25 protein-coding genes and 1 pseudogene (1 of these 26 running past the window's edge) are annotated in these 57,671 nt (G+C 76.2%); 14 read left to right on the plus strand and 12 right to left on the minus strand.

Going from position 1 to position 57,671, the window contains the following annotated elements; translation table 11 throughout:
* The 5 genes from ACZ6EM_RS03240 to ACZ6EM_RS03260 form a co-directional block, all read left to right on the plus strand.
* On the plus strand, nt 1-441 hold a 441-nt coding region (locus ACZ6EM_RS03240), incomplete at its 5' end, for a DUF8189 domain-containing protein (RefSeq protein ID WP_465771499.1).
* A 32-nt stretch (nt 442-473) separates the two neighbouring features.
* Nucleotides 474-2,507: a DUF8189 domain-containing protein gene (locus tag ACZ6EM_RS03245; RefSeq protein WP_465771500.1), complete on the plus strand. Its 2,034-nt coding sequence runs from the start codon at nt 474-476 to the stop codon at nt 2,505-2,507.
* 138 nt (nt 2,508-2,645) lie between these two features.
* Nucleotides 2,646-3,407: a serine/threonine protein kinase gene (locus ACZ6EM_RS03250; RefSeq protein ID WP_401050150.1), complete on the plus strand. Its 762-nt coding sequence runs from the start codon at nt 2,646-2,648 to the stop codon at nt 3,405-3,407.
* 12 nt (nt 3,408-3,419) lie between these two features.
* The gene (locus ACZ6EM_RS03255; RefSeq protein ID WP_465771501.1) at nt 3,420-4,760 is read left to right on the plus strand and encodes a serine/threonine-protein kinase; all 1,341 of its coding nucleotides are present in this window, start codon (nt 3,420-3,422) and stop codon (nt 4,758-4,760) included.
* A 147-nt stretch (nt 4,761-4,907) separates the two neighbouring features.
* The gene (locus tag ACZ6EM_RS03260; RefSeq protein WP_452177578.1) at nt 4,908-5,081 is read left to right on the plus strand and encodes a hypothetical protein; all 174 of its coding nucleotides are present in this window, start codon (nt 4,908-4,910) and stop codon (nt 5,079-5,081) included.
* 361 nt (nt 5,082-5,442) lie between these two features.
* Here the strand turns inward: ACZ6EM_RS03260 and ACZ6EM_RS03265 are convergent, their stop codons facing one another.
* From ACZ6EM_RS03265 to ACZ6EM_RS03280, 4 genes are all read right to left on the minus strand, one after another.
* Nucleotides 5,443-5,943 (minus strand): HIT family protein, encoded by a 501-nt coding sequence (locus tag ACZ6EM_RS03265; RefSeq protein ID WP_465771502.1) that lies wholly within the window; start codon nt 5,941-5,943, stop codon nt 5,443-5,445.
* Between the two features lie 320 nt (nt 5,944-6,263).
* The gene (locus ACZ6EM_RS03270; RefSeq protein ID WP_465771503.1) at nt 6,264-8,051 is read right to left on the minus strand and encodes a glycoside hydrolase family 3 protein; all 1,788 of its coding nucleotides are present in this window, start codon (nt 8,049-8,051) and stop codon (nt 6,264-6,266) included.
* Nucleotides 8,048-8,827 (minus strand): tyrosine-protein phosphatase, encoded by a 780-nt coding sequence (locus ACZ6EM_RS03275; RefSeq protein WP_452177575.1) that lies wholly within the window; start codon nt 8,825-8,827, stop codon nt 8,048-8,050. Before ACZ6EM_RS03275 ends, ACZ6EM_RS03270 begins: the two co-directional genes overlap by 4 nt.
* 196 nt (nt 8,828-9,023) lie before the next feature.
* Nucleotides 9,024-9,623 carry a TetR family transcriptional regulator gene (locus tag ACZ6EM_RS03280; RefSeq protein WP_401051882.1) on the minus strand — a complete coding sequence of 200 codons (600 nt, stop codon included), beginning with the start codon at nt 9,621-9,623 and terminating at the stop codon, nt 9,024-9,026.
* A gap of 270 nt (nt 9,624-9,893) precedes the next feature.
* Between ACZ6EM_RS03280 and ACZ6EM_RS03285 the strand changes: the two genes are divergently transcribed.
* From ACZ6EM_RS03285 to ACZ6EM_RS03325, 9 genes and pseudogenes are all read left to right on the plus strand, one after another.
* Nucleotides 9,894-11,465 carry an ABC transporter substrate-binding protein gene (locus tag ACZ6EM_RS03285; RefSeq protein WP_465771504.1) on the plus strand — a complete coding sequence of 524 codons (1,572 nt, stop codon included), beginning with the start codon at nt 9,894-9,896 and terminating at the stop codon, nt 11,463-11,465.
* A complete protein-coding gene (locus ACZ6EM_RS03290) occupies nt 11,462-12,430 on the plus strand; it encodes an ABC transporter permease (RefSeq protein WP_452177573.1) in 969 nt (322 codons plus the stop codon). Before ACZ6EM_RS03285 ends, ACZ6EM_RS03290 begins: the two co-directional genes overlap by 4 nt.
* Nucleotides 12,417-13,373: an ABC transporter permease gene (locus ACZ6EM_RS03295; protein WP_465771506.1), complete on the plus strand. Its 957-nt coding sequence runs from the start codon at nt 12,417-12,419 to the stop codon at nt 13,371-13,373. Before ACZ6EM_RS03290 ends, ACZ6EM_RS03295 begins: the two co-directional genes overlap by 14 nt.
* Nucleotides 13,370-14,392: an ABC transporter ATP-binding protein gene (locus ACZ6EM_RS03300; protein WP_465771507.1), complete on the plus strand. Its 1,023-nt coding sequence runs from the start codon at nt 13,370-13,372 to the stop codon at nt 14,390-14,392. The genes ACZ6EM_RS03295 and ACZ6EM_RS03300 overlap by 4 nt, the downstream gene beginning before the upstream one ends.
* Nucleotides 14,389-15,441 (plus strand): ABC transporter ATP-binding protein, encoded by a 1,053-nt coding sequence (locus ACZ6EM_RS03305; protein WP_465771508.1) that lies wholly within the window; start codon nt 14,389-14,391, stop codon nt 15,439-15,441. Before ACZ6EM_RS03300 ends, ACZ6EM_RS03305 begins: the two co-directional genes overlap by 4 nt.
* A 291-nt stretch (nt 15,442-15,732) precedes the next feature.
* The gene (locus ACZ6EM_RS03310) at nt 15,733-16,788 is read left to right on the plus strand and encodes an NAD-dependent epimerase/dehydratase family protein (RefSeq protein ID WP_452177569.1); all 1,056 of its coding nucleotides are present in this window, start codon (nt 15,733-15,735) and stop codon (nt 16,786-16,788) included.
* A 131-nt stretch (nt 16,789-16,919) separates the two neighbouring features.
* Nucleotides 16,920-17,642, plus strand: a pseudogene (locus ACZ6EM_RS03315) (glycosyltransferase family 2 protein); the annotation flags it as partial.
* A gap of 99 nt (nt 17,643-17,741) precedes the next feature.
* The gene (locus tag ACZ6EM_RS03320) at nt 17,742-18,269 is read left to right on the plus strand and encodes a TIGR04282 family arsenosugar biosynthesis glycosyltransferase (protein ID WP_401053385.1); all 528 of its coding nucleotides are present in this window, start codon (nt 17,742-17,744) and stop codon (nt 18,267-18,269) included.
* Nucleotides 18,266-18,940, plus strand: a complete 675-nt coding sequence (locus ACZ6EM_RS03325) for a class I SAM-dependent methyltransferase (RefSeq protein WP_465771509.1) — start codon at nt 18,266-18,268, stop codon at nt 18,938-18,940. The genes ACZ6EM_RS03320 and ACZ6EM_RS03325 overlap by 4 nt, the downstream gene beginning before the upstream one ends.
* A 67-nt stretch (nt 18,941-19,007) precedes the next feature.
* Here ACZ6EM_RS03325 and ACZ6EM_RS03330 read toward each other — a convergent pair whose 3' ends face one another.
* The 8 genes from ACZ6EM_RS03330 to ACZ6EM_RS03365 all read right to left on the minus strand — a co-directional run.
* On the minus strand, nt 19,008-20,375 hold the full coding sequence (locus ACZ6EM_RS03330; RefSeq protein ID WP_465771510.1) for a hypothetical protein: 1,368 nt from the start codon (nt 20,373-20,375) through the stop codon (nt 19,008-19,010).
* A 64-nt stretch (nt 20,376-20,439) separates the two neighbouring features.
* Entirely contained in the window at nt 20,440-21,294 is an 855-nt protein-coding gene (locus tag ACZ6EM_RS03335) for an S-methyl-5'-thioadenosine phosphorylase (RefSeq protein WP_452177566.1), read from the minus strand.
* A 124-nt stretch (nt 21,295-21,418) separates the two neighbouring features.
* The gene (locus tag ACZ6EM_RS03340; RefSeq protein ID WP_401056425.1) at nt 21,419-21,856 is read right to left on the minus strand and encodes a hypothetical protein; all 438 of its coding nucleotides are present in this window, start codon (nt 21,854-21,856) and stop codon (nt 21,419-21,421) included.
* A 47-nt stretch (nt 21,857-21,903) separates the two neighbouring features.
* On the minus strand, nt 21,904-23,169 hold the full coding sequence (locus ACZ6EM_RS03345) for a molybdopterin-dependent oxidoreductase (protein WP_465771565.1): 1,266 nt from the start codon (nt 23,167-23,169) through the stop codon (nt 21,904-21,906).
* Between the two features lie 628 nt (nt 23,170-23,797).
* The gene (locus ACZ6EM_RS03350) at nt 23,798-24,310 is read right to left on the minus strand and encodes a GNAT family N-acetyltransferase (protein ID WP_401052067.1); all 513 of its coding nucleotides are present in this window, start codon (nt 24,308-24,310) and stop codon (nt 23,798-23,800) included.
* Between the two features lie 134 nt (nt 24,311-24,444).
* A complete protein-coding gene (locus ACZ6EM_RS03355) occupies nt 24,445-24,648 on the minus strand; it encodes an MbtH family protein (protein WP_316528801.1) in 204 nt (67 codons plus the stop codon).
* A 49-nt stretch (nt 24,649-24,697) separates the two neighbouring features.
* Nucleotides 24,698-44,641: a non-ribosomal peptide synthase/polyketide synthase gene (locus tag ACZ6EM_RS03360; protein ID WP_465771511.1), complete on the minus strand. Its 19,944-nt coding sequence runs from the start codon at nt 44,639-44,641 to the stop codon at nt 24,698-24,700.
* Between the two features lie 10 nt (nt 44,642-44,651).
* Nucleotides 44,652-57,671: the 3' portion of a non-ribosomal peptide synthase/polyketide synthase gene (locus ACZ6EM_RS03365; protein ID WP_465771512.1), read on the minus strand. It continues 4,659 nt past the right edge of the window; 13,020 of the gene's 17,679 nt are visible here — the last part of the coding sequence; its start codon lies beyond the right edge, outside the window; its stop codon occupies nt 44,652-44,654.

Below are 57,671 nucleotides of genomic sequence, written 5' to 3' on the forward strand. Positions count from 1 at the left end.
GACGACTTCGGCACCGGCGGCCACGACCTCACCGTCAGCCACAACCAGGACGGCCGCCTGGAGGTCTTCGCCTCCGGGCCCGCCGGCGTCTACCACAGGTACCAGACCGACCCCACCAGTTGGTCCGGCTGGGAAGCCACCGGCGGCCCCGCCGACTCCCGGCTGACCAGTGGACGTTCGCCGGACGGCCGGGTGGAGGTGTTCGCCATCAACGGCAGTACGGCGCAGCACATCTGGCAGACCGGCCTGAACGCCCCGTACGGCCAGTGGGACACCTTCGGCACCGGCGGCACCGAGATCGGCGCGGCGAACAACGCCGACGGCCGGATCGAGGTGTTCGGCTCCAACACCGACGGGGTCCACCACAAGTGGCAGACCGGCTTCTCCACCTGGTCCGAATGGGCCTGGCTGAACACCACCCACGGACCCGCCACCGGCTGACCACGCCGGTAACCCCCCCCTGGAGCACAGCGATGCACCCGATCAGCAGGCGCGGCCTGCTGCGGGCGGCCGGAGCGGGAGCACTCGTGCTCCCGCTCTCGGGCCGTACCGCCTCAGCGGCATCGGCCGAACCGCCCCACCTGTGGGTCGGCGCCGGCCCGTTCGCCCACGTCCACGACCCCTCCACCGCGCGCCGCCGCTACCTCAACGACCACACCGTGGTCCAGGCCGACGGGCGCTGGCACCTGTTCAGCATCGTCGGTGACAGTGCGCCACCCGGGCAGGCGCCCGACAGTTCGGCCGAGGTCTCGCTCGCGCACGCCTCGGCGCCCTCCCCGTCCGGGCCGTGGAGCAGCCACCCGGACGCGCTGACCGTCGACCCCTCGTACTTCGGCGAGGAGCACCTGTGGGCCCCGCACGTCGTCGAGTCGGGCGGCGTCCACTGGATGTTCTACGCAGCGGGCGGGCGCGCCGGGGCGGCGATCAACGCCGCGACCTCCACCGACCTGTCCACCTGGACCAGGCTGCCGTCCGGGCCGCTGTTCCGCGGGACCGCCGCCCGCGATCCGATGGTGCTGCGGATCGGCGGCCAGTGGGTGATGTACTACACCGAGCTGTCCGCCCCCGGCGGGCACCACCAGGTCTGCTACCGGCGCTCCACCGAGCTGCTGACCTGGAGCGAGCCCGGCGTGGCCTTCGCCGACGCGGCCACCGCCGCGGACGGCGTCTCGATCACCGAGTCGCCCTTCGTGGTGGCCCGGGACGGCTGGTACTACCTGTTCCTCGGACCGCGCAACGGCTACGAGGGCACCGACGTCCTCGCCTCCCGCGACCCGTTCCGCTTCTCCCTCGACGGCCGCTCCGGCCATGTGCCGGGCCACGCCGTGGAGGTGGTCACCGACGGGCAGCAGTGGTGGGCGAGCGCCGCCGGCTGGTTCCGCCGAGGCCTGTACCTGGCGCCGCTGGACTGGCGGTCCACCCCGCCGCCCTGGCAGAGCCCGGACAACCCGGTCGCCGCCCCGGACGTCCAGGGCCGGCTCAACGTGTTCGCCCTCGACGCGGCCGACCGGTCGATGCTGCGCCGTGTCCAGACCGACCCGGACTCCGACACCTGGTCGGACTGGGAGGTGTTCGGGACGCCCGCCGGCGCGGTGCCCGTGCTGGGCCGCAACGCCGACGGCCGGCTGGAGGTGTTCTCGCTCGCCCCCGACGGCGCCGACCTGCACCACCGCGTCCAGCGGACGGACGGCGACTGGTCGGACTGGGAGGTCTTCGGCGGCCCGGCCGGCGCCGCCCCCGCCGTCGCCCGGAACGCCGACGGCCGGCTGGAGGTCTTCGCCCTCGCCCCCGGCGGCGCACTGATCGCCCGCCGCCGCCAGGCCTCGCCCGGCTCGACCGGCTGGGACGACTGGGACGCGGGCTTCAGCGGTCCGGTGGGCGCTCCGCCGGTCGTCGCCGCCAACGCCGACGGCCGGCTGGAGGTGTTCGTGCTCGCGCCCGGCGGCGCGGCGCTGCTGCACCGCTGGCAGACCTCGGCCGGCGGCGCCTGGTCCGCATGGGAACGCTTCGGGACGCCCGCCGGGGCCGCGCCGCGGGTGGCCCGCGACGGCACCGGGCGGCTGAACGTCACCGCGATCGCCCCCTCCGGCACGGCCGCCTTCCAGCGCCGCCAGTCGGTGCCCAGCGGCGGCTGGGACGCCTGGCAGCCACTGCTCGGCTGGTCCACGGCGGCGCCACTGACGATCGCCGGCGCGGACGGCCGGTTGGAGGCCTTCTCCCTCTCCCCCGGCGGCGAACGGCTGGCCCACCGCTGGCAGTCGGCGCCTGCAGGAGCGTGGGAGCCTACGGGCGTGTTCGGCGAGGACTTCGGCGAGCCCGGCCTGGTGCTCGCCGCGCCGCCCTCGGCCGCGGCCGACTCCACCGGAAGGCTGCACGTCTTCGCGGTGACCGAGGACGGCCGGCTGCGCACCCGCGTTCAGGACCGTCCCGGCGGCGGCTGGCGACCGTGGGCCGCCTTCGGCGACCGCCCGATGGCACCGCTGCGTCCAGGGGCGCCGATGCTCTGACCGAACACCCGTGCACTCCGCTTCCACCTTGTCAAGTAGCCTGCCGCTCCGGTTTATTGTCGTACGCGAAGAGGTACCGTTCGTCCGTCCGGCAAGAGTCGGCGCGCGAGACGGGACGGTGCGCGGGACGGAGGAGCGGTGCGCGGGATTGTCGTCCACCTGCCGGCGGGGAACGGCGGCGACACGGTGACCTTACGACTCGGTCCGGGAGAGCGGGCGCGCTTCGGCCGCGGATCCGCTCACAGGCCGGTGGAACTGCGCCTCGGCGACGAGTCGGTCTCCCGGCTGGCCGGTGAGATCCACGCGACCGACGACCACTGGCAGTTGAGCAACCTCAGCAACTCGCACGCCTACCTGGTGGAGAACCCGGAGGGCGCCGGCGAGTACCTGCGGGTGCCGCCACGGCGGGTCGGCGCACCGATCCCCTTCGAGTTCTCCCGGGTGGTGCTGCCCTCCCGGCGGGAAACCCCGCTGTCCTTCCAGGTGTTCGCGCCCGACCACGTCTACCTGGACCTGGACGCCCGCGGTGGCTCCTGGGAGAGCCGCACCATGACGGCGTACTCGCTGGACGAGACCGCCACCTACTTCCTGGTCCTGGTCGCGCTCTGCGAACCATGGCTGCGCGACCACTCCCCCGCCACCGTGCCCACCACCCCGCAGGTGGTCGCGCGGTTGCACGGCCACCCCTCCTGCGCCCGTCTCACCGCCCGCGCGGTCAGCTCGCACCTCGACTATCTCGCCGCCGAGAAGCTCCGCATCGACCTGCCCGACGGCGACCGCGCGGACCGCCGCAGCGGCAAACGCGAGGCCGTGGTGGGGCTCGCCCTGAAGTTCGGCATCGTCCGCGAGGAGCACCTCGTGCTCCTGCCGGACCCCGGGCCCGGCCGGTCCGGACGGTAGGGAGGGCCGGCCATGCCGCAGAACCCGGCCTTCCCCGGGGACGGCGAGGAACTTCTACCGACCGGCCACCGGGTCGGAGAGTGGACCGTCACCGGGCTGATCGGTGAGGGCGGCTGGGCGACGGTGTACGCCGCCCGCCGGGCCGACGGCGGCGGCGGGGCGGATGACACGGTCGCCCTCAAGGTGCTGCTGACCGCCGGACTCGCGCCCCGCCAGGCCCGCCAGGTCGCCGAAGCCGCCCGGCGCGAAGCCGAGTTGGGCCGTACCGCCCCGCACCCCCGGCTGGTGCGGCTGCTCGATGCCGTCGTCCTGGCCGCCCCCGACCAGCCGTCGCTCGACGGCGCGATCGTCCTGGTCATGGAACGCGCCCGGTGCACCCTGCGCGACCTGCTCGCCATCGGCATCGACGAGGCCTATGGCGCCAGGATCGTCACCGGCATCTGCGAGGGCCTGGCCCACCTGCACCGCTCCGGCTGGGTCCACACCGACCTCAAGCCGGAGAACGTCCTCATCGGCGCGGACGGAGAGGTCCGCCTCTCCGACTTCGGCCTCGCCATCGAACTCACCGGCACCCACGGCCACGGCTCCCCGATGGGCACCCCCGACTACCTCCCGCCGGAGCGCTGGAAGGAACCCCTCGGCGAGCACGGCGTCAAGATCCGTACCACCGCTGACATCTGGGCGCTCGGCATCGTGATCCACGAGGTCTTCGCCGCCGGCGGCCGGCCGTTCCCCGGCGCCACCTCCGCCGCCCGCTGCGCCGCCACCCAGCAGTACGCGGAAGGCCGCGCTGCCCTGCGGCTGGCCGCCGTCGTCCCCCCGTTCTGGCGCGCCCTGGCCGCCGACTGTCTCGCCCCCACCCACACCGCCCGCGCCCCGCACACCGCGGAGAGCCTGCTCGCCCGCATCCGCGCCCACCGCCCCGGCCGGCGCGCGCGCCGCCCGAACCCTCGCCCTCGCACCGCTCTGCTGGCCCTGGCCTCCTGCGCCACGGTCGCCGTCACCGGCACTGCCCTCTGGCCGCACCCGGGACCGTCCGGACAGCCCGCCCACGTCCGGGTCTTCAACACCGAACGCGGCTGTCAGGACCGCACCGACCGCGACCCCCGGTGCAGCCTCGGCCTCGCCGTCGACCCCCTGCGCCCCTACACCGCCGACAACGTCGTCCCCGTGCGGGTCTGGCACAACGACACCCTCGACGCCGACTGCCAACTCCCGACCGGCCTCCCCGTCATCAACGAGGAGGACCTCGTCTCCACCCTCTGGTACCGCATCCGCCTGCCAGGACCCACCACCGCCTGGCTCCCCGCCGTCCGCACGAGGGACCGTCCGGCCCTGCTCCGCTGCCTGTGACCGCCGCCGGCGCGGCTACCGTCCGTTCCGGCCCGCCTCCCTCCTCGCCGGCAGTCCGCGTGGCCCGCGCCGCGCAGCAGCAGGCCGAGCGAGAGCATCGCGGACAGGCCGAGCAGCACCGTGGACCAGAACCAGAAACGTAGCCATGTGTCGGGGACAGGCGGCAGGATCGCCGGCACGGCCGGATACAGGACCAGCAGCCACCCCAACCGCCGTTCCGCTCCGGACTGTTGGTGCAGCTGCCTGGCCGCCCTCCTGCCGCAGATCGAGCGCACCGAAGAGACGGCCGTCCTGCTCCGCTCGTTCTGGAACGCCCTGTGAAGCGCGTCGCGCGAGGGCTTGGCGGCGGGTGCAACGCGCAGGTCCCGGCCCCGGACCGCCTCGTACACGCCTGCCGGTAGGCCATCGCTCAGCGGCGCGGCCGCGAAGGAGTGCTCGTGGCCGGGGCCGGCGACGAGGGCCGGAGCGACGAGGGCCGGCGGATCGAAGAGTGCTGCGGTGCGCTCCGCCGTGTCGGCGAGCAGGCGGTCGACCGAACGGACCGCCTGCTCACGTTCCTCGTCCGGGAGCGGCAGGCCCCGGCCGTCGACGGCGAGGTGGACCTTCGTGGTCCTTCCGGATCCTCACGGCCACCGCTTGCCGCCCAGGGGCACACCGTCGGTCCCAGGGTTGGATACCACGCTCATCCCCTGCCCTCCGGACGGACAGCCGGCGCGGACAAACCGTCGAGCTCGCGCCCGATCGCCTCCCGCAGGCCGTCGTGCTCCGGTCCGAGCGCCATTGCCGGATCGCGCCAGTTCTCCGCGGAATACAGCCACACCGGGCGGCGGACGAGCTCCGGGCTCTCCCACTCGAACCGCGGCCACACGTGCGCGTGCAGGAAGTTGTCGGTGTTGCCGAGGATCTCCAGGTTCACGCGCCGGAACTCCGGGTCCAGCCGCCGGCAGACCCGCTCCACGGCCTCAGCCAGCCGGTCCATGTCCGCCAGGAAAGCCGTTCGTTTGCCGCGCGGGAGATCGGACAGCCGCTGCACACCGGGCTCGTCCACCAACAGGACCGAGTAGCCGGGCAAGAACTGCACGTCGCCGATCACCGCGAAGCCGGCGTCGAGCCGCCGGAGCACCGTGGGGTTCGTACCTTTCAGCGCACTGCCGATCCTGTCGCCCCGCCAGTCCTTCACCATGACACCGCACCCCGTACAAGCGTGACCGAGCAGGCCCGGCCGAATGATGGTCGCTGGTCGCTCCCCCGGCTCCGTGCCATGTTCGCATCCGGCCGAGGTGAACCGTGGCGTCGGCCGGGATCGACCGGCCTCATCATCCCCTCCCCCGCGGGGAGGAGCCGGGATCGGAAGGGGCTCGACGCTGCTGACCGAGCGCCGGCGAACGCAGGTCCCTCCTCGGCGGTCGCCTCGGTGGGCCGTCACGTGCCGATCTCCGGGAGCGGGCGCGGGGCCCGCGCCGGGGAGGCCCGGCGGGCGGGCGCTCCCCGGGGCGGGGTGGGTCAGCTTCCGGCGGGGGCGCGGTGGCCGTGGCGGAAGAGCGGGGCGCGGGTGTCGAAGGGGACGTCCTCGCGGGACGCGGCGACGGCGGCGTCGGAGGCCGGCAGGTCGAACGGGAGGGTCGCGGTCATCGGGGCGCGGCCGAGGGCGGCGTCCAGGACGACCTCGTCCGCGGCGCCGAACTCCCCGATCAGCAGGGCCGCGTGCGGGGCGAGCGGGGTGAGCACGGCGGGCCGTTCCAGCTGGGCGGCGAAGACCGTGGGGACGGCGGCGGCCAGGGCGGTGAGCCGCTCGACCTCGGCCGCCTCGAACTCCAGCGAACCGCTGTGGAAGTGCTGTTCGAGCATGCCCTCGCGCCGCTCGTACGGGGTGGCGAGGCGGACGACGGCCAGGTGGGCCTGCTCGGGGTGCTCGACGAGGGTGCCGTACCCGGCGGCGACCTGCGGGTCGATGCCCTGGACGTAGAGCCGGGTGGCGGCGGTGGCGGTGCGCGGCTCGCCGGCCAGGTGGACCACGGAGCGGCGCTGGACCTCGCGGCCGAGCGCCCGGCCCTCCGGGGTGCCGACCAGTTCGGCGGCGGCCTCCACGTCGACGTACGGGTCGTCGAAGAGGCCGAGGCGGAACTTGTCGCGCAGGATGCGGCGGGCCGACTCGTCGAGCCGGGCCTCGGTGACGGCGCCGGAGCGGACGGCGGCCAGGATCAGCTCCGGGTCGGTCTCGCCGCCGAGCTGGTCGGCGCCCGCGTCGAGGGTGAGCACGACCTGCTCGGCGACGGACAGCTCCTCGACGCCCCAGTGCCGCGGCGGCAGGGTGACCACGCCGGGGACACTCATGCCGGTGATGGCGTTGAAGTCGGTGCAGACCACGCCGTCGAAGCCGTAGCGCCCGCGCAGCAGGCCGGTGATGACGTCCCGGTTGAAGTTGGCGCCGACCTCGGCGAGGCCGCTGCCGGAGGGGATCGCGTAGGCGGGCATGATCTGCGCGGTGCCCGCGGCGAACGCCGCCTCGAAGGGGCGCAGGTGGGTCTCCAACTCGCCGCCGGGGTAGACCAGTCGGCGCCCCGCGGCGAAGTGCGAGTCCTCGCCGCCGGCCTGCGGGCCGCCGCCGGGGAAGTGCTTGGTCATGCAGGCGACGCTGTCCGGGCCGATCCGCTCGCCCTGGAGGCCCTCGATGTAGGCGGTGATCATGCGCGAGGCGCGCTCCGGGTCCTCCCCGAAGGTGCCGCTGATCCGGGCCCAGCGGGGCTCGGTGGCGAGGTCGGCCATCGGGTGGATGGCGACCCGGATGCCGACGGCGCACAGCTCGCGGCGGATCAGGTCGGCGTAGCGGCGCACCAGTTCGGGATCGTCGGTGGCGGCGAGGCCGATCGGCTCGGGGCCGGTGCTGAAGCCGCCGCCGGTGTGGGCGGTGGCCGGGTTGGCGGTGAAGCCGTGCCGGGGGTCGGAGGAGAGGGTGACCGGGATGCCCAGCCGGGCGGCCGCGGCGAGGTCCTGGACGTGGTTGTTCCACGCGGCCATCGCGCGCGGGTCGGGGACGGCCATCATGGCGAAGTGGGTGAGGCCGCGTTCGGTGATCAGGTCGGCGCCGGAAGGGAACGGCGGGTGCTCGCCGGGGAGCATCCGGCCGTGCAGCATCAGCGCGGCCTTCTCCTCCGCGGTCATCCGGCCGAGGAGGTCCTCGACCCGCTCCTCGACGGGCAGCCGCGGGTCCTCGTAGGGCTCCATGGTGCCGTTGTGGTTGAGGTCGCGGAAGGGCGTGCCGTCGGTGTGGTGCAGGAGGGTCGTCGTCATGCCGTCACCTCGGCGGCGTTCGACACGGCGGTGCGGGCGGCGGCCTCGGTACGGGCGGCCTTGGCGCGGAAGGCGTCCAGTGTCTCGGCGGTGGCCCCGCAGGCGGCCAGGAAGGCGGCGGCGCCGCCGTGCTTGGTGCGGACCAGGTCGAGGAAGGCGCTCATCGCCCCGGCGGGGGCCTCCAGCAGCGGGGCGGGGACGACCAGTCGGCCGGCCTCGACCTCGTTGAGGGCGGCGCGGTTGCGGTCGGCGAGCCCGGCCCAGATCTGCTGGATCGCCTCGTTGGTGCGGGCGTAGTCGGCGACGATCTCCTCGGCGGGCACCCCGAGCAGCTCCAGCAGCAGCGCGGTGAGCAGCCCGGTGCGGTCCTTGCCGGCGGCACAGTGCACCAGCACCCCGCCGGGGCGGGCGGTGGCCTCCACGGCGGCGGCCAGGGCCTGCGGCGCGGACTCCGCCATCAGCAGGTAGAAGGCGCCGAGGTCCTCCGCCGTGGTCATGGTCAGCATGGCCTGGGCCAGTTCGTCGTTGGTGGGCTCGATCCGGGCGGCGACGACGGCGATGCCGGCGGCCTCGGCGGCGGCCCAGTCCTCGGGGCTGCTCTCGGCCTCGCCCCGGAGGTCGACCACGGTGGTGACGCCGTGCTCGCGCAGCTGGGCGACGACGTCCGCGTCGGCGGCGGGGAAGGGCTGGGCGGAGCGGAACAGGGCGCCGGGACGGATCCAGCGGCTCGCGGGGTCGGCGAGCACGGCGGGGTCGCGGAAGTTGACCAGGGACATGCGGGGGCCTTTCGGGATGTGCGAAGGGTCTTGCGAAGGGTGTGACGAAGGCGCGCGACAGGACCGCGCGAGGGGTGACGCGGGGGTGAGGAGGGGGAGTTGGGCGTGGGGTGCCGTCCGGGCGGCCGGCGGCACGCCCGGGGACGGGGTCGGGGTCGGTGGCGGGGGTCGGTGACGGGGTCGGTGGCGGTTCGGGTCAGCCCGCCGCGGCGAGCACGTCCCGGTAGGCCTTGACCCAGCCGGCCAGCGTGGCGCTCTCCTGACCGATCAGGATGTGGCGCCGCACCATGCCGCCGAACATCGCGCCGAGCGCGGTCGGGCGCAGGTCGGTGTCCGGGTCGACGTCGAGCCGCTCGGCGGCGATGGTGACGGTGCGTTCGATGAAGGCGTCGATGACGACCAGGGCGTAGTTGTGGACGGAGTGCACTTCGAGCAGGCCCCTGCGCAGCCGCCGCCGGCGCTCGGTGTGCTCGACGGGCTCCTCCAGCCGTCCGCCGGTGACGGTCAGCGCGTGTTCGAGCGCGGCCCAGAGCGGGAGTTCGGCGGGGGCGGCGGCGAAGGCGTCGAGGACGACCTGGCCGAAGTCCCAGCCGAAGAGCAGGGCCTCCTTGGCCGGGTAGTAGCGGAAGAAGGTGCGGTGGGCGACGTCGGCGCGGCGGCAGATCTGGTCCACCGTGGTGCGCTCGTAGCCCTGCTCCTCGAAGAGTTCGAGCGCCGCGGTGCGGATGCTGTCGCGGGTGCGCGCCTTCTTGCGGTCGCGCATGCCCGGCTCCGCCGCGGTGTCCGTCCCCTGCATCGTTCTTCCGCTCCTGTTCGGTGGGTTGGGTGTCCGAGTCGGTCTCGGGCGAGTGCCCGGCCCGGGCGGAGGTGGGGCCGCCGAGGGGGCGGCTGTCAGTACCGAATCACGTCCGACCGTGCTCGCTCAAGGCGGGAGCCGACTCTTCCGGGTTTCGTCATCCGAAGTTTGCACAACTGCCTTTTGGCAGTACTGCCACTTCCGAAATGGTGTGGGCGTCGGCGGCCGCACTCCCCCCTGGCCGCCCCGCACCCCCCGAACCGAGGAACCATGAAGCGGCACACCCACCTCCTGGTAGCCGCGGCCTGCACGGCCGCGCTCACGCTCACCGCCTGCTCCGCCTCCGACGACGCCCTGTCCGGCACCGGCACCGGCACCGGCACCGCCGCCGGGAACACCGGCGCGGCGGCCGACGGGCCGGCCGTGGACGGCGGCACGCTCAAGATCGGCCTGGACCGGCCGTTCACCAAGCTCGACCCCGCCGACGGCACCCTGACCTCGATGCCGATGATGGTCCTCGCCAACGCCCTGTACGACCCGCTGATGGTCAACGGCGACAACGGCACCGTCCAGCCGTACCTCGCCAAGTCCTTCACCCCCAACGCCGACGCCACGGTCTGGACCCTCGACCTGCGCGAGGGCGTGACGTTCAGCGACGGCAAGCCGCTCGACGCCCAGGCCGTCGCCGACCACGTCACCCGGCTCGCCAAGCCGGAGAGCAAGTGCGCCTGCGCCCTCGACGCGGCCGCCATCGGCTCCACCGCCGTCACCGGCCCGACCACCGTCGCCTTCACCCTCAAGGCGCCCGACGCCGCCTTCCCCAACCTGTTCACCCGCTCGCTCGGCTATGTCTCCGAGGCCCCGTCCGGCGACTCCCCCGCCGTCGGCTCCGGCCCGTACACCGTGGAGAGCGTGCAGCCCGGAGTCTCCGTCACCCTGTCCCGCAATCCCGCGTACTGGGGCGCCAAGGGCCACGCCGACAAGCTCGTCTACCGGGTCCTGCCCGACGCCGACAGCCGCTACCAGTCGCTGCGCTCCGGCGACACCGACCTGATCTGGACCGAGACGCCCAGCCAGCTCAAGCAGGCCGCCGCCGACGGGCTGCGCACCGCCACCGGGCCCGGCTCCACCAGCACCGTGCTGTTCAACACCAAGGCCGCACCCTTCGACGACGTCCGGGTCCGCCGGGCGGTGCAGTACGCGATCGACCGCGAGGCCCTGGAGAAGGTCGTCTTCCTCGGCCAGGGTTCCGTCGCGGACGGCCCGATCGGCTCCCGCTCCCCGTACCGCACCGCCGCCGGGTACCCGGCCCACGACCCGGCCAGGGCCCGCGCCCTGCTGGCCGAGGCCGGCCACCCCGACCTCGCCTTCGAGTACCTCGTCGACAGCCGCCCCGAGGCCCAGCAGCGCGCCACCGTGCTCCAGCAGATGCTCGGCGAGGCCGGGATCAGGATGACCGTCAAGCCGCTCGACAACGCGGGCCTGGGCACCGCGATGCTCCAGCGCAAGTTCCAGGTGATGGACTTCATCACCAGCATGTTCGGCGACACCGACACCGCGCTCAGCAGCCTCTACCTGCCGAACTCGCCGTACAACTTCATGAGTTGGTTGGACCCCGAGGCCCAGAAGGCGATCACCGAGGGCCGTTCCTCGACCGACGCCGCCAAGCGCTCGGCCGCCTACGGCCAGGCCGCCGCGCGGGTCGTCGGCGAGGCGCCGATGGTCTTCCTCACCGAGAACACCGTCGGCTTCCTCGGTGCCGCCAAGGTCGGCGGGCTGCCCGACCTGTCCAAGCGCACCGTCCTCAACGTCTCGCCCGCCACCCTGTGGGTGAAGCGATGACCCCCGGCGCCCGGACCGCCCTGCGGTACGGCGGGCAGCTCGGCCGCGCCGCGGCCGTCCTGCTGCTGGTCACCGTCGGCGCGCTCGCCCTGCCCCACCTGATGCCCGGCTCCCCCGCCGTCGCCGCCCTCGGCCCCACCGCCACCCCCGAGCAGATCTCCGCCTACGAGGCCGGGCTCGGCCTGGACCGCAACGTGCTCGCCGCCACCTGGCAGTGGATCGGCGACGCCCTGCACGGCGACCTCGGCCACTCGCTGTCCACCGGAGCGGCCGTCACCGGCGAACTCGCCGACCGGATCCCCGTCACCCTCGAACTCTTCCTCGCCGCCCAGCTGGTGGCGCTCTGCCTGGCCGTTCCCGTCGCCCTGCTCTCCGCCTGGCGGCCCGGCGGCACCTTCGACAGGCTCGCCACCACCGCCACCTTCTGCTGGCTCGCCGTCCCCGGCTTCGCCCTCGGCCTGCTGCTCATCTGGATCGCCGCCGTCCAGCTGCGCGTCCTGCCCGCGACCGGCTGGACCCCGTTCACCGAGAACCCGGCCGAGAACCTGCGCCACCTGGTGCTGCCCGCCCTCACCCTCGGCCTCACCGAGGCCGCCGTGTTCACCCGCACCCTGCGCGGGCAGCTGCTCGACACCCTCGACCAGCCGTACATCGCCGCCGCCCGCAGCCGCGGCATGGGCACCACCCGGCTGCTGCTGCGCCGCGCCCTGCGGCCGTCCAGCCTGCCGCTGGTGACGCTGATCGGGATCGGCATCGGGACCTCGCTGGGCGGCTCGGTGCTGGTCGAGTCGCTGTTCGCGGTGCCCGGCGTCGGCAGCCTGGTCTCCGGGGCCATCGCCGGCCGGGACTTCCCGGTCGTCCAGGCCGTGGTGGTGGTCAGCGCCGTCGCCGTGGTCGCGGCCACCTTCGCGGTCGACCTGCTGTACCGCACGATCGACCCGAGGATCGCCCATGAGCACCGCTGAAACCACCGCCGGGACCGCCGAGAGCACCGCCGGGACCACCGCCGTGACCGCCGAGAGCACCGCCGAGAGCACCGCCGGGACCCCAACCGCCCGCCGCCGCCCGCCGGCCGGGGTGCTCGCCGCCGCGGCCTGGCTGGCCGTGGTCGCCCTCGCCGCCCTGCTGCTGCCCCTGCTGCCCGGCTTCGACCCGCTGCACGGCGACTTCGCCCACCCCTCCGCCGCCCCCGGCCCCGGCCACTGGCTGGGCACCGACGGCTCCGGGCGGGACATCCTGCAGCGCACCGTCGCCGGCGCCCGCGCCTCCTTCACCGTCGCCGCCCTGACCGTCCTGGTCGGGCTGCTCGGCGGCGGCGCGCTCGGCCTCGCCGCCGGCTGGTTCCGCGGCCCGGTCGACAAGGCCATCGGCTTCGCGACCGACCTGCTGATGTCCGTGCCCAGCCTGATCCTGGTGATGATCGTGGTCTCGATGCGCGGCCCCGGCCTCACCGTCATCGGCGGCCTGATCGGGCTGTTCACCGTCCCGCACTTCACCCGGGTGGTGCGCGCCGTCGTGCTCTCGCTCGCCGAGCGCGGCTTCGTCCAGGCCGCCCGCATGATCGGCACCGCCCCGCTGCGCGTCCTGCGCCGCGAGATCGTCCCGCACGTCCTGCCGATCGCGCTCACCTTCGCCTTCACCGCCACCACCGTCGCCATCGTCGCCGAGGGCTCGCTCAGCTTCCTCGGCTTCGGGCTGCGCCCGCCGGAGCCCTCCTGGGGCGGCATCATCGCCGAGGGCCGCACCACCCTCGGCAGCGCGCCGTGGATCTCGCTGGCACCCGCCGCGGTGCTCTGCCTGACCGTCCTCGCCCTCAACTACCTCGGGGAGCACCTGCGTTCGGGCGCTCCCACCGCAGCCAAGCCCGCCGCTGCGAAGTCCACCGCCACGAAGGGAGCGCGCGGATGACCTCCGCCCCCGTCCTCGACGTCCGCTCGCTGGACACCGTCCTGCACACCCCCGACGGGCGGAGCCTGCACGTCCTGCACGGCGTCAGCCTCGGCATCGCGGCCGGCGAGTGCCTCGGCGTGGTCGGCGAGTCCGGCTCCGGCAAGTCCGTGCTCGCCCGCACCGTCCTCGGTGTCGGGTCGCGCACCACCAGGGCCGTCGCCACCGGCGAGATCCGGCTGAACGGCGAGGACCTGCTCGCCGCCACCCCCGCCCGGCGCGCCGAACTGCTCGGCACCGGCATCGCCATGGTCCACCAGGACCCGATGACCTCGCTCAACCCGGTCGTCCGGATCGCCGACCAGGTCACCGAGTCGATCACCAACCGGCGCCGCCTGTCCCGGCGCGAACGGCTGCGCACCGCCGCCGAGTTGCTCGCCGCCGTCGACGTCCCCGACCCCGCCCGGCGGGCCCGCGCCCACCCGCACGAGCTCTCCGGCGGCCTGCGCCAGCGCGTCGGCATCGCCGCCGCCCTGGCCGGCGAACCCGCCCTGCTGCTCGCCGACGAACCCACCACCGCCCTCGACGTCACCGTCCAGCGCACCGTCCTCGACCTGCTCGACCAGCACCGGGTCGACCGGGGCCTGGCCACCCTGCTGATCACCCACGACATCGGCCTGCTGTACGGGCGGGCCCGCCGCATCGCCGTCATGTACGGCGGCCGGATCGTCGAGACCGGCCCCACCGAGGCCGTCACCCGGAACCCCCGACACCCCTACACGGCGGCGCTGCTGCGCTCCGTCCCGCGGGTCACCGGCCCGCTGCGCCGCACCCTGCCCGCCATCCCCGGCTCACCGCCCGACCTCACCCGGCCCATCCCCGGCTGCCCCTTCGCCCCGCGCTGCGAGCGGGCGACCGAACTCTGCACCACCACCGCGCCACCCACCCGCACGGCGGCGGACGGACACACCGCCGACTGCCACTTCCCGCTCACCGCGGCCGACCCCATCGCTCCCGAGGAACTGGAGTCCGCGGCATGACCACCGCCCCCGAGACCGTCGCCCCCGACACCGCCGGCGCCGGAACTGCCGACGCTGGTACGGCCGTCCTGGAGGCCACCGGCCTCGGCGTCGTCCACCGCACCCGCTCCGGCCCGCTGCACGCCGTCAGCGGCGTCGACCTGGCCCTGTATCCGCGCCGCACCCTCGCCCTGGTCGGCGAGTCCGGCTCCGGCAAGAGCAGCATCGCCAAGGCCCTGCTGCGGCTGCCCCCGCCCACCACCGGCACCGTCACCCTCGACGGCACCGACCTCGCCGCGCTCTCCCCGCGGGCCCTGCGGGCCGTCCGGCCCCGCCTCCAGATGGTCTTCCAGGACCCTCTCTCCTCCCTCAACCCGCGCCGCCGGGTCCGCGACCTCGTCGCCGAACCCCTCGACGCCCACCCCGACCCGGCCCGCGACCGCGACCGCGACCACCGCGAGCGGGATCGGGATCGGGAGGAGATCGTCACCCGGCAGCTGGAGGCCGTCGGCCTGCCGCCCGCCCTGTTCGGCGACCGCCGGCCCCACCAGCTCTCCGGCGGACAGGCCCAGCGGGTCGCCATCGCCCGGGCGCTGGCCGCCGGGCCGCGCGTCCTGATCGCCGACGAGGCGGTCTCCGCCCTCGACGTCTCGGCCCAGGCCACCGTGCTCAACCTGCTGCGCGACCTCACCGAGGAGCGCGGACTGGCCGGCCTGTTCATCTCCCACGACCTCGGCGTGGTCCGGGCGGTGAGCGACGAGGTGGCCGTGCTCCAGCTCGGCCGCATCTGCGAGCGCGGCCCCACCGAGGCCGTCCTCGCCGCCCCGGCCCACCCCTACACCGCCGCCCTGCTCGCCGCCGTCCCCGAACCCGGCCGCCCGCTGCGCGACACCGGCCTGCTCCCCGCCGACCCGCCCTCCCCCCTCGCCCCGCCCAGCGGCTGCCGCTTCCGCACCCGCTGTCCGCTGGCGGACAGCCGCTGCGCCACCGAGGAGCCCCGGCCCCGGGAGGTGGCGCCCGGCCGCACGGTGGCCTGCCACCGCCCGCTGGTCGGCGCCGCGGAGGCGTGACCGGCCTGGCGTGCGGCCCGACCAGGCACCGGGACGGGCGGTGGACGGGACCGGGTCGCCGGTGAACAGGGCGCGGCGCTCGTCCCCGGCCGACCCGCCCGCGACGCCGAACGGCTGACGGATGGCGAGCGCGCGGCGGCGGCACTCCGCCGGAGGTGTCGCAGCCGGCACGGAAGCACCGGCCCCGGTCGGCCGCCCGACAACGGCGGCGCGGCCGAACCCCTGACCGAGGCATGACGCGACCGCCGCCTTCGGCCGTTCCACGGTCGGGGCCCGGTAGCGTCACCGGTCATGAGGATTCTGGTCACCGGCGGCGCCGGGTTCATCGGTTCGGCGGTCGTCCGGGGCCTCGTGGCGGCGGGCCACGAGGTCCGTGTCCTGGACGCGCTGCTTCCCGCCGTCCATCCCTCGGGGATGCCACCCGAGCTGCCCGCGGCGGTGGACTTCCGGCAGGGGGACGTACGGGACCGGGCGACGGTCGAGCGGGCGCTGGCCGGAGTGGACGCGGTCTGCCACCAGGCGGCCATGGTCGGCTTGGGGACGGACCTCGACGACGCGCCCGCCTACGCGGGCTGCAACGATCTGGGAACGGCGGTGCTGCTCGCCGCGATGGCGCACTCGGGCGTGCGCGGCCTCGTCCTCGCCGGGTCCATGGTGGTCTACGGCGAGGGTCGCTACCGCTGCCGGCTGCACGGGGACGTCGCACCCGGCCCACGGCGCCCGGACGAACTGGACGCCGGCCGGTTCGAGCCGCCGTGCCCGCGCTGCGGTGCCGAACTCGTGCCCTGCCTGGTGGCGGAGGACGCACCGACGGACCCGCGCAGCGTGTACGCGGCGACGAAGCTCGCCCAGGAGCACCTGGTCTCCGCCTGGAGCCGCGCCTGTGCGGGCCGTGCCCTGACCCTGCGCTACCACAACGTCTACGGCCCCGGGATGCCGCGGGACACTCCGTACGCCGGAGTGGCGTCGCTCTTCCGCTCGGCCCTGGCCCGGGGCGAAACGCCCAGGGTGTTCGAGGACGGCGGGCAGCGCCGGGACTTCGTCCACGTGGCGGACGTCGCCGCCGCGAACCTCTCCGCGCTGGCGGCGCTCGGCGACCGCCCGCCGGGCAGTGCCCGGGCCTACAACGTGGGCAGCGGCGAGGTCCGTACGGTCGGGGAGATGGCACGGGCGCTGGCCGCCGCCCACGGTGGACCGACGCCGGTGGTGACCGGCGAGTACCGGCTTGGCGACGTCCGCCACATCACCGCGGACTCCGCCCGGATCCGGACGGAACTCACGTGGCGGGCCCGGGTCTCCTTCGCCGACGGGATGCTGGAGTTCGCCGCCGCGCCGCAGCGGGCGTGAGAACGGCGCGCGACGTCAGCCGTGCGCGGGTGCCGCCGAATCCCGTCCGATCCCCCGGACGGGTCGAGCCTCGCCGACGTGGCACCTCCGCAAGGCGCGGTTCGGCCTCGGCGGGCCGGGCTGCGGTTAGCGTGACCGGCGTGACTTCTCCCCTCCATCCCGTCCCCGTCGCCGATGTCGTCCTTCCCTGTCTGGACGAGTCCGCGGCCCTGCCGTGGGTGCTCGGCCGTGTCCCGGACGGCTGGCGCGCGATCGTCGTCGACAACGGTTCGCGCGACGGCTCGGCGGAGTTGGCCCGGTCGCTGGGCGCCACCGTCGTCGAGGAGCCCCGGCGCGGTTTCGGCGCCGCCTGCCACGCCGGTCTGCTCGCCGCGACCGCCGGACTGGTCTGTTTCATGGACTGCGACGGTTCACTCGATCCGGCCCAACTACCCCGCGTCGCCGGTCCCGTGGCGGCCGGCACGGCAGACCTCGTGCTCGGCCGCCGCCGTCCCGCGACCGCCGGCGCCTGGCCGGTGCACGCCCGGCTCGCCAACACCGTCCTCGCCCGCCGGCTGCGCGCCCTCACCGGGGCGCCGCTGCACGACCTCGGACCGATGAGGGCCGCCCGGCGGGAGCGGCTGATCGCCCTCGGGCTGGGCGACCGCCGCTCCGGCTATCCGCTCGAAATGGTGCTCGCCGCCTCGGCGGCCGGGATGCGGATCACCGAGACCGACGTCGACTACCTCCCGCGCTCCGGCCGCTCCAAGGTCACCGGGACCGTGCGCGGCACCCGTCAGGCCGTACGCGACATGCGGGCCGTGCTGGCGGCACCGCCGCCCACCCTGCTGGTCATCGCCAAGGCACCGGTTCCGGGCCGGGTGAAGACACGTCTCACCCCGCCGTGCAGTCCGGGGCAGGCGGCGGCGCTGGCCCGGGCCGCCCTCGTCGACACCCTCGCCGCTCTCGACCGGATGCCGGCCGGACGGCGGCTGCTCGTCCTCGACGGGGACGCCGGTCCGTGGCTGCCGCCCGGTTGGGACGTCGTCCCGCAGTGCGGCGGCGGGCTCGACGAGCGGCTCGCGGCGGCCTTCGCCCACGCTGCCCGGCGAGCTCCGGGATCACCCGCCCTGCTTGTCGGCATGGACACCCCGCAGCTGGACCCGACCGTCCTCGCCGAGTCGCTCTCCCCGGCCCACCGCACCGGTGCGGACGCCTGGTACGGCCCGGCGGCCGACGGCGGCTTCTGGGCCCTCGGCCTGGCCCACCCCACCGAGCGGCTGGCCCGACGCCTGCTCCGGGGGGTGCCGATGTCCACCTCCCGCACCGGCGCCGCCCTGCTCGACCGCCTCGCGGCCGAGCGCCTGACGGTTCGTCATCTCCCGGTGATGACTGACGTGGACACCATTCAGGACGCCCGCCGCGTCGCGGCCGAAGCGCCGCACACCGGGTTCGCCGTGCGCCTGCGCACGATCGACACCGCCCCGGAGTTCGCCGGATGACCGCCCCGGCCGCCGCCTGGATCGACGACCCGTTCGCCGAGGCCGTACGCGCCGGACGCGGCCCCCTGTGGCTGCGTCAGGAGGACGGCTCGCGCATCGCACTCGACGTCGAACGGTGGTGCGCCCCCGCCGCCGGAGGCGACCACAGCCTGCTGCGGCGCTGCGTGGGTCTGGCCGCCCCGGTGGTGGACCTGGGCTGCGGACCCGGCCGGCTCGTGGCCGCCCTGCTGGCCCTCGGCGTCCCGGCCTTGGGCGTCGACGTCACCGGGGCGGCGGTGGAACGGACCCGCCACCTCGGAGGCCCCGCCCTGTGCCGGTCCGTGTTCGACCGGCTGCCCGCCGAGGGCCGCTGGGGCGGTGCGCTGCTCGCGGACGGCAACCTCGGCATCGGCGGCGACCCGGTCGTGCTGCTGCGCCGTGGCGCCGAACTCCTGGCACCGGACGGCGTCCTGCTGGTCGAGGTCGAGCCGTGGGAGCTCGACGAACGGATCACCGTACGGGTCGAGGGTTCCGACGGCCGCCTCGGTCCGGCGTTCGCCTGGGCGCGATGCGGCGCCGGGGCGGTCACCCGGCGGGCCCGCCGGGCCGGGCTCGTCGAGACCGAACGCTGGACCTCCCACGGACGGCGGTTCCTCGCCCTCCGCAAGTCCTCCGCCGGCACACTCGTGTGACGGGGCGCTTCGCCCCGCCTCCTCCGAGTCGGCGGTGCGCCACGCGCCTCGGAACGTCGGCGGCCGGTCAGGCCTTCGTCGTACCCGGCGCCGGACCGCGCGCCGGCCGCGGCGCTACGGCGCGGGACAGCCCGCGGGCCGTCGGCACCGCGAGCACACAGGCCAGCGCGACCGCGTACGCGGACCGTTGGGCGTCCGCCCCGCCGACGAGGTAGAGCGCCTGTCCGGCCGCCGGAACGGCCAGCCACTCCCACCGCCCGTCGAGCGCGACCAGGGCCACCACCAGCAGGCCGTACCAGGGGTAGCTCGGCGCGACGACCAGCAGCGCCGTTCCGGTCACCAGCAGGGCGCCGCGCCACGGACGGCCGGGATCGCCGCGCAGCAGCACCCACAGTGCCACCACCGCCAGCACCAGTGCGGCCGCCCACGGGGCCCACCGGTCGGCGACGACGATCCGCAGGAGGCCGAACCGGTCGAGGTGCCCCTGCTCGTACCCCTCCTCCCGCAGGTATCCGGGCAGGTACCCCAGCACACCGGGCCCGGAGGCGACGAGGTAGGGCAGATAGACCGCCACGAACGTCCCGGGGGCCACTGCGAGCAACAGCACGTCGGACCTGGTCGGACGCCGGGCCAGCAGCCCGGAGAGCGCTCCGGGCAGGGCGAGCGCCGGCAGCAGCTTGGTCGCGACCGCCGCGCCGAGCAGGGCGCCGCCGGCACCGGCCCGGCGACGGGCGGAGAAGCCCAGTCCGGCCACCATCAGGAGCGCACCGAGGGTGTCGACGTGCGCGTCGTTGACCGCCCACACCGTCACTCCGGGGCACCAGCCCCACAGCGCAGCGCGTCGGCTGCCCCGCCGTGCCGCCAGCAGTGCGCCGGTGGTGGCCACGGCCAGCACGGCCCCCGCGGCCTGCACACCGCGGACGCCGCCGCCGAACGGGTGCACGGCGAGGAACCACGCCTCCGCGACCGGCGGGTAGATGGTGTGCACGGCGGGCCGGTTGATCCGGGTGCAGTCGCCGTCCGCGGTCCGCCGCTCGTCCCACCCCGCACAGCCGTCACCCACCGGGAACAGACCCGGATCGCGCAATCGGGCCAGCGCCGGGTCGTCCGGGGTGCGCGCGTAGGGCGAGGTGCCGGCCGCCTGGACGCGGCCGTCCCACACGTACCGGTAGGCGTCGTCGCTGGTGCGCGGTGGCGCCAACAGCCCGACGGCGGCGACGGCGGCGCTCCCGGCCAGGACGAGCGGCACCACGTGACGGTCGCCCACCCCGCGGAGCAGGACGAGCGCGAGGGTGAACAGCGCCGCGTCGAGGGCGTACCAGCCGTACAGCGGCGCCCGGTCGGCGAGCGTCCCGCCGCCGGTCACGGTCAGTGCCAGGGCCGCCGTCAGCGCGGCGAGGGCGAGGACACAGGGCAGGAGGCGTCGGGTGAGCACGCGCCCACCCTGCCACCCTGGTGCCCCGTCCCCGAGGACCGGCGGCGCCGCCGCTGCGGCCCGGTCAGGCTCCGGGGACGCCCGCGAGACCGGTGGTGAGACCGTCCAGGGCGTGCGAGCAGACGCAGTCCCGGTCGACGGGCAGCAGCTCGATCGCCTTGAACAGCACCGTGCGCAGCCGGTCGACATTGCCCGCGAAGACCTTCAGCACCTCGGCCTGGGTGACGCCCTCACCTGCCTCGACGCCCGCGTCGTGGTCGGTGACGAGCGCCAACGTGCTGTAGCAGAGTCCGAGTTCACGCGCCAGCGCGGCCTCCGGGTGCCCGGTCATGCCGACCACCGACCAGCCGTTCGCGGAGAACCAGCGGGACTCGGCGCGGGTCGAGAAGCGTGGCCCCTCGACCACCACCAGGGTGCCGCCGTCCACCGGCCCCCAGGCCGCCGCGGCGGCGGCGTCCAGGGCCGCCCGCCGCCCCGCCGGGCAGTACGGGTCGGCCATCGGCACGTGCACCACCTCGGGGACGGAGCCGTCCGGCAGCGGCTGCCCGTCGTAGTAGGTCTGCACCCGGCCCGAGGTCCGGTCCACGAACTGGTCCGGCACCAGCAGCGTGCCGGGCCCGTACTCCGGCCGCAGCCCGCCCACCGCGCACGGCCCGAACACCTGCCGCACCCCCAGCGCGTGCAGCGCCCAGAGGTTGGCCCGGTAGTCGATCCGGTGCGGCGACAGCCTGTGCCCGCGCCCGTGCCGGGGCAGGAAGGCGACCCGGCGACCGGCCACCTCGCCCAGGAACAGCGCGTCGCTCGGTGGCCCGTACGGCGTGTCGACCCGCACCTCGGTCACCTCGTCCAGCAGCGCGTACAAGCCCGAGCCGCCGATCACACCGACCTCGGCCCGCGGCGCATCCCCACGTACCCTCATGTGTTCCACCTCTCTCTCGGCGAGACCGTTCCGGCCGCTGCGGGAACCAGCGGGCCTCGGGTCTCGAAAATCCGGTCTTACGGTTCACGAACCCCCGCACCGCCGGTGCGGGCCGGCCCGCCGCTCACCCGGGCGTGGACCGCCGGGATCGGCCGACGCGGCGGAGCTTCAGCGCGAGGGCGACGGCCGCCGCGCCGAACAGGACTCCGCTGACGGCGAGCCACCGGCCGAGGTAGACCTCCTCCGACAGCCCGGTGGCCCCCGGGTACGGCTCGGACAGGTTCAGGACGAGGGGGAACCAGACGAGCAGCAGGAGGCCGGACAGGACGACCGGTGCCCGCAGGTAGTTGATCCACTCGACGGTCGGAGCCCGCTCGTGGCGGTGGCGCAGGACGGACCGGGCGGAGAGGTCGGCGAGCGAGTAGAGCGGCAGCAGGACCAGGTCGTGGGCGAGGGCCCCGCCGACGAACCAGAGCACCACCGCGAGGGCCCGGTCGGACACCAGCCGCTCGGCGGCGTAACCGGTGAGCGCGAACGAGGCGAGCAGCACGAGCAGGTGCATCGGCCCTGCGCCGTACCAGCGGGTGAGGCGGGCGGGTCGGGCCACGGTCACGCCCTGAAGGTGAGTCGGCCGACCCACTTGGTGTTGTTCACACCGGGGTTGGCGGGGACGATGATCCGGGCCGGGAAGCCGTGGTCGAGCGACAGGTCGACTCCGTTGACGTGCAGGGCCAGGAGGGACCGGGGGTCGCGGATCTGGTTGCCCCGCAGCAGCACCGAGGTGTAGGGGCCGGGTGGTTGGACCGACTCCACCAGCACCTCGGCCGCACCGGGCAGGCCGGCCAGGGCCGCCAGGTCGGCCAGCCGCAGTCCGCTCCACAGCTGGTCCTCGGTGGACCAGCCCTCCACGCAGGCGATCGGCAGCCGGGCCGACCGCTGCGGCATGGCCAGCAGTTGCTCGCGGGTGAGGACCAACCGCTCCGCGGTGCCGTGCAGTTCGAGGCGCCAGCCGGGCCCGACGAGCTCCGGGGTGATCCCGACGGCGGCGGCGGTCTTGTTGATCTGGAAGCCGTTCGGGCCCTGCTCGGGGGCCCGGTTGTGCGGCGCCAGGAGTGCGGTCGCGCGGAGGCTGCCGCCCAGGCTCTGCCCGGCCGTCACCGCGAACAGGGCGAGCGAGCCGCCTCCCACCAGGGCGAGCGCACCGCGCCGGGAGGTCGTCGGTACGGCCGGCGAGGCCGCCGGCAGGCCCCCGCCGTCGGAGGGTTCCGGCCTGGTCGCCGCGAGCCCGGTCCGCAGCTCCGCCAGCAGCGGACGCGACCGCAGAGCCCGGCTCGCGCTGCCCAGCTTGAGGACCACGTGGACGGCGAAGGCGGCGATGAACACCCACGCACCGTAGAAGTGCAGCGGGTAGAAGGATCCCGGAAAGACGTAGTGCAGCTGGATGTTGAGGATCCCGGTCACGAACTCGAACACGGCACCGCCGACGAGCATCAGCAGCGACAGCCGCTCCAGCGCGTTCGCGGCGCTGCGGACGGGCGGCCAGGTGAAGAGCTTCGGGATCACCGACCACAGCTTGGCCAGCAGCACCGGAACCAGCACGACGCCGAGCGTCACGTGCACGCCTTGGGTGAGCCGGTACAGCCACGGCGGATCGGTGGGCCAGTCGAAGAGGTAGAAGCCCAGCAGCCCCTTGTCCGGGGTCTGGTCGTTGAGCCGGCCGAGGCCGGGGTTGTACGCGGCGTAGGACAGCGCCCCGGTCACGAACAGCACCGGGATCCCGGCGAGCAGGACGAACCCGAACACGGAGGTGAGCCACGGCCCGCGGATCGGGCTGCGCCAGAACCCCCGGCGGAACGGGCCGGGCGGAGGGGGCATCCGACCGGCCCGGGCGGCGAGGGCCGCGCCGGCCGCGGCGAGGGACCGGCCGACGGTTCGGGCCGCCCCGCGCAGCCTCCTGGCACCGCGCCCGGGCAGATCCCGCACCCTTGTGCCGCCCCGGCCCCGCGCGGGGCCCTCCCCGGGCGATCCGCCCCCCTGTCGGGCCCCGACCACCCGTCACCTCCAGCTCCGGAACCGTCCGTGAACGGGCGGGCCCACCGGCCTCCCGCAGTGAGGAGCAACGGCGACCGCGCCCGGCCTGGGCCGCCGGAACGAGAGCCGCGCCGTCGGAACCCCGCCGGACAGCAAACCAGCAGCGCACCGACTTCACCGCAAGGCCGGACACACAGGGCGGCAACATCACCCGTGCGGAGGTATCCCGTCCCCGCCGCGGTCCCGAGTACCGGTGTGGCGGGGGCAGCCGGCCCGGTACGCGGGACCGGTGTGGCGGCGCCGTGCACCGGCCGGTCCCGACCGGTCGGGTGGGACCGGCAGGTACTCGGCGGTTCCGCGGACGCGGTCCGTCCCGGGCACGGTGTGCGCCTTCACGGACGACGGGCGGGGCGGACCGGCGGAGGGGCCGGTCCGCTGCTCCGGACGGGACAGGGGTCGGGCCCGGCCGGGGTCAGGCCGGGTCGGTGGTGGAGACGGCCACCAGCTTCGTCACCGAGCCGTCGTCGCCGACGACGTCCCGCAGGTGCCGGAAGCCGAGCCGGTGGCACATCGTCAGGCTCGGGGTGTTCTCGGCGCCGACCATGCCGTAGACCTCCTTGAGCCCCAGCTCGTCCCCGGCGTAGCGGATCAGGCCGCGCACCACCTCGCCGCCCAGGCCCCGGCCCCAGAACTCCGGGGCCAGCGCGGTGACCAGCTCGTGGCCGTCGACGTTCCCGGTGCGCTTGACCTCGGCGTGGCCCGCGTACGCCCCGTCCAGCCACAGGCCCCAGACGTCGAAGAGGTTCTGCGGGTAGACGTCGGCCAGGATCGCGCGGAACAGCGTCCGGATGTCCGGCTCGGGCACGAGGTCCTGGCCCATCCAGCGGCACACGTCCGCGTTGCGCAGCAGGGAGACGAAGGCGTCCTCGTCCTCGGGCCGGTAGGGGATGAAATCCAGGTGCTCGGTGCGCAGCGGAGGGGTCATGGTGCTCTCCTCGGGTCGTGGTGGTGCGGCGGCTCGGTGGTGCGGTCGTTCAGTGGCGCGGTGGTGGGGTGGTGCGGCGGCCGGGACGGGGCCGGTCGGCGCGGCGCGGCCGGCGGCCCCGTCCGTGCGGCCGGTCAGGCTCCGGCGTTCTCCATGCGCTCGCGCAGGCTCTTCGGGCGCATGTCGGTCCACACCTCGTCGACGTAGGCGGTGCACTCGGCCTCGGTGCCCTCGGTGCCGACGGGCTGCCAGCCGGCCGGTACGTCGAGGTCGGCGGGCCAGAGGGAGTACTGCTCCTCGTCGTTGCGCAGCACCTGGTAGCGGGTGTTCTCGTCCATGTCGGGCTCCTCTGTCGTCGGACGAACGGGTGTCGGTGGTGGTGTACGGTCAGTGGCTTTCCCGGGCGTGCCGGGCGATCTGCCGCAGGGCGGCGGCGAAGTCCTCGGCCGCCCGGCGGACGGACCCGGTGTCGTGCACGGCGGGCCGGTGGTGCCAGGTGAAGGCGAGGCGTCCGTGCTGGGTCGCGCCGACCACCTCCAGCGGGTGGGAGCCGCCGTCCCGGGGGTCGTGGTCCTGGCCGAAGGAGCCGAGTTCGGCGCGGACCAGGCCGTCGCCGGCGGTCTCGGGCCGGGCGTCCCACTGGCCGAGGTAGTTGAAGACGACCTGGCCGTGCCCGCCGGCGGCGAGGCGCTCGCGGATCTCGGGGGTGCCGAAGGTGCGCAGGGCGCCGAAGCCCAGGCCGTTGCCGGGCACCGCGCGCAGCTGCCGGCGCACGGACTTCACCAGGGCGCGCCAGTCGCGGTCCGGATCGGGCCGGTCGGGGTCGGGGACGTGGAAGGTGACGGGGTGGACGGTGGTGAACCAGCCGACCGTGCGGGACAGGTCGACGCCCTCCAGCAGGTCCTCCCGGCCGTGTCCTTCCAGGTCCAGGGCGATCCGCTGCTGTCCGCTCCAGCGGGCCAGGGCGAGGGCGAGCGCGGCGAGCAGCACGTCGTTGACCCGGGTGCGGTAGGCGGCGGGAGCGGCGCGCAGCAGTGCCTCGGTGTCCGCCTCGTCGAGTTCGACGGTGACCGCCGCGCTCGCGACATCGTCGGCGGCGGTGTCATCACTCGCGGCGCCGCCGGGGTCGGCCGGGCCGCCGGGCAGGGCCGTCCGGGCGCTCACCGCCTCCTCCCAGTACGGGAGTTCGTGGTCCAGGCCGCCCTCGGCGACATGGCCTGCGAGCCGGTGCGCCCAGTCCCGGAAGGAGGTGCCGCGCTCCCCCAGGGTGATCGCCCCGCCGCGGACGGCCTGCCGGTGGGCGCTCTCCAGGTCGTCGCGCAGCACCCGCCAGGAGACGGCGTCGACGCCCAGGTGGTGGGCGACCAGGAGCAGCAGGGCGGGGTGCTCCGGGTGGCCGGTGAACAGGGCGGCGCGCAGCAGCGGGCCGCGGGCCAGGTCGAAGCCGGCGTGGAGCTCGTCGGCGGCCTTGGCCATGGCCGCGTCGGCGGCCTCGGCGCTCTGCCCGGTCAGGTCGTAGCGGATCAGGAGGTCCTCGGCGGGGGCGGGCGGCGGGTTGAACTGGTGCCAGCCGGCCTCGTCGCGGGTGAAGCGCATGCGCAGCGCGTCGTGGTGTTCCAGCAGGGCGTCGAGGGCTGCGCGCAGTGCCGTCGGGTCGGGGTCGGCGCCGAGTTCGAGCAGGGTGGACTGGTTGAAGTGGTGGTGGGCGGCGCGCGGGGTGGTCAGGAACCACTCCTGGATGGGGGTGAGCGGCAGGTCGCCGGTCACCGGGCCGTCGTCCGCGCGTTCGGTGGTGGTGCGCACGACGGTGGCGAGTTCGGCCACGGTCTGGTGGCTGAACAGGTCCCGGGTGGCCAGGTGGAGGCCGTCGCGGCGCAGCCGGGACACCACCTGCATGCTGAGGATGGAGTCGCCGCCGAGCAGGAAGAAGTTGTCGTCGGCGCCGACCTCGTCGAGGCCGAGGACGTCGGCCCAGATCCGGGCGATCCGTCGTTCGAGGTCGGTCTCCGGCGCCCGGCCCGGGCCGGCGGTGGCGTGGGCGGGCCCGGGGTCGGGCAGGGCCCGGCGGTCGAGCTTGCCGTTGGGGGTGAGCGGCAGGGCGGCCAGCGGGACGAAGGCCGCGGGGACCAGGTGGGGCGGCAGGGTTTCGGCCAGGTGGAGGCGGAGTTCGAGGGCGGACGCGCCGGTGGTGGCGTCGGTCGGGACGACGTAGCCGACGAGCCGTCCGCCGCCGGGGCCGTCGGCGCGGACGGTGACGACGGCGTCGCGCACCAGGGGGCTGCGGCGCAGGGCGCTCTCGATCTCCCCGGGTTCGATGCGGAAGCCGCGCAGCTTGATCTGTTCGTCGGCGCGGCCGGCGAACCGGAGTTGGCCGTCGGCGTCGCGGCGGGCGAGGTCCCCGGTGCGGTACATCCGGTCGCCGGGGGCGCCGTACGGGTCGGGCAGGAAGCGCTGGGCGGTGAGGCCGGGGCGGCCGAGGTAGCCGCGGGCGAGGCCGGGGCCGGCCAGGTGGAGCTCTCCGGTGACGCCGGGCGGCACCGGCCGCAGGGCGGTGTCCAGGACGTACGCGCGGGTGGCGCCGCTGGGCCGGCCGATCGCGGGGGTGCCGGTGCCGGCGGTGAGCGGGCCGGTCCAGCTGGCGACGACGGTGGCCTCGGTGGGGCCGTAGGAGTTGATCATCCGTCGGCCGGGGGCCCAGGTGTCGACCAGGTCGGCCGGGCAGGCCTCGGCGCCGACCACCAGGGTGCGCAGGTCGGGCAGGGCGGCGGCGGTTGCGGGTTCCACGGTGGCCAGGGCCGCCGGGGGGATCAGGGTGTGGCTGATCCGGCGGGCGGCGAGGGCCTCGGCGAGCCGCTCGCCGACCAGCGGCCCCTCCTCGCCGGTGACCAGGGCGGCCCCGGAGAGCAGGGAGATGCACAGTTCCAGCACGGAGGCGTCGAAGCTGGGCGAGGCGAACTGGAGCACCCGGTCGCCGGGGCCGACGGCGTACTGCTCGGCGGCGGCCGCCGCGAAGACGGCGAGGCCGGCGTGGGTCATCAGGACGCCCTTGGGGGTGCCGGTGGAGCCGGAGGTGTAGATGACGTAGGCCGGGTGGGCGGGGGTGAGGGCGGTGCTGCGGTCGGCGTCGGTGGGTGCGGTGTCCGGGCCTTCGGCGGTCCAGACCCCGGCCGGGTCGTCGAGCACCAGGTGGGCGGCGGCGTCGCGGACCATGAACGCGCGCCGGGGCGCCGGGTAGTCCGGGTCGACCGGGAGGAAGGCGCCGCCGGCCTTGGCGACGGCGAGCTGGGCGACCACCATGGCCGCCGAGCGGGGCAGGGCGAGGGCGACCAGCCGCTCGGGCCCGACGCCGCGCCCGATCAGCTGGTGGGCCAGCCGGTTGGCGGCCCGGTCCAGTTCGGCGTAGCTGAGTTCGCGCTCGCCGTCGAGCAGGGCGGGTGCGTCGGGGGTGGCGGCGACCCGGCGCTCGAACAGCTCGGGCAAGGTGGCCTCCGGCACCGGGCGGAAGGTGCCGCCGGCCTCGGCGGGCGGCGTGTCCGGTCCGTCCAGCGGCAGCGCGCCGACGGCGCGGGCCGGGTCCTGGGCGACGGCGGTCAGCAGGGTGGCGAGCTGGCCGGCCATCCGCTCGACGGTGGCCGGGTCGAACAGGTCGGTGTTGTAGGTGAGCAGGCCGTGCAGCGCGCCGCTCCCGGTCTCGACGAACTCCAGCACCAGCTCGAAGGCCGTCCGTACGGCGTCGGGCTCGATGCCGGTCACGTCGAGGCCCGGCAGGTCGAGTTCGGCGGACGGCGCGTTCTGGAGCACCACGTGGACCTGGAAGAGCGGGCTGCGGCTGGTGTCGCGCACCGGCTGGACCTCGTCGACCACCTTCTCGAAGGGCACGTCCTGGTGGGCGAAGGCGTCCAGGACGGTCTGCCGCACCTCGCCGAGGAGGGCGTCGAAGGACTGGCCGGGTTCCACCCGGGAGCGCAGCACCAGGGTGTTGACGAAGAATCCGACCAGCTGCTGGATCTCGGGCCGGTGCCGGCCGGAGGTGATCGTACCGACGGTGATGTCGGTGTCCCCGCAGAGCCGGGCCAGGTAGGCCTGGGAGGCGGCGACCAGGGTGGTGAACAGCGTGGCGCCGCGCTCCCGGCCGACCTCGGCCAGCCGGCGGGCGGTGTCGGCGGGCAGCTCCAGGCGGACGGTGGCGGCATTGGCGGCGTTCGCGGCGCGCACCGCGGGCCGGGGCCGGTCGGTGGGCAGCCTCGGCGGTACCACTCCGGCCAGTTGGCGCTTCCAGTAGGCGAGCTGTTCCCCGCTGGGGGCCCCTTCGGTGCGCTGCCAGTGGGCGTAGTCGGCGTACTGCACCGGCAGTGGCGCCAACTCGGTTTCCGCGGAGTCGAGTTCGGCACGGTAGAGGTGGGCCAGGTCGCTGAGCAGCACGCCGCTGGACCAGCCGTCGGTGACCATGTGGTGCAGGGTCAGCGCCAGCACGTGGTCGTGGTCGGCCAGCCGGACCAGGGTGGCGCGCAGCAGGGGTCCGCGGCGCAGGTCGAAGGGCCGGGCGCGTTCGGCGGCGAGCAGGTCGCGCAGGGCCTGCGGCCGTTCGCCGGCGGGCCGGCCGGAGAGGTCGTGCCGTGGCAGCGGTACGACGTGCGGCGGGTTGACCAGTTGGACGCCGTGGCCGTCGACGCTGTCGAAGGTGGTGCGCAGCGACTCGTGCCGGGCCGTCAGGGCGTCCAGGGCCGCGCCGAGGGCGCCGGGGTCGAGGGTGCCGCGCAGCCGCAGCGCGAGCGCGACGTTCTCGGCGACGCCGGGCGTGAACTCCTCCAGGAACCAGAGGCGTTGCTGGGCGTGGGACATCGGGGCCGCGCCCGTGCGGGGCACCGGGACGACGGGCGGGCGGGCCGGGGTGCCGGACGCCTCGGTGAGCAGCCGGGCCAGGCCGGCCGGGGTGGGGTGGTCGAAGACCGCGCGGGGGCCGAGGTCGGCGCCGAAGGCCTCGGCGAGGCGGGCGGCGAGCCGGATGCTGAGGATGGAGTCGCCGCCCAGGGCGAAGAAGTCCTCGTCCGTGCCGGGCGGGCGGATGCCGAGGACCTCGGCGAAGACCTCGGCGGTGCGGTGTTCGGCGGCGGTGCGCGGTTCGACGCGGGCGCGGCGCCCGTGGCCGGGCCGCTCCTCGGGCGCCGGGAGGGCGGCGCGGTCGACCTTGCCGTTGCGGCTCAGCGGGAGGGCGGGGAGCGGGACGACGGCGGCCGGGACGAGGTAGTCGGGCAGGGTGCGGCCGGCGAAGGCCCGCAGTTCCTCGGGGTCGACGGCGCCGACCGGGTAGGCGACCAGCCGGCGGGCGCCGGGCCGGTCCTCCCGGACGACCACGGCGACGTCGGTGACCTTCGGGTGGGCGGCGAGGGCGGCCTCCACCTCGGCGGGCTCGACCCGGAAGCCGCGGATCTTCACCTGGTCGTCGGCGCGGCCGAGGAATTCGACGGTGCCGTCGGGGCGGCGCCGGGCGAGGTCCCCGGTGCGGTACATCCGGGCGCCGGGCGGGCCGGAGGGGTCGGCGAGGAAGCGGGCGGCGGTGGCGCCGGGGCGGCCGAGGTAGCCGCGGGCCAGGCCCTCGCCGGCCAGGTAGAGCTCGCCCGCGCAGCCCGGCGGGACGGGCCGCAGCCGGCCGTCCAGGACGTGCACCCGCCGGTCGTCCAGCGGGCGGCCGATCGGGACGGTGTCGGGCACGGCCGCGGCGTCCGGGAGGGCGTGGGCGGTGGCGAAGGTGGTGGTCTCGGTGGGGCCGTAGCCGTCCGTGACGGTCAGTCCGGGGCAGGCCGCCAGGACGCGGCGCACGGCGGCGGCGGGCACCACGTCGCCGCCGGTCCACAGGGCCCGCAGGCCGGTGAAGCAGTCCGGCGCGTCCTGGGCGAGCAGCCGGAACAGTCCGGCGGTGAGCCACAGCGCCGTCGGTCCGTCCGGTCCGGCGAGGCGGCGCAGCAGTGCGGCGTCCACCGGGCCGGCGGGGGCGACGAGCACGCAGCCGCCGTTCAGCAGCGGCGCCCACACCTCGAAGGTGGCGGCGTCGAAGGCGACCGGCGAGTGCAGCAGCACCCGGGCGCAGCTGCCGTCGGTGAAGCGGCTGTCGGTGGCGAGCGAGGCCACGTCGCGGTGCCGGACGGCGACGGCCTTGGGTTCGCCGGTGGAGCCGGAGGTGTACATCACGTACGCCAGCCGGTCGGGGTCGGCGGGCGGAAGGTGCGGGGCCGCCTCACCGGTCCGTGCGGCGGCGACCTGTTCGGCGCTCAGCCGGTGGGCGGCGCCGGCCCGGTCGAGCAGGGCGCGGCGGCGCTCCTCGGGGGCGCGCGGGTCGACGGGCAGGTAGGCGCCGCCCGCCTTGAGGACGGCCAGTTGGGCGACGACGAGTTCGGTGCCGCGGTCCATCGCCAGCGCCACCCGGTCCTCGGGGGCCAAGCCGTCGGCGAGCAGCCGGGCGGCCAGCCGGTCGGACCAGTCGTCGAGCCCGCGGTACGTCAGTTCGTGCTCGCCGTCGCGCACGGCGGGGGCGTCGGGGGTGCGGCGGGCCTGCTCGGCGAAGATCCCCAGCGGGCTGCGCGGCACCGGCGGGCGGGCGGTGGCGTGCCAGGCGGCCAGCAGTTCGCGGTCGGCCGCGGTGAGCGGGTCCAGCGCGGCGAGGTCGCCGTCCAGGCCGTCGGCGAGGGCGGTCAGCAGCAGGGCGAGGCGGTCGGCGGCGTCCTGGACGGTGCCGTCGTCGAACAGGGCGGGGTCGTAGGCCAGGTCGAAGGCGAGCTGCCCGCTGAGGTGGGCGCGCAGGCACCAGGGGAAGGTGGTGGCGTCGTCGGCGCGCACCTCGACCACCCGCACGCCGGTGCGGTCCGCGGCCGACTCGTCGACGGGGTAGTTCTCGAACACCAGCATGCTGTCGAACAGCGGTTCCCCGGCGGGCAGTTCACTCAGCGCCTGGATGCGGGGCAGCGCCAGGTGGTCGTGGCGGCGGCCGTCGCTCTGCCGGTCCTGGAGGTCCCGCAGCCAGGGCAGCACGCCGCCGGTCGCGGGCGGCCGGACCCGGGCCGGCACGGTGTTGATGAACAGGCCGATCATCGTCTCGACGCCGGGCAGTTCGGCCGGCCGCCCGGAGACGGTGGTGCCGAAGACGACGTCCGCGGTGCCGCCGTAGCGGGCCAGCAGCAGCGCCCACGCTCCCTCGACCAGGGTGTTGACGGTCAGTCCGGCGGCCGCGGCGTTCTCCCGCAGCCGGGCGGAGAGCGCCTCGTCGAGGGCGCGGTGGACGGCGGCGGTGGCCCGGGCCCGGTGCGCTCCGGCGGGCCGGCGGTCGTAGGGCAGCGCGGTCCGTTCGGTGAACCCGGCCAGGGCGCCGCTCCAGTGGTCCTCGGCGGCCTGTTCGTCCTGCTCGCGCAGCCAGGCCAGGAAGTCCGCGAACGGGCGCCGGACCGGGCGGGGCGCCTGCGGTCCGCCGGTGAGCGCGGCGTACTCCTCGCACACCTCGGTGAGCAGCTGTCCGGTGCTCCAGCCGTCCAGGATCACGTGGTGGGTGGACCAGAGCAGCAGCACCTCCTCGCCGGGCAGCGCGGCCAGGGCCAGCCGGCTGAGCGGCGCGGTGCCCAGGTCCAGCCCGGCGGCCCGCTCCTCGGCGAGCAGCCGTTCGGTCCCCCCGGCGCGCTGTTCGGCCGTCAGCGCGCGCCAGTCCAGGTGGCGGACGGGCAGGGCGGCACGGCGCGCGACCAGCTGGACGGGGTGCGGCAGGCCGCGCCAGTGCACGGAGGTGCGCAGCGCCGGGGTGCGGTCGGCGACCTGCTGCCAGGCCGCGGCGAAGGCCGCCGGGTCGGCGACGCCGGCCAGCCGTACGGCGATCCGGTCCACGTAGGCGCCGTCCCCGTCGACCAGGCCGTGGAAGAGCATGCCGGACTGCAGGGGGGTGAGCGGCAGCACGTCCTCGGTGTCGCGGCCGTTGCCGACCAGGGCGTCCAGCCGCTCCTGGTCGAGGCCGGCCAGCGGGAAGTCGGACGGGGTGCGGCCGCCGGCGCCGGGGCTCGCGCAGTGCTCGGCCAGCTCGCGCAGCGCCTGGAGGGTCTGCTCGGCGAGGGCTCGGACGGTGGCCTCGTCGTAGCGGGCCGCGGGGTAGGTCCAGCCCAGTTCGAGCCGGCCGTCCTGGACCGCCCCGATGACGTCCAGCAGGTAGGGGCGGGGCTCGTCGGGGTCGGTGTCGCGCCCGGCCGGGGGCAGCGAGCCGCGCAGCAGCCCGTCGGCGGCGGCACTGCGGCTGTCCCACTGGCCGTGGTAGTTGAAGGCGATCAGCGGCGCGGCCGCGTCGGCCGGCAGGGCGGACGGGTGCAGGTGGCGCAGGGCGCCGTGGCTGAGTCCGCGCAGCGGGACGGCGCGCAGCTGCTCCTTGACCGAGCGCAGGGTGTCGTGCCAGCCGGCCTCGGGGTCGACGTGCAGGGCGAGCGGGAACTCGGCGGTGAACCAGCCGACTGTGCGGGAGAGGTCCTGGTCGGCGAAGAGGTCCTCGCGGCCGTGGCCCTCCACCCCGATCAGCACGGAGTCGCGGCCGCACCAGCGGGCCAGGGTGCGGCCCAGCGCGCTGAGCAGGACGTCGTTGACCTGGGTGCGGTAGACCTCCGGGACGTGCCGCAGCAGCGCCTCGGTGGTCCGCTCGTCCAGGGTGACGGTGACGGTGGCGGCGGTGCCGTGGGTGTTGGGGCCGGGCCGCCCCTCGGGCAGCCCGGCCGGGGCCCGGCCGGTACGGGTCCAGTACGCGCTGTCGCCGTCCAGGGCGCCGGAGCGGGTGTGCCGCTCCAGCCGGGCGGCCCAGCGGGTGTAGGAGGTGCCCGGCTCCGGCAGCCGGACGGGTGCGCCGGTGCGGGCGGCGCGGTAGGCCGCTTCGAGGTCGGCGAGCAGGATGCGCCAGGAGACGCCGTCGACGGCCAGGTGGTGGATCGTCAGGACGAGCTGGCCGGCCTGGTCGGCGCCGCCGTCGAAGAACAGGGCGCGCAGCATCCGGCCCTCGACCGGGTCGAGGGAGCGCTGCGCCTCGTCGGCGGCGCGCTGCACCTCCGCTTCCGCCGTCGCCGGGTGGTGGGTGAAGACGCCGTCCGGTGCCTGCTCCAGGACCTCCTGGTGCCAGCCGGATCCGCCCCGGCGGAAGCGGGTGCGCAGCGCCGGGTGGTGCTCCGCCAGGGCGAGCACCGCGGTCCGCAGGGCGGCCGGGTCGGTGCCCGGGGCCAGGGCCAGCCGCTGGGTCATGGTGAAGCGCAGCGCCTCGCCCGCCCGGCGGCCGTCGAGGTACCCGTGCTGGATCGGGGTGAGCGGGGCCTCGGCGGGCTCGGCCTCGTCCACCTCCGTCCGTACCGACGACTCACCGGCGCACAGGGCGAGTTCGGCGACGTTCTGGTAGCGGAAGACGTCCTTGGTGGTGAGGGCGAGGCCGGCGGCGCGGGCCCGGGAGACGATCTGGATGCTGAGGATGGAGTCGCCGCCGAGGGCGAAGAAGTTGTCCCGGGCGCCGACCCGCTCCACGCCCAGCACCTCGGCCCAGATCGCGGCGAGCCGCTGCTCGGTGCCGGGGCGCGGGGCGACGTACGGGGTGGTGCGGTCCGGCTGGGCGGGCGGGGCGGGCAGGGCCCGCCGATCGGTCTTGCCGCTGACGGTGCGCGGGACGCGGGCCAGCGGGACGAACGCGGTGGGCACCAGGTGGTCGGGCAGGGTACGCCGCAGCCAGGCCCGCAGTTCCTCGGCGGGCGGCACCCGGTCGCCGGCCGGCACCGGGTAGCCGACCAGCAGGGTCCGGCCGCCCTGTTCGCGGGCGGCGACGGCGCAGTCGGCGAGGTCGGGGTGGGTCAGCAGGGCGGCCTCCACCTCGCCGGGCTCGATCCGGAAGCCGCGGATCTTGACCTGCTCGTCGGCCCGGCCGAGGAACTCCAGCTGTCCTTCGGCGTCCCAGCGGGCCAGGTCGCCGGTGCGGTACATCCGGGTGCCGGGGGCGCCGAACGGGTCGGCGAGGAAGCGGCCGGCGGTCAGCCCGGGCCGGTTCAGGTAGCCGCGGGCGACCTGTTCCCCGGCCAGGTACAGCTCCCCGGGCATGCCCGGCGGCACCGGGCGCAGCGCGCCGTCGAGCACGTGGGCGGTGACGCCGCGGCCCGGCCGGCCGATCACCGGGCGCCCGGGGTGGTCCGCGCAGCGGGCGTAGGCGGCGTCGACGGTGCACTCGGTGGGCCCGTACAGGTTGTAGGTGCTGATGCCGTACTCGGCCTGGGCCGCGCACAGGTCCCGCCAGGTGGCGGCGGGGATCGCCTCGCCGCCGAGCTGCAACAGCCGGGGGTGGTGGGGGGCGGGGGCGAACAGTCCGGCGGCGGTGAGTTCGCGCAGCAGGGAGGGGGTGACGTTGACGACGTCGAGCCGCTGGTCGACGATCCGGGCGAGGAAGGCCTGCGGGTCCAGCCGGACGTCCTCGTCGATCAGGTGGAGTTCCTGGCCGGAGACCAGCAGCAGCGGGCCCTCCCAGCTGGTGTCGAAGGAGAGGGAGGCGCTGAGGGCGACCTTCAGCCGGCTGCCGTCGGCGGTGTGCGGGGCGAGCATCCCCTCCCGGTGGTCGCGGCAGAGGTTGACCAGCTGGCGGTGCTCGACGACCACGCCCTTGGGGCGGCCGGTGGAGCCGGAGGTGTGGATCAGGTAGGCGGCGTGCCCGGGCAGCAGCGGGACGGTCCGTTCGGCATCGGTGAGGTCGTGGCCGGGCAGGGCCTCCCACGGCACCTCGCGCAGGGTGTGCTCGGTCAGCACCGTGTGCGGCCGGGTGTCGTCGAGCAGCAGGGCGGCCCGCTCCTCGGGCAGGTCCGGGTCGACGAACTGGAGGACGGCGCCGGCCTTGAGCACCGCGAACAGCGCCACCAGCAGGTCGGAGGTGCGCGGCAGCCGGACGGCGACCACCTGCTCCGGGCCGGCGCCGAGGGCGGCCAGGTGGCGGGCGAGGCGGTTGGCCCGGGTGTTGAGCGCGGCGTAGTCCAGGGTGGCGTCGCGGGCGACCAGCGCGGTGGCGTCCGGGGTGCGGGCGGCCTGCTCCTCGAACAGGGCGGTGAAGGTGGTGTCGGGCCCGGGCAGCGGCTCGCCGCGCCCCTGCCGCAGCACCTGCTCCCGCTCCTCCCCGGTCATCAGCGGCAGCGCCCCGACGGCCGTCGCGGGCGCGTCGGCGGCGGCCGCCAGCAGGATGGTCAGCCGGTCGGCGAGCTGCCGGGCGGTGCGGGCGTCGAAGAGCCCGGTGCTGTACTCCAGGTAGCCGGTCAGGCCGCCGTCGTGCTCGGCGAAGTCGAAGGAGAGGTCGAAGGTGGCGTTGCGGACGGGCGGGGTGAGGGGTTCCACCGTCAGGCCGGGCAGCCGGGGCGCCTCGGCGCCGAGGTTGTGCAGCGCCACCATCACCTGGAACAGCGGGGTGCGGCTGGTGTCGCGCTCCGGCTGGAGGACGTCCACCAGCCGTTCGAAGGGCACCTCCTGGTGGGCCAGGGCGTCCAGGACGGTGGCCCGCGCGGCGGTCAGCAGCTCGTGGAAGGACAGCTCGGGGCGGATGTCGCCGCGCAGCACCAGGGTGTTGACGAACATGCCGACCACGTCGTGGAGTTCGCCCTGTTCGCGGCCGGAGGTGACGGTGCCGACGGCGATGTCCGTCTGCCCGGACCAGCGGGCCAGCAGCACCTGGCAGGCGGCCAGCAGGACGGTGTAGAGGGTGCCGTCGGCCTCCCGGCCGCGCTCGCGCAGCCGGGCGGTCAGCCCGGCGGGCAGGGTGAAGGTGACCAGCGCGCCCTCCCGGGTGCGCACCGCCGGGCGCGGCCGGTCGGTGGTCAGGGCCAGCGGGGCCAGGCCGTCCAGGGCCCGGCGCCAGTGGTCGAGGTCGGCCTCGGCGGCGGCGGTGCGGGTGCGCTGCCAGGCCGCGTAGTCGGTGTACCGGACGGGTGGCGCGGGCAGCCGCGGGCGGCGGCCTTCGAGGGCGGCGGCGTACAGCTCACCGAGGTCGCGGCCGAGCACGCCCATCGACCAGCCGTCGGTGGCGATGTGGTGCACCGCCAGGGCGAGGACGTGCTCGTCGGCGGCGGTGCGCAGCAGGCGGGCGCGCAGCACCGGGCCGGCTTCGAGGTCGAAGGGGGTGGCGGCGATCCGCTCCAGGCGGGCGTCCAGGTCGGCCGGCGGGACGTCCTCGCGGGGCAGTTCGACGGGGTGGGGCGGGCGCACCACCTGCCGGGCCCGGCCGTCCCGTTCGGCGTAGGTGGTCCGCAGTGCCTCGTGCCGCTCGACCAGGGCGTCCAGGGCGCCACCGAGCGCGGCCCGGTCGAGGGTGCCGCGCAGCCGCAGCACGGACAGCGAGGTGTACTCGGTGCTGCCGGGCTCGAAGCGGTCGAGGAACCAGAGCCGCTGCTGAGCGTAGGAGAGCGGCGGTTCGCTGCCCGGGTCGGCGGCGGGGACGACGGCCGGGACGGCGGTCCGTGCGGCGCCCGGGCCCGGCTCGCCGAGCGCCTCGGCGAGGTCGGCGAGCACGGGGTGGGTGAACAGCAGCCGGGGCGAGAGGTCGGCGGAGCCGAAGGCGGCGCGCAGCCGGGCGGTGACCCGCACGGCGAGGATGGAGTCGCCGCCGAGGGCGAAGAAGTCGTCCTCGGCGCCGATCGGGCCGGCGTCCAGGACCTCCGTCCAGGCCCGGGCGACCAGCCGCTCGGCGGGGGTGCGGGGGGCGGTGCGCTCGCGGCCGGCGGCGTAGCCGTCCGGTCCGGGCGCCGGCAGGGCGCGCCGGTCGAGCTTGCCGTTGGGGGTGAGCGGCAGGGCGGCCAGCGGCACGTAGGCGGCGGGTACCAGGTAGGCGGGCAGCAGCCGTTCCAGGTGGGCGCGCAGCTCGGCGGCGCCCGGGGGCCGCAGCGGGTCCGCGCCGACGACGTGGGCGACCAGCCGGCGGGTGCCGGCGGCGTCCTCGTGGACGCCGACGGTGGCCAGGCCCACGCCGGGGTGGGTCTGGAGGGCGGCCTCGATCTCGCCGGGTTCGATCCGGTAGCCGCGGATCTTGACCTGCTGGTCGGCGCGGCCCAGGTAGCGCAGGGTGCCGTCGGCCTGCCGGCGGGCCCGGTCGCCGGTGCGGTACATCCGGGTGCCGGGGGCGCCGAACGGGTCGGCGAGGAAGCGGGTGGCGGTCAGGCCGGGCCGGTTGAGGTAGCCGCGGGCCAACCCCTCGCCCGCCACGTACAGTTCGCCGACCGCGCCCGGGGGCAGCGGGGCCAGGTCGTCGTCGAGCACGTACAGCCGCAGGTCGGCGATGCCGGTGCCGATCGGGCCGGGGCCGCCGGCGGTGGCGCGGTCCAGCGCGGTGTGGGTGACGTGCACGGTGGTCTCGGTGATGCCGTACATGTTCACCAGCCGCGGCGCGTCCTCGGGGTGGCGCCGGTACCAGTCGGCGAGCCGGGTGACGTCCAGCGCCTCGCCGCCGAAGACCACCGTGCGCAGCGCCAGCCGGGCGGAGACCTCCGGGAGCCGGGCGTCGGCGCGGCCCAGCTGGTGGAAGGCGGACGGGGTCTGGTTGAGGACGGTGACCCGCTCGTCGGCGAGCAGCCGCAGGAAGTCCTCCGGGGAGCGGGCGGTGTCCTCGGGCACCACCACCAGCCGGCCGCCGTGCAGCAGCGGACCCCACAGCTCCCAGACCGAGAAGTCGAAGGTGTAGGAGTGGAAGAGCGTCCAGACGTCGTCGGCGCCGAAGCCGAACAGCTCCCGGGTCCGCTCGAAGAGCCGCACCACGTTGGCGTGCGGCACCACGACGCCCTTGGGGCGGCCGGTGGAGCCGGAGGTGAAGATGGCGTAGGCGGGGCTGTCGGGCAGCGGGCGGTGGCCGGGGCCTCCCCGCGGGCCGAGCGGGCCGGCCGGGCGCCGGGCCAGGTCGGCGCGCACCCCGGGGTCGGCCAGGGCGAGGACGGGGACGTCGACGCCGGTCGGCCTGTCCGGGGCCTCCGGGGTCTCCGGGGCCTCCAGGGTCACCAGGGCCACCGGGGCGGCGTCGCGCAGCAGTTCGGCTCTGCGTTCGGCGGGCAGGCCCGGGTCGAGCGGCAGGTAGGCCGCGCCGGTCTTGAGGACGGCGAGGACGGCCACCACCAGCTCGGCGGTGCGGGGCAGCGCGAGGGCGACGTACCGCTCGGGGCCGGCGCCGAACTCGGCCAGCCGGTGGGCGAGCCGGTCGGCCCGGGCGTCCAGTTCGGCGTAGTCGAGGTGTTCCTCGCCGCAGGTGACGGCCTCGGCGTCCGGGGTGCGGGCGGCCTGCTCCTCGAAGAGCTCGACCAGGCTGCGCCCGGGCCGGCCCTGCGCGGTGCCGTTCCAGTCGACCAGCAGCCGGCGCCGCTCCTCGGCGGTGGTCCAGGCCAGCGCGCGCAGCGGGCGGTCCAGTCCGGCGGCCAGCTCGGTGAGCAGCAGGCAGAGCCGCTCGGCGAGGGCGCGCACGGTCGCCGCGTCGAACAGGCCGGGGTCGTAGGCGAGGTCGAAGCCGACCTGCCCGCCCTGGTAGGCGCGCAGCACCAGCGGGAAGCTGGTGGCGTCCCGGGAGGAGACCTCGGCCAGGCGCACCCCGGTGCCGGCGGCCCGGGCGTCGTCGAAGGGGTAGTTCTCGAAGGCGACGATGCTGTCGAACAGCGCGCTGCCGGACGGGACGTCGCTGTAGCCGGTGAGTTCGGCGAGCGAGACCGCCGAGTGCCGGCGGGCCTCGGCCTGGTCGTCCTGGAGTTCCCGCAGCCAGTGGGCGGCGGTGCGGGCGCCGTCCACCCGGACCCGGGTGGGCAGGGTGTTGATGAACATGCCGATCATCGACTCGACGCCGGGCAGTTCCTCGGGCCGGCCGGAGACGGTGGTGCCGAACAGCACGTCCGGTTCGCCGCTGTAGCGGGAGAGCAGCAGCGCCCAGGCGCCCTGGACCACGGTGCCCAGGGTCAGCCCGGCGTGGCGGGCGGTACGGGCGAGCCGCTCGGAGACCTCCTCGGACAGGGCGGCGCTGTGGCTGCCGGCCGAGCGGGCCCGGTGGGCCTCGTGCCGCACCCGGTCGGCGGGCAGCGGGGTGGCGGTGGCGAAGCCGTCCAGGACGGACCGCCAGTGGGCCCGGGCGGCCCCGGTGTCCTGCCCGGCGAGCCAGTGGACGTAGTCGGCGAAGGGCCGGCGCACCGCCGGGGCGGGCGCCGCGCCGGTGGTGAGCGCCGCGTACTCGGCGAACACGTCGGTGAGCACCTGGGCGAGGCTCCAGCCGTCCAGGATCAGGTGGTGGGAGGTCCACAGCAGCTGGACCCGGGCCTCGGGCAGCCGGACCAGGGTGAGCCGGGTGAGCGGCGCGGTGGCGATGTCCAGGCCGAGGGCGAGGTCCTCGGCGCGCAGCTGGGCCAGCCGTTCGGCGCGCGCGGCCGGGTCGGCGGCCCGCAGGTCCAGGTGGGTCACCGGCAGCCGGACGCCCCGGCGCACCACCTGGAGCGGGGCGGGGACGCCCTCCCAGACCACCGAGGTGCGCAGCGCGGGCGTGCGGTCGGCGACCCGCTGCCAGGCCAGGGCGAGGGCGTGCGGGTCGGCGACGCCCTCCAGCAGCAGGGAGGCCTGGTCCAGGTAGACGTCGTCCTCGCCGCCGACCAGGCGGTGGAAGAGCATGCCCTCCTGGAGCGGGGTGAGCGGCAGCAGGTCCGTCACGTCCCGGCCGTCGCCGACCAGCCGGTCCAGCGTCTCCTGGTCGAGCCCGGCGAGCGGGAAGTCGGAGGGGGTGCGGCCGCCGGCGCCGGGGCTCGCGCAGTGCTCGACGATGGCGCCCAGGGCGGTGGTCACGGCCTCGGCCAGCCGCCGGACGGTGTCGGCCTCGTGGACCACGTCGCTGTAGTGCCAGGTGAGTTCGAGTTCGCCGTCGGCGACCACGGCGGAGACGTCGAGCAGGTGGGCCGGCCGCTCGTCCGGGGCGAGGTCCGGGCCGGGCGCCGGCCCGGCGGGGGCGAAGTCGCCGACCTCGGGGGCGGTCCACTGGCCGTGGTAGTTGAAGCAGACCTGCGGCAGCGGGACGTCCCGCAGGGCCCCGGCGCCCTCGGCGGGCGAGCCGAGCCGGGCGAGGGCCTCGTAGCCCAGGCCGCGGCGGGGCACGGCGCGCAGCCGCTCCTTGACCTGCTTGAGGGTGGCGGCCCAGTCGGGGGCGTCGGCGGGGCCGGCCGGGGCGAGGGTGACGGGGTACTGGGTGGTGAACCAGCCGACGGTGCGGGACAGGTCGAGGTCGTCGAAGAGGTCCTCGCGGCCGTGGCCCTCCAGGGCGACGGTGACCCGTCCGGTGCCGGTCCAGTCGGCGAGGGCCCGGCCCAGGGCGCTGAGCAGCACGTCGTTGACCTGGGTGCGGTAGACCTCGGGGACCTTGCGCAGCAGCGCCCCGGTGGTGGCCCGGTCGAGCCGGCTGCGCAGGGTGCGCACCGAGCCGGCCGTGGGGGTGCCGGGCAGGTCGACGGGCAGCGGATCGGCGGGGGCGGCGGTCTCGGCGCTCCAGTACGGCAGGTCGGCGTCCAGGCCGCCGGCCCGGACGAGTGCGGCGAGCCGGTGGGCCCAGTCGGTGAACGCGGTGGGCTCGGGCGCGGGCTCGGGGGTGGCGCCCGCGGCGGCCCGCCGGTAGGCCTCGGGCAGCTCGGCGAGCAGCACCCGCCAGGAGACGCTGTCCACGGCGAGGTGGTGGGCGGTCAGGAAGAGCTGGGGCCGCTCCCCGTCGGCGGGGCGGAACAGGACGGCGCGCAGCAGGGCGCCGGTGGCCGGGTCCAGTTGGGCGCGGGCGGTCTCGGCGGCCTCCAGCCGGGCGGTCTCGGCGGCTCCGGTCCGGTCCGTGCCCGGGTCGAGGACGGTCAGTGGCCGTGCGGCGTCGGCGACCGGTTCCTGGCGCCAGCCGGCCCCGGTGCGGGTGAAGCGGGTGCGCAGCGCGGGGTGGGCGGCCACCAGGGCGGTCAGTGCCCGTTCCAGGGCCGGTTCGTCCAGGTCGTGCGGCAGGTCGAGCAGCATCGACATGGTGAAGTGGCGCAGCGGCCCGTGGGCGGCGAAGAACCACTCCTGGACGGGGGTGAGCGGGGCGGGCCCCTCCTCCCGGTGCCGCTCGACGGCGGCCCCGGCTCCGGCGGTGCGGGCGGCGGCGGCCAGGTCGGCGACGGTCTGGTGGCGGAAGACGTCCTGGGAGCCGATCCGCAGGCCTTCGGCGCGGGCCCGGGAGACGGCCTGGATGCTCAGGATCGAGTCGCCGCCGAGTTCGAAGAAGTTGTCGGTGACGCCGACCCTGGGCACGCCGAGCACCTCGGCCCAGATGGCGGCGAGGGTCTCCTCCTCCGGGGTCCGCGGGGCGACGAACTCCCCTTCCCGGGCCTCGGTTTCGGGGGCGGGCAGGGCGCGGCGGTCGAGCTTGCCGCTGGTGCCGAGCGGCAGCGCGTCGAGCACGGTGAAGGAGGACGGCACCAGGTGGTCGGGCAGCACCCGGCGCAGGGCGGCGCGCAGTTCGGCGAAGGGGCGGGCGGCGCCGTCGGCGAACACCAGGTAGGCGGCCAGCCGGTTCTGTCCGTGGGCGTCGGGGACGGCGACCACGGCGGCCGCGGCGACCTCCGGCAGGTCGAGCAGGGCGCCCTCGATCTCGCCGGGTTCGATCCGGTGGCCGCGCACCTTGACCTGGTCGTCGGCGCGCCCGAGGTACTCCAGGCGCCCGTCGGCGGTCCAGCGGGCGAGGTCGCCGGTGCGGTACATCCGGCTGCCGGGCGGCCCGTACGGGTCGGCGGTGAAGCGGGCGGCGGTCAGGCCGGGGCGGCCGGCGTAGCCGCGGGCGACCTGCTCGCCGGCCAGGTGGAGTTCGCCGCTCACCCCGGGCGGCACCGGCCGGAGCCGCCCGTCCAGGACGTAGGCGCGGACGTTGGGCAGCGGGCGGCCCACCAGCGGCCGGTCCCCGCCGTCGATCCGGCAGGCGAGCGCGTCGACGGTGCACTCGGTGGGGCCGTAGTAGTTGTAGGCGGCCGTCCCGGGGCGGGCGGCGAGTTCGCGCCAGAGCCGGGGGGCGACCGCCTCGCCACCGAGCATCAGCACCCGGGGGCGGTGGCGGGGGTCGTCGAGCAGCCCGGCGGGCAGCAGTTGGCGCAGGTAGGAGGGGGTGAGGTCGAGGAAGTCGATCCGGTGGCGCACGACGTACTCGACCAGGGCGGCCGGGTCCATCCGGGTGGTCTCGTCGACCAGGTGCAGCGGGTGGCCGTCGGCCAGCAGCAGCAGGCCCTCCAGCGAGGTGTCGAAGGAGAGGGAGGCGGTCAGCGCGACGTTCAGCGGCCCGCCGCCGGCGTCGGCGACGAAGCCGGCCCGGTGGGCGGCGAGCAGGTGGGCCAGGGCGCGGTGCGGGACGGTGACGCCCTTGGGGCGGCCGGTGGAGCCGGAGGTGTAGAGCACGTACGCGGTGGTCGAGAGGTCCGGCGGGGCGAGCGGGCCGGTGCCGCCGGTGTCGTCGCCGGTGTCCGTGTCACCGGGGTCGGTGTCCGCCAGGGCGCGCAGGGTCTCCTCGTCCAGCAGCAGGGCCGGGCGGGCGTCCTCCAGCAGGTACTGGACGCGCTCCTCGGGCAGCGCCGGGTCCAGCGGCAGGTAGCCGGCGCCGGCCTTCCAGACCGCGAGGACGGCCACCACCAGGTCGGCGGTGCGCGGCAGCCGCAGCGCGACCAGCCGTTCGGGGCCGGCACCGCGGGCGATCAGGTGGCGGGCGAGCCGTTCGGCGCGGGCGTCGAGGGTCGCGTAGTCGAGCCGCTCCTCCCCGGCGACCAGGGCGAGGGCGTGCGGGGTCAGGGCGGCCCGGCGGCGGAACAGTTCGGGGTGGCTCACGGCTTCGACGGGCAGCGCGGTGGCGTTCCAGTCCCGGGTGACCCGCTCGGTCTCCCGCGCGGAGAGCAGCGGCAGGGTGGCGAGCGGGCGGTCCGGTTCGGCGGCGGCGCCCTCCAGCAGCCGCAGCAGCTGCTCGGCCGTCCGGCGGGCGGTGGGGGCGTCGAAGAGGTCGGCCCGGTACTCCAGGACGCCGGTGAGCGCCTCGCCGTCGGGGACGAACTCCACGCTGAGGTCGAAGGTGGCGGCCTGCCGGGGCACGGTGACCGGGGCGGTGGCGAGTCCGTGCGGGTCACCGGCCGCGGCCGGGGCGGGGTGCAGCAGCACCAGCACGTCGAACAGCGGGTTGCGGCCGGCCTCGCGGGGCGCGCCGACCGCCTCGACGATCCGCTCGAACGGCGTGTCGCCGTGGGCGAGGGCGTCGTTGCCGGTCCCGGTGGCGGCCGCGAGCAGCTCGCGGAAGGAGGCGTCGGGCGCCACCCGGGTGCGCAGGACCACCGTGTTGACGAAGCAGCCGACGGCCCGTTCCAGCTCGGTGCGGGTGCGGCCGGCCATCAGGGAGCCGACGGTGACGTCCTCCTGGCCGGACCAGCGGGCCAGCAGCGCCTGGGTGCCGGCCACCAGCGCGGTGTTGAGGGTGCCCTGCCGTTCGGCGGCGAGTTCGCGCAGCCGGGCGGTGAGCGGCGCGGGGACGGTGAAGGTGTGCAGGGCGCCGGGGCCGGCCTCCTCGCCGCGCCGGGGGTGGTCCAGCGGCAGTTCCGGCGGCACCGCGCCGGCCAGCTTCTCCTTCCAGTGGGCGAGTTGCTTCTCCAGCCGGTCGCCGGAGAGCTGCTCGCGCTGCCACACCGCGAAGTCGGGGTACTGGGCGGCGACCTCGGGCAGTCCGGGTTCGGCGCCGCGGGCCAGGGCGTCGTACGCGGTGCACAGTTCGTCCAGGACGACGCCCATGGACCAGCCGTCGGTGACGATGTGGTGGGCGGTCAGCTGCAGCACGTGGGCGTGCGGCGACTCGGCCACCAGCAGGGCGCGCAGCAGCGGCCCGCGGGCGAGGTCGAAGGGCCGGGAGTACTCCTGGAGCAGGATGGCGTCCAGGCTCTCCCCGTCGGCCGGTGTGCGGACCGGCAGGTCGACCGGCCCGGCCGGAAGGACGGTCTGCACCGGCCGGCCGTCGCTCTCCGCGAAGGTGGTGCGCAGCGCCTCGTGGCGCGCCACCACGGCGGTCAGCGCCGCGGCGAGGGCCGCGCGGTCCAGCGCGCCGGTGAAGCGCAGGGCGACGGCGCTGTTGTAGCGCGGGTCGCCGGGGCGCAGCCGGTCCAGGAACCAGAGCCGCTGCTGGACGAAGGAGGGCGGCAGCGGCCGGCTGCGGTCGGCGCGCGGGATGGCCCGGTCGGCGGCGGCCTGCGCGGTGTCGGCCCGGCCGGCCAGCCGCCGGCGCAGGGCCTCGCGCAGGTCGGCGGGCAGGGCTGCGGCGCGGTCTCGCTTCGAAGTCGTCATGGTCGGCTCCTCACCGTTCGTCGTCGTCGGGGCGGCCGGAGGCGGCGGCTTCGTCGGGTCCGCCCAGGGCGGCGGCTTCGAGTTCGCTGAGCACCAGGTCCTCGACCAGGTCCGCCAGGGCGGCCACGGTGCGGGAGACCAGCACGTCGCGGGGGGTGAGCGTGACGCCGAAGGCGTCGTTGGCCCGGGAGGCGATCAGCAGGGCGCGCACGGAGTCGCCGCCGAGCTGGAAGAAGTCGTCGGCGGCGCCGACGCCGGTGTGCAGGGTCTCGGCCCAGATCTCCGCCACCGCCTCCTCGGTGGGGGTGCGGGGTGCGACCCGCTCGGCCGGCCCGGCCTCCTCCGGCCCGGGGGCGGGCAGGGCGGCGCGGTCGGTCTTGCCGCTCGCGGTGAGCGGGAAGCGTTCCAGCACCGCGAAGGCGGTGGGGACCATGGGGCCGGGCAGCGAGCGGGCGGCCAGGGCGCGCAGTTCGGCGCCGGTGGGCGGTTCGGCGCCGGGGGCGGCCAGCAGGTGGGCGACCAGCCGGGGCAGCCCGGGCTCGTCCTCCCGGATGCTCACCACGGCGTCCAGCACGGCCGGGTGGCGCGTCAGCACGGCCTCCACCTCGCCCGCCTCGATCCGGTGGCCGCGCAGTTTGAGCTGGTGGTCGGTGCGGCCCAGGTAGTGCAGTTCGCCGTGGCGGTCGCGGCGCACCAGGTCCCCGGTGCGGTACATCCGGCCGCCGGGCGGCCCGTACGGGTCGGCGGTGAAGCGGGCGGCGGTCAGGCCGGGGCGGCCGAGGTAGCCGCGGGCGAGGGCCGGTCCGCTGAGCCACAGTTCGCCGGGGACGCCGTCGGGCACCGGCCGCAGCCGGGCGTCCAGGACGTACGCGCCGGTGGCGGGCAGCGGGCGGCCGATCGGCGGGGCGGCGCCGTCCGCGGTCAGCGGCGCGGACCAGGTGGCGACCACGGTGGCCTCGGTGGGGCCGTAGGAGTTGACCATCCGGTGGTGCGGGGCCCAGCGGGCGACCAGGTCGGCGCCGCAGGCCTCGGCCCCGACGATCAGCGTCCTGAGGTCGGGCAGGCTGCCGGGGGTGTCGGCCGGCAGGGTGGCCAGGGCGGCGGGCGGCAGCAGGGTGTGGGTGATCCGCTCCGCCCGCAGCAGCCCGGCCAGTCGGTCGCCGAGCAGGGGGCCGGGCTCGGGCACCACCAGCCGGGCGCCGTGCGGCAGGGCCAGGCACAGTTCGAGCACCGAGGCGTCGAAGCTGGGGGTGGCGAAGGCGAGCACCCGGTCCCCCGGGGCGGCCCGGTAGTGCGCGGCCTCGGCGGCGGCGAAGGCCGCGAGCCCGCGGTGGGTGACGACGACGCCCTTGGGGGTGCCGGTGGAGCCGGAGGTGAAGATGACGTAGGCGGGGTCGTCCGGGTCCAGCGGGCGGGTCCGGTCGGCGTCGGTGGGCCGGTGGCCGGGGGCGCCGGCCGGCTCGGCGGCGAGGAGCTCGGCGACCTCCTTGGCGTCCAGGGTCAGGGCGGGGGCCGCGTCGCGCAGCATCGCCTCGATCCGTTCCTCGGGGTAGTGCGGGTCGACGGGCAGGAAGGCGGCGCCGGTCTTGGCCACCGCGAGTTCGGCGAGCACGGTGTCGGCCGAGCGGGGCAGCAGCAGGGCGACGAGCCGCCCGGGGCCGGCGCCGCGGGCGATCAGCCGGTGGGCCAGCCGGTTGGCGAGGGCCTCGGCCTCGGCGAAGGTCAGCTCCAGGCCGGCCGCGCTCAGCGCGACGGCCTGCGGCCACCGGTCCACGGCGGCCTCGACCAGGGCGGGCAGGGTCGCCGGGGGCACCGGGCCGGTCTCCGGGCGGGCCGGGCCGCGCAGCAGCCGCTCGCGTTCGCCGGGCGGCAGCAGGTCGAGCCCGTCCAGCGGGGTGGTGCCGTCCGAGTCGGCCAGCGCGGACAGGGTGTGCAGCAGCTGGTCGGCGAGGCGCCGGGCGGTCTCCCGGTCGAGGAAGCGCGGGTCGTGGCCGAGTTCCACGGCGAGCCGCTCGCCGGGCGAGACCACCACGGTGAGCGGGTAGTTGGTGGCCTCCCGGGCGTCCAGTTCGCGCACCAGCAGGCCGTGCGCGCCGGCCGTGGCGTCGCCGACCGGGTAGTTCTCGAAGACGACCAGGCTGTCGAACAGCTCGGTGCCCGGCGGGACCTGGCCGAGCGCGTGCATCCGGGCCAGCGGCAGGTGGTCGAAGCGGCGGTCCTCGGCCTGCTCCTCCTGGAGGGTGCGCAGCCAGTCGGCGCAGGGCCGGCGGCCGTCGACGGCGACCCGGGCGGGCAGGGTGGTGATGAACAGGCCGACGATGCCGTCGGAGCCGGCCAGGTCGGTGGGCCGGCCGGAGACGGTGGTGCCGAAGCAGACCCGCTGTTCCCCGCTCCAGCGCGACAGCAGCAGCGCCCAGGCGCCCTGCACCACGGTGTTGAGGGTGAGGCGGTGGCGGCGGGCGAACTCCTGGAGCCGCTCGGTGTCCGCCTCGTCCAGCCGGTGCGAGAGCCAGTCCCCGGAGCGGGCCGTGTCGCCCGGGGCGGGGCGGCGGTCGTAGGGCAGCGCGGTGGGGGCGGTGAGGTCGGCCAGCACGGCGCGCCAGTGCTCGACGGCGGCGCCGGTGTCGCGCTCCGCGAGCCAGCCGACGTAGTCCGCGAAGGGCCGGCGCTCGGGCAGTCGGGGCCGCTCGCCGCGGGCGAGGGCGGCGTGGGCGGCCAGCACGTCCGCGAGGACGTGGAAGACGCTCCAGCCGTCCAGCAGCACGTGGTGGAAGGCCCAGACCACCCGGATCCGGTCCGGGCCGAGCCGGATCAGGTCGAGCCGCAGCAGCGGAGCCCGGTCCAGGGCCAGGGGGTGGGCCCGCCGTTCGGCGAGCAGGTCCTCCAGCCGGGCTTCGCGCTGCGCCGCGCCCAGCGCGCTCCAGTCGTGTTCGGTGACCGGGAGCGTCGCCTGCCGGTGGACCACCTGGAGCGGCACGGGAACGTCGCGCAGCACCACGGAGGTGCGCAGCACCGGGGTGCGGTCGACGACGTGCTGCCAGGCGGCGGCCAGCAGGTCGGGGTCGCGGGCGCCGTCCAGGACGAAGGTGATCTGCTCGACGTACAGGCCGTGTTCGGCCTCGTCGAGGCCGTGCACCACCATGCCGGTCTGGGTGGGGGTGAGGGGCTGGATCTCCGTCACGTCCCGGCCGGTGCCGGCCAGCCGGTCGACGCCGGCCTGGTCCAGACCGGCCAGCGGGAAGTCGGAGGGGGTGCGGCCGCCGGCGCCGGGTTCGGCGCAGTGGCGGACGATCTCCCGCAGCTCGTCCAGCAGTTCGGCGGCCAGCCGGGCGACCGTCCCGCTGTGGTGCACCTCGCGGGAGTAGGACCAGGTGAAGGAGAGCCGGCCCTCGGCGACCAGGCCGAGCACGTCCAGCAGGTGGGGGCGGCGGGCGGTGCGGTCCATGCCGCCGGTGAGCGGGCCGGCCGGGGCGTGCAGCAGGCCCCCGGGGCTGGCGCTCCGGTCCTGCCGGCCCAGGTAGTTGAAGCCGATCTGCGGCAGCGCGAGGCCGGGCTCCGACTTGAGGTGGCGCAGGGCGCCGTGGCCGAGGCCGCCGTTCGGGACGGCGCGCAGGATCTCCTTGACGGCCTTCAGGGCGGTGCCGGTGTCCGCGTCCGGGGGCACGTCCAGGGCGACGGGGTGCATCGCGGTGAACCAGCCGACGGTGCGGGACAGGTCGACGCCGTCGAGGAGTTCCTCGCGGCCGTGGCCCTCCAGGGTGATCAGGACCCGGTTCCGTCCGGTCCAGCGGGCCAGCACCCGGCCGAGGGCGCAGAGCAGGACGTCGTTGACCCGGGTGCGGTAGGCCTCCGGGACGTCCTGGAGCAGCCGGCGGGTGTCCTCGGCGCCCAGGGCGAAGGTCAGCGACTCCTCGGCCTCGGCCGTGTTGGCGCCGTCGAGGTCGGTGGGCAGCGCGGTGGCCGCACCGTCCGCCAGGCGCTGCCAGTACGGGAGTTCCGCGTCGAAGCCGCCGGCCGCGGTGTGCGCGGCGAGGCGTTCGGCCCAGGCCCGGAAGGAGGTGCTCTTGGCGCCGAGGTCGGGCCGCTCGCCCGCGGCCGCCGCGCGGTGGGCGCGCTCCAGGTCCTCCAGCAGGATCCGCCAGGACACCGCGTCGACCACCAGGTGGTGCGCGGCCAGCAGCAGCGCCGGGCGGGGGTCGCCGGCGAAGCGGCAGAGCGCGGCGCGCAGCAGCGGCCCGGCGGCCAGGTCGAATCCCTCGGCGAGGCGCTCGCCGAGGTCGCGCAGGGCGCTCTCGCGTTCCTCGCCCTCGGCGGCGGGCAGCTCGTGGACCCGCAGGTCGGGGGCCTGGCCGGGCTCGGTGCCGTACTGGCGCCACCGGCCGTCGGGGAGCGGCTCGCAGCGCAGCCGCAGGGCGTCGTGGTGGTCCAGGACGGCGGCCAGGGCGGCCCGCAGGGCGGGCTCCTCGGTGCCGGGGGCGAGGGTGAAGGAGACGGACTGGGTGAGCCGGGCGGGGTCGCCGTCGAGGGTGTCCAGCAGCCAGTGCTGGACGGGGGTGAGCGGGGTCTCGCCGGTGACGGCGCCCTGGTCGGCGTCCGTGCCGGGGCTCGGCGCGCGTTCGGCGGCACCGGCGAGTTCCGCGAGGGTCTGGTGGGCGAACAGGTGCCGGGGGGTCAGCGCGAGGCCGGCCCGGCGGGCCGCCGAGACGATCTGGATGCCGAGGATGGAGTCCCCGCCGAGGGCGAAGTAGTTGTCGTCCGCGTTCACCTCGGGCACGCCCAGCACCTCGCGCCAGATCGCGGCGAGGGCCTGCTCGGTTTCGGTGCGCGGCGGCCGGTCGCCGCCGGTGGCCCGGGTGGCCGGGACCGGTTCGGGCAGGGCGCGCCGGTCCAGCTTGCCGGTGGCGCCGAGCGGCAGCCGCTCCAGCGGCACCACCAGGGCGGGCACCAGGTGGTCGGGGAGGGTGCGGCCGAGGAAGGTCCGCCACTCGGCCGGGTCGGGCAGGGCGCCGTCGCGGGGCACCGCGTAGCCCACCAGCCGCTTGTGGCCGTCCTGGTCGACCACCCGGGCGGCGGCCGCCGCCACCTGCGGGTGGCGGGCCAGCGCGGCCTCGACCTCGCCGAGTTCGATCCGGAAGCCGCGCACCTTGACCTGGTCGTCGGCGCGGCCGAGGTAGTCCAGTTCGCCGTCGGCGCTCCAGCGCACCCGGTCGCCGGTGCGGTACATCCGGCTGCCGGGCGGGCCGTAGGGGTCGGGCAGGAAGCGCCCGGCGGTCAGGCCGGGGCGGCGCAGGTAGCCGCGCGCCACGCCGGTGCCGGCCAGGTACAGCTCCCCGGGCGCGCCGACGGGCACCGGGCGCAGCCGCGCGTCCAGGACGTAGGCCCGGGCGCCGCCGACCGGTCGGCCGATCGGCGGGTCGCGGTCGGGGTCGGCGGGGTCGCAGGTGTGGGCGGTGGCGTAGACGGTGGCCTCGGTGGGGCCGTAGACGTTCAGCACCCGGCAGCCGGGGACGGCCTCGCGCAGGGTGCGGACGGTGCGGGCGGGCAGTCCTTCGCCGGCCAGCACCACGGTGTCCGCGCCGAGTCGCAGGGCGCCGTCGGCGAGCAGTCCGCCGAGGGCCGAGGGCACGGCGCTGAGCAGGCCGGCCCTCCGGGGGCCGGGGTTCTCGGCCAGGGCCAGCAGGTCGCGCAGGAGTTCCACGCAGCCGCCGGAGAGCAGCGGCGCGAAGATCTCGAACACCGACACGTCGAAGTTGAGCGAGGTGGCGGCGAGCACGTGCTCCAGGCCTCGGCCGGCGAACTCGGCGGCGGCCCAGTCGGTCAGGGCGAGCACCGAGGCGTGGGCGACCACCACGCCCTTGGGGCGGCCGGTGGAGCCGGAGGTGTGGATGACGTACGCGGGGTGCTCCGGCAGCAGGGCGCCGTGCCGTTCCGGGTCGCCGACGGCGTCGGTGCGGGCGGCGGCCAGCCGTTCCCGGCAGGCCGGGTCGTCCGGCACGATCCGGGCGTACGGGCCGTCGGGGAGCCGTCCCTCGGTCGCGGCGTCGGTGATCACGGCGTCGGGCCGGACGTCCTCGAAGAGGTAGGCGATCCGCTCGGCCGGGTAGCCGGGGTCGACCGGCAGGTACGCGGCACCGCTCTTGAGCACCGCGAGCAGCGCCACGGCCAGTTCGACGGTGCGGGGCAGCGCGAGCGCGACGAAGCGCTCGGGTCCGGCCCCGGCCCCGATCAGCAGCCGGGCCAGCCGGTTGGAGCGTTCGTCCAGCTCCCGGTAGGTCAGCAGGCCGTCGCCGGAGCGCACGGCCGGGGCGTCGGGGGTGCGGGCGGCCTGCCGGGCGAAGGCCTCGGGCAGGGTGCGCCGGGGCGCCCGGCGCACCGGGCCGCCGAGGCGTTCCAGCAGCTCGCGTCCCTCGGCCGGGTCCAGCAGCGGCAGTTCGCCGGCCGGCCGGTCGAGGCCGGCCGCCATCCCGGCGAGCAGGGTGCGCAGGCTCGCCCCGAGCCGCTCGACGGTGGCGGCGTCGAAGGCGGCCGGGTCGTGGTCGAGACTGACCTCGATGGACTCGCCGGGCGCCACCACCACGCCGAGCGGGTAGCTGGTCGGCTCCAGCACGTGCTCGGTCTCCACGCCCAGGCCGTGCCGGGTCAGCGACTGCGCGTCGAAGGGGTAGTTCTCGAAGACCACGATGCTGTCGAACAGGGCGGTGCCGCCGGGCAGTTCGCTCCAGCCCTGGAGCTGGGCCAGCGAGACGGCGTCGTGCCGGCGGGCCTCGGACTGGTGGTCCTGGACCTCCCGCAGCCAGTCCAGCAGCGGGCGCCGGTCGTCGATCCGCACCCGGGTGGGCAGGGCGTTGATGAACAGCCCCACCATCGAGGTGACGCCGGGGAGTTCGGCGGGCCGGCCGGAGACGATGGTGCCGAACACCACGTCCTCGCCGCCGCCGTAGCGGGAGAGCAGCAGCGCCCAGGCGCCCTGGAGCACGGTGTTGACGGTGAGCCCGGCCTGCCGGGCGGTGGCCCGCAGCCGCTCGGAAAGCTCGGGGCCGAGGGCGACCTTCACCGAGGCCGAGGAGGAGGCGCGGTGGGCGCCGGCCGGGCGGCGGTCCCGGGGCAGTTCGGTGGGGGCGGGGAAGCCGGCCAGGGTGTCGCGCCAGTACCGCTCGACCGCCGCCCGGTCCTGGCCGGCCAGCCAGCGCAGGTAGTCGGCGTAGGGCGCGCGCTCGACCGGGGCGGGCCGGCGTCCGGCGGTCAGGGCGGCGTAGCGCTCGCAGACCTCGTCGAAGACCTGGGCGGCGCTCCAGCCGTCGAGCAGCACGTGGTGGAAGGTCCACACCACCCGCACCCGGCTCGGGGTCAGCCGGATCAGGGCCAGCCGCAGCAGCGGCGCGCCGCCCAGGTCGATCCCGGCCGCCCGGTCCTCGGCGAGCAGCCGGGCGGTGTCCCGCTCGACCTGTTCGGCGGGGCGGCCGGTCCAGTCGTGGTGGGTCACCGGGACGGCGGCCCGGTGCTGGACGACCTGGAGCGGTTCGGCGCCGTCCTGCCAGCTGAGCCGGGTGCGCAGGACGGCGTTGGCGTCGGCGGTCCGCTGCCAGGCCTCGGCCAGCGCGTGCGGGTCGGTGACCCCGGTCAGCACCAGCTGGACCTGGTTGACGTAGGTGTCGCCGTCCGGGTCGAGCAGGCTGTGGAAGAGCATCCCGGCCTGCATCGGTGTCAGCGGGTGGACGTCGGCGACGGTGCGGCCGTCCCCGGCGATGCGGTCCACCGCCGCCTGGTCGAGGCGGGCGAGCGGGAAGTCGGAGGGGGTGCGGCCGCCGGCGCCGGGTTCGGCGCAGTGGGCGACGATCCGCTCCAGTGCGTCGAGCATGGCCTCGGCCAGTGCGGTGACGGTGTCGGCGCGGTGCCGGCCGGCGCTGTAGTACCAGCCGATCTCCAGCTCGCCGTCCTCGACCCGGGCGACCACGTCCAGCAGGTGGGGGCGCTCGGTACCGGGCGCCTCCGCGCCGCCGAGGCCGCCGGGGACGGCGCGGACGAGGGCGGCGCCGTCGGTGGACCAGTCGAAGCGGCCCAGGTAGTTGAAGCTCACGCCGGGGGCGGGGGTGTCGGCGAGCGCCTCGTCCCGGGCCAGGTGGCGCAGCGCGCCGTACCCGAGGCCGCGGTCCGGCACGGCCCGCAGCTGTTCCTTGACGGCCTTCAGGGCGGTGCCCCAGTCCCCCGCCGGGATGTCGAGGGCGACCGGGAAGAGGGAGGTGAACCAGCCGACCGTGCGGGACAGGTCGAGGCCGTCGAACAGCCGGTCCTCGCGGCCGTGGCCCTCCAGGCCGACGGCGACGGTGCCGCGCCCGGTCCACTCGGCGAGCACCCGGCCGAGCGCGGTGAGCAGCACGTCGTCGATCCGGGTGCGGTAGACCCCGGGGACCTCCCGCAGCAGGGCGTCGGTGCGTTCGCGGTCCAGCCGGACGGTCACCTCGCGCAGGTCGGCGGCGGTGTTGCCGCCGTCGCCGTCCACCGGCAGCGGGGTGGCGCAGGCCCGGGCGGCGGCCGCCCAGTGGGCGCGCTGGTCGGCGAAGCCGCCGGCCGCGGTGTGCCCGGCCAGCCGGCGGGCCCACTCCCGGACGGAGCTGGTGCGGGCGGGCAGCCGCAGCGGGCGGCCCTCGACCGCCTGCCGGTAGGCGGTCTCCAGGTCCTCCAGCAGCACCCGCCAGGAGACGCCGTCGACCGCCAGGTGGTGGACGGCCAGCAGCAGCCGGTCGGGCCGGGCGCCGGCCGCGCCGGCCGACGCGGTGGCCGACGGGGCGGTGAACAGGCGGGCGGTGAGCAGCGGGCCGCCGTCCAGCCGGAAGGAGGCGTGGGCGGCCTCGGTCACCGCCGCTTCCGCGCCGTGGTCGTGGACCTCCAGCAGCTCGGGGGCGCTCTCCTCGGCGGGGGCGCAGTGCTGCTGCCAGGTGCCGTCCCCGGCACGGGTGAAGCGGGAGCGCAGCGCGTCGTGGTGGGCCCACAGGGCGGCGAGCGCGCGGCGCAGGGCCTGCGGGTCGACGGCCCCGGGGGCCTCCACCACAACGCACTGGTCGAAGTGCTCGGCGTGCGGCGGGTTCGGGTCGAGGAACCAGTGCTGGATCGGCGTCAGGCCGACCTCGCCGCTGACCGGTTCGGTCCCGGCGACGGTGACGGCGCTGCCGGCGGCCGCGGCCAGCGCGGCGACGGTGGGGTGGCGGAACAGGTCGCGCGGGGAGAGCGCGAGTCCGGCGGCGCGAGCCCGGGAGACGACCTGGATGCTCAGGATGGAGTCGCCGCCGAGCAGGAAGAAGTCGTCGTCCAGCCCGACCCGTTCGACCCCGAGCAGCTCGGCCCAGATCGCGGCGAGCAGCCGCTCGCGGTCGGTGCCGGGGGCGCGGTGGGGGCGGTCGCCGCCCGCCGACCGGTCGGGGGCGGGCAGCCGCCGGCGGTCCACCTTGCCGTTGGCGGTGAGCGGGAGTTCGGGCAGCGTGACGAAGGCCGCGGGCAGCATGTAGTCGGGGAGGTCGGCGGCCAGGTGGGCGCGCAGTTCGGCGGCGCCGGGCGGCTCGGCGCCCTCGGCCGGCACCAGGTGGGCGGCGAGGCTCTTGCGTCCGGCGTCCTGGTACAGCGAGACGACGGCCTCGGCGACGGCCGGGTGGGCGGTGAGCCGGGCCTCGATCTCGGCGGGTTCGATCCGGAAGCCGCGGATCTTGATCTGGTCGTCGGCACGGCCGACGAAGTGCAGTTCGCCGTCCTCGCTCCACCGGACGGTGTCGCCGGTGCGGTACATCCGCTCGCCGGGCGGGCCGAAGGGGTCGGCGAGGTAGCGGGCGGCGGTCTCGCCGGGGCGGCCCGCGTAGCCGCGGGCGAGGCCGGCCCCGGCGATGTACAGCTCGCCGGTGACGCCGGGCGGCTGCGGCTGGAGCGCGCCGTCCAGGACGTACACCCGGGTGTTGTCCAGCGGGCGGCCGATGGGCAGGACGGCGGGCAGTTCGTCGCCGGCCCGGAAGGCCCGGCGGGTGGCGAAGGTGGTGGTCTCGGTGGGCCCGTAGCCGTCGACCACGGTGAGGCCGGGGCAGGCCGCCAGGACCTTGCGGACGACGGCGCCGGGCACCGCCTCGCCGCCGGTCCACACCTCGTGGGCGCCGCGCAGGCAGCCCGGGTCCTCCTGGGCGAGCAGCCGGAACAGGCCGGCGGTCAGCCACAGGCAGCGCACGCCCTGCTCGGTGACGGCGTGCCGGACGGCGGCGGCGTCCAGGTCCTGCGGCGGGGCGAGCACGGCGGTGCCGCCGCGCAGCAGCGGCACCCACAGTTCGTAGGTGGCGGCGTCGAAGGCGTGCGGGGAGTGCACCAGCACCCGGTCGTGGCCGGCGAAGGCGCGGTCCAGGGCGAGCGCGGCGACGTCCCGGCGGCGCACCGCGACGCCCTTGGGGGTGCCGGTGGAGCCGGAGGTGAACATCAGGTACTGGACGTTGTCGGGGTGGACGGCCGCCGGGGCCGGGGCCGGGGCCGGGGCCGCCGTCCGGTCGCCGGGAAGGTCCACCCGCAGCACCTGCCCGGCGGGGCGCAGCTCGGCGGCCGTGCCGGCCCGGTGGGCGTCGGTGAGCAGCAGGTCGGCACCGGCCTCGGCCAGCATCCGGTGCAGCCGCTCGCGCGGCGCCCGGCCGTCCAGCGGCACGTAGACCGCGCCGGTGCGCACCAGCGCCAGCTGGGTGACGACCAGCTCGACGGAGCGTTCCATCAGCACCCCGACCGGCTGCTCCACCCGGACCCCGTGCGCGGTCAGCCGTCCGGCCAGCTCGGCGGCGCGGGCGTCGAGTTCGCGGTAGGTCAGGCGCCGGTCGCCGGCCTCCAGGGCGACGGCCGCGGGGGTGCGGAGCACCTGCGCGGCGAACAGCTCGGCGATGTCGGCGGCGGGTTCCTCGACGGCGGTGGCGTTCCAGTCGGCCAGGACGCGCCGGCGTTCCTCCCCGGTCAGCAGCGGCAGCCGGGCCGGCGGGCGGTGGGCGCCCTCGGGCAGGGCGGTCAGGACGGCGGTGAGCTGTCCGGCCAGCCGCCGCACCGTGGACTCGTCGAACAGCCGCGGGTCGTAGCAGAGCCGCAGGGACAGCTCCGGGCCCGGGTAGGCCAGCAGGGTGAGCGGGTAGTTGGTGGTCTCGATCCCGTCCAGGTCGCGCAGCCGCAGGCCGTGGGCGTCGGCCGCGTCCTCGTCGACGGGGTAGTTCTCGAAGACCACCAGGCTGTCGAACAGGCCGGTCCGCTCGGGCAGTTCGGTGCCGGCCCGCATCCGGGTGAGCGGGACGAAGCCGTGCCGCCGGTCCTCGCTCTGCTCCCGTTGCAGGGTCCGGAGCCAGTCGACCAGGGTGCCGTCCGCGGGCACCGTGGTGCGGGCCGGCAGGGTGGTGATGAACAGGCCGGTCATGGTCTCGACGCCGGGCAGCTCGGGCGGCCGCCCGGAGGAGGTGGTGCCGAACACCACCTCGGCCCGCCCTGCCCGGCGGCCCAGCAGCACCGCCCAGGCGCCCTGGACCAGGGTGTTGAAGGTCAGCCCGGAGCCGCGGGCGAGGTCCTCCAGCGCCCTGGTCGCGGCGGCGGGCAGGGTGAACGGCACGGCCCGGGTGGACTCGGCGCGGTGGCTCTGCACCGGCTCGCGGTCGTAGGGCAGCGGTGTCGCCTCGGCGAGCCCGGCGAGGCGGGTGCGCCAGTGCCGTTCGGCCTCGGCGTGGTCGCGCCCGCCCAGCCAGGCCAGGTAGTCGCGGTAGGGCCGGCGCTCCGGCACGGTGCCGTACGGGACCTCGCCGTCCCGTCCCGGTCCGGCCAGGGCGGCGTGCGCCGCGAAGACGTCCGAGAGCACCTGGAACAGGCTCCAGCCGTCCAGGACCAGGTGGTGGAAGGACCAGAGCACCCGCACCCGGCCGTCCGGGAGCCGGATCAGCAGCAGCCGCTGGAGCGGGGCCCGCGCCAGGTCGAGGCCGCGGGCCCGGTCGCGGTCCAGCAGTTCGGCGAGCCGGTCGCGGCGCTCCTGCTCGGGCAGTTCGCGCCAGTCCAGGTGGGTGACCGGGACGGCCACCCGGCGGTGCACCACCAGCAGCGGCTCGGGCACCTCCTGCCAGCGGACGTGGGCGCGCAGCACCGCGGTGCGGTCGGTGACCCACTGCCAGGCGGCGGCGAGGCGGGCCGGGTCGGGCACGCCGTCCAGGACGAAGTCCAGCTGCTGGAAGTAGGCGCCGCTGTCCTCCTCGGCGAGGCCGTGGAAGAGCATGCCGGACTGGGTCGGGGTGAGCGGCAGCACGTCCTCCACCGCGCCCGGGTCGGCGCCGGTGATCCGGTCCACGGCCGCCTGGTCGAGCCGGGCCAGCGGGAAGTCCGACGGGGTGCGCCCGGCGGCACCGGGGCGGGCCGCGTGGCGGGCGAGGTCGGCCAGTTCCTCGGCGAAGCGCCGGGCCAGCGCCTCGACGGTCCCGCTCCGGTGGACGGCGGCGGAGTGGAACCAGGTGAACTCCAGCGCGTCGCCGTCGAGGCGGCCGACCACCTCCAGCGGGTGGGGGCGCTCCGTGCCCGGGTCGGCGTCCAGCTCCAGCGGCCGGAAGGTGCCGCGGAACAGCCCGTCCGGGTCGTCCGGCAGGGCGATGCGGCCCAGGTAGTTGAAGCCGATCCGGGCGGCCGGGACGTCCGGCGCCGTGCCGGGGCGCCCGAGGTAGCGCAGCGCCTCGAAGCCGAGGCCGCGCCGGGGGACGGCGCGCAGCTGTTCCTTGACCTGCTTGAGGACGGTGTCCCAGTCGGCTCCGGCGGGCACGGCCAGGGCGACGGGGTGGCGGGTGGTGAACCAGCCGACCGTACGGCCGAGGTCGAGCTCGGCGAACAGTTCCTCGCGCCCGTGCCCCTCGACGTCCACCACGACCCGTTCCAGCCCGCTCGCCCCGCACAGCGCCCGGCCGAGCGCGCTCAGCAGCACGTCGTTGGCCTGGGTGCGGTAGGTGTCGGGCAGGGTGCGCAGCAGGGCGGCGGTGTCGGCGGGGCTCAGCCGGACGGTGACGGAGCG

This window comes from Kitasatospora sp. NPDC041917, from assembly GCF_055589745.1.

Excerpts from the sequence above, each read along its gene's own strand:
- ACZ6EM_RS03245 (WP_465771500.1), top strand. The coding sequence starts at position 474 with ATGCACCCGATCAGCAGGCGCGGCCTGCTGCGGGCGGCCGGAGCGGGA.
- ACZ6EM_RS03270 (WP_465771503.1), bottom strand. The coding sequence starts at position 8,051 with ATGACGACGACCCTCCTGCACCACACCGACGGCACGCCCTTCCGCGAC.
- ACZ6EM_RS03345 (WP_465771565.1), bottom strand. The coding sequence starts at position 23,169 with ATGCCCCCTCCGCCCGGCCCGTTCCGCCGGGGGTTCTGGCGCAGCCCG.
- ACZ6EM_RS03255 (WP_465771501.1), top strand. The coding sequence starts at position 3,420 with ATGCCGCAGAACCCGGCCTTCCCCGGGGACGGCGAGGAACTTCTACCG.
- ACZ6EM_RS03305 (WP_465771508.1), top strand. The coding sequence starts at position 14,389 with ATGACCACCGCCCCCGAGACCGTCGCCCCCGACACCGCCGGCGCCGGA.
- ACZ6EM_RS03335 (WP_452177566.1), bottom strand. The coding sequence starts at position 21,294 with ATGAGGGTACGTGGGGATGCGCCGCGGGCCGAGGTCGGTGTGATCGGC.
- ACZ6EM_RS03290 (WP_452177573.1), top strand. The coding sequence starts at position 11,462 with ATGACCCCCGGCGCCCGGACCGCCCTGCGGTACGGCGGGCAGCTCGGC.
- ACZ6EM_RS03350 (WP_401052067.1), bottom strand. The coding sequence starts at position 24,310 with ATGACCCCTCCGCTGCGCACCGAGCACCTGGATTTCATCCCCTACCGG.
- ACZ6EM_RS03310 (WP_452177569.1), top strand. The coding sequence starts at position 15,733 with ATGAGGATTCTGGTCACCGGCGGCGCCGGGTTCATCGGTTCGGCGGTC.
- ACZ6EM_RS03340 (WP_401056425.1), bottom strand. The coding sequence starts at position 21,856 with ATGCACCTGCTCGTGCTGCTCGCCTCGTTCGCGCTCACCGGTTACGCC.
- ACZ6EM_RS03295 (WP_465771506.1), top strand. The coding sequence starts at position 12,417 with ATGAGCACCGCTGAAACCACCGCCGGGACCGCCGAGAGCACCGCCGGG.
- ACZ6EM_RS03300 (WP_465771507.1), top strand. The coding sequence starts at position 13,370 with ATGACCTCCGCCCCCGTCCTCGACGTCCGCTCGCTGGACACCGTCCTG.
- ACZ6EM_RS03275 (WP_452177575.1), bottom strand. The coding sequence starts at position 8,827 with ATGTCCCTGGTCAACTTCCGCGACCCCGCCGTGCTCGCCGACCCCGCG.
- ACZ6EM_RS03325 (WP_465771509.1), top strand. The coding sequence starts at position 18,266 with ATGACCGCCCCGGCCGCCGCCTGGATCGACGACCCGTTCGCCGAGGCC.
- ACZ6EM_RS03360 (WP_465771511.1), bottom strand. The coding sequence starts at position 44,641 with ATGACGACTTCGAAGCGAGACCGCGCCGCAGCCCTGCCCGCCGACCTG.
- ACZ6EM_RS03355 (WP_316528801.1), bottom strand. The coding sequence starts at position 24,648 with ATGGACGAGAACACCCGCTACCAGGTGCTGCGCAACGACGAGGAGCAG.
- ACZ6EM_RS03285 (WP_465771504.1), top strand. The coding sequence starts at position 9,894 with ATGAAGCGGCACACCCACCTCCTGGTAGCCGCGGCCTGCACGGCCGCG.
- ACZ6EM_RS03265 (WP_465771502.1), bottom strand. The coding sequence starts at position 5,943 with ATGGTGAAGGACTGGCGGGGCGACAGGATCGGCAGTGCGCTGAAAGGT.
- ACZ6EM_RS03320 (WP_401053385.1), top strand. The coding sequence starts at position 17,742 with ATGCCGGCCGGACGGCGGCTGCTCGTCCTCGACGGGGACGCCGGTCCG.
- ACZ6EM_RS03280 (WP_401051882.1), bottom strand. The coding sequence starts at position 9,623 with ATGCAGGGGACGGACACCGCGGCGGAGCCGGGCATGCGCGACCGCAAG.